Raw genomic sequence first — 53,552 nt, 5'->3', positions numbered from 1 at the left:
TGCGCCTGCATCAGCGGCAGATCATCGTCCATTTCCAGATGCAACTGGATAAAACGCGTCGGGCCGGACTGGCGTGTGCGCAGATCGTGCGCGCCTTTCACCCCCGGCCAGGAAGAGATTACATCGATAATCGCCTGGCGCTCCTCATCCGGCAATGCTCTGTCCAGCAGCGATTGTACCGCTTCATAGCCCATCCGCAGCGCGCTATAGAGAATGTAGACGCCAATTCCCAATGCAAACAGCGCATCTGCCCGCTGGAAACCGTACCAGCTTAGCCCAAGCGCAATAAGAATAGCACCATTCATCATGACATCTGACTGATAATGCAGCATATCTGCTCGCACGGCCTGGCTGCGAGTTTTTCTTACCACCCAACGCTGATATGTGACCAGGATCAGGGTGCTGACCAACGCAACGATTGTCACGGCAATACCTATGCCGGGGTCACGCAAGGTTCCCGGCGAATACAGATGCTGAAAACCGGTCAGAAACAGAAAAAGCGCCGAGCCGGAAATAAACATGCTTTGCGCCAGCGCCGCCAGCGACTCCGCCTTACCATGCCCGAAGGTGTGCTCCTCATCGGCCGGTTGCAGCGAGTAACGCACCACCAGCAGGTTAGTCAGCGACGCGGCAACATCCACCAGGGAATCCACCAGCGCAGCCAGCAGGCTCACCGAACCGGTGCGATACCAGGCAACAATTTTTATCAGTAACAGCGTGGAGGCCAACACGGTGGCAGCTAACGCGGTGGACTTCACCAAACGCGCATATTGCGGTTCCATAACCCACCTTGGGTAAAACATGAGAGGGTCAGTATAACGGAATGACGGGCAAAAAAAGCCCCGCCATCATGGCGGGGAAGACAGGGATGGTGCCCTAATTTCTTAACTATCCAACTGAGATAAAAGGATTTATCTCTACCAACGTCCACACGTTGACCACATCGAAAAAAAGCCCCGGATTTCCGGGGCTTCTTCGTTCTGCTACATCAGCATGCTTTGCTGACCGTAATTGTTTGGGTGCGGCAGTACCGGCACCACATGGCCGGGCTTCATAATGGTGCGCTCGATGGTTTCCATGGTGACAAATGTATGGCTGCAATTGATGTTCTGACACTGGTGATAGCGCTCTTTGGTGTTCTCACTGAGATAACGACTTGAACGAGCGTGTGCAGCAGTTCCGCAGATATTGCAATGAAACATAATTTATCACCTCCACCATTCAACATTGATAAAGTGATTTTAGACTTTTTATCTTTAATATCAATGGATTATTATCGATTTAATCTTGTTGGATTTCCTCCTCGTACTCCACATCAGAAAGCTTCACCTCAAGCTCTAACGCCGTCGTGTAGCCGTTATCGCTGAGTGAATGGGTCACCTTAGTGATTGTCCACGCCTGCTCATCTATGACGCGCTTAAACCCCTTCACCGCTACCGGCGTTTCCGGATATAAATCTGCGCGCCCCATGGCGAGACTGATAGAAAACTCCGCAACACCACGTTGCAACTTGTCCCACTTCGCCAGTGCGGCGCGCATCGCCTGCGCCTTGCTGGCATAGACGGTAGTGATGGCAAACACATTATCGGCCTCGCCGGTCATGTACTCCCCTTCCCTCGCCTCTTTCGGCTTGGTCGCCGTCTTCTTGGCAGTAACCGGCTTTGCCTTGGGGTGTTGCAGCGCGCGCAGGTGCTGCGGCTTCGGTTTGCGTTTGAGCTTGACCCGCTGCTTTTGCGGCTTCGGGTCTTTGGTGTGCAACCATTTCGCCGTCACGCCGGTATATGCGGCCCGGTCAGCAATCGCAAATTGATGTCGGTCACCGTCACGGCGCTCAATGGTCATCTGCGGTATCGGCTTACCGCTGGCGGTAACGCCATTACCAGCCCGGATAAATAGCAACCTCCCGGCTTTTATCGACACCTCCGCCCCGTTGCGGCTGGCAAGTCGCGTCAAAAACTTGGCGTCGGACTCCTGCGACTGGTCGATATGCGGAACTTTAACCCCGGCCAGCTCTTTCGCAACGCGGGCGGTCAGCTTGTTCCTCTCGGCAATTTTGCCAATCACCGCACCGAGTGTCGTGTCGTGATAAGACTCTTCCCGGCGGGCATTGAGCGAACCGCGAAAATCAGCGGAGCGGGCTCGAATAGTCAGCGTGTCAGGCGTTCCCCGATGCTCTATCTCGTCGACGGTAAAGTTGCCTTTGTTGAACAATGGCGCCCCCTGCCAGCCAAGATGAAGCGACAGCACTGCGCCTCGGCCGGGCATCATGACCTGACCGTCGGCGTCGTCCAGCGCAATATCCAGTTGGTCAGCTTCAAATCCGCGGTTGTCCGAAAGCGTCAGGGAGAGCAGGCGGGCGCTGATATCGTGCGTGATATCCTTGTCGCCCATTTTGAGCATAAACGCCGGGGCGATGGTTGCTCCGGCATCCAGCGTCATCCCGGTAATCATTGGAGCAGCCCTCCCGCCATGTTCCCCGCCTTGGCCGCCAGCTCGCTCACCTGACCGAGCATCCCCTCGGCCTGCGCCTGCAAATCGCCATACATGGCCGTAAAGGATTCATCCACGCGCGTGAGCGTGAGTGTAAACTCGATGCGGCGCGCGCTGCCGGTGGAGAAAAACTCCGTGCGGGTTTCGCTGACGCTGTTCACGACAAACATGCCGTAAATGGTGCCAGTCCCTTCCAGCAGCGGCCACGCCTTGCCCTCGGCCGCCATCGCATCGAGCAGTTGCATTGAGATTTTGCCGCCGGTGATTTCAGGCAGCAGTACGCCGGAGAGCGTGATTTTTTCCTCGTTCACGCCAAGAAATTGCAGCGCAGGCCGCTGGCCGACACGGCTGTTTGACGGCCAGCGATAATCTACCGAACGCGCCAGCGTTTGATACGGCACCGTCTGCAACTGGAACACAAACAGCCCAAGAATCAGCATCATCAGCACATCCCCTTAATCCATCGCCATATTTGAGCGTTGCGCCGCGCGGCGCTTGCGCTCCCGTTCTTCCACCACGTCCAGCAACATCCGCTTGGTTTCCGCCGCGCTGGCTCCGCCGGGGTGCTGACTGCCGACGTGGAAATTATTGACGCTGTTATCCACATAAGATTTCCCGCCCCCGGCCGTAACCGGTACATAGCCGCCCGTCAGCAAGCCACCCGACGGGGAATACCCGCGCCCGTTCGCCCCGTTGGCGTAGTCATTGGCCTTCTGCGCTTTCTTGTCGAGGTCGCTGGATTCAGCATTGATGACGCCAAGCTTTTCCAGCACCCAATCAATGCCCTGACGCAGCTTGTTGAATGCCCTGAGCGGCAGCATCAGCACGTCGGCCAATCCGCGGCCAAACGCCAGCCCGGAGTTTTTACAGTTGTCGAGGGTCTCCTTCGTTGATTTCACCGGCTCGATTAAATCTTTGAACCATTGCCAGACCGCCTTTAGCTTCTCGCCGAGCCAGTCAAAAACCGGCTTCAGCGGCCTGAACAACTCGCCAACCGGCGCAAATGCACTGATAAGCCCCTCAATAACGCCGCTGAAAAAGGCGCTGATAGGCTGCCAGTATTTGCGGATCAGCAGCGCACCGGCCACGATGGCCGCACCCACCGCCACAATCGGCCACGTCAGCGCGCCGAGCACCGCCATGATGGCCCCGCCCGCCACGCTAAAGGCCGTCCCCAGCGCGCCAGCAACCGCAATGATGCCGTTAATCCCCATGATGACCGGCCACGATGCCAAGCCAATCGCCCCCAGAGTGCCGACAATCGCAAGGCCACCGAGCGCGACTTTGGCCAGCGTCCCGGCAAGCTCTTTGTTGTTTTTGATCCAAAGGTCAATTTTCAGCAGGAACTTTGTCGCGCGGGTTGTCAGCTCACGGAAAGGCGTTTCCAGTTGGTCATACATGTCGATGCCGATGGCCTCATAGGCGGACTGAAGCTCTTTCAAATCCCCGCCGAGGTTGTCCTGCATGACTTTGACCAGCTCCTCCGTCTTGCCGTCAGACTCCCGGAGCAACTTGGTCAGACGGTCAAGCTTGCCGGAAGCCGCATCCCCCATCAGCACCGCAGCGGCCGACGACGCTTCTTCGCCGAAGATGACTTTCATGTACTCCGCGCGCTGGGCGGTGCCGAGCTTGTTTTTATCGAAGCTCCTTTGCATTTCCTTCAGGATGGTGAATAGCGGCCGCATATTGCCTTTGCGGTCGGCGGTTTTGACGCCCAGCTCGCCCAATGCATCATTCGCCTTACCCATGGGAGCCTGCAACCGGGTAATCACTGCGCGGCTCCCCGTACCGGCCATAGAGCCGGTGATTTTGGCATCCGCCAGCGCCCCGGCAATGGCCGCCGTTTCCTCGACGCTGATACCGGCATTTTTCGCCACCGGCGCGGCATAGGTCAGGGTGTCGCTGAGCCCTTCGAAGTTGGCAGCGCTTTTATTCATGGTCTGTGAAATCACATCACCAATGTGCGCGACTTGGTCGTTTGCCAGCCCAAATGCGGATTTCACCCCCATCAGCAGGGTGGCGTTTTCCTCCATGGTTTTACGGTTGGCCAGCGCCATATTGAGCGTGACCGGCGTCGCGGCGGTGATCGCATCTTTGTCGCCGCCCGCTTTGGCAATGATGATTTGGGCCCCGGCAGCGTCATCCGCCGACGCTGCCGTGTTATCACCAAGCTGCCGCGCTTGCGTGCGAAGCGCCACCATGTCAGCCGAGTCTTTTGCCACGCCGAGCACGGCCTGTAGCTCGGAGTTTTTTTGCGCAAAATCATACCCCGGCGTCAGGAGCTTTTTGGCCGCAAAACCGCCCACGGTTGCCGCCCCGACACCCGCAGCGCCCGCGCCCGCCACATTGCCCGCCAGTTGCTTTCCGGCCTGATAGCGCTGGCTCACTGCGCTGAGTTTTGCCTGCTGCTGGCTGACGCGCGACAACGCCTCCCGCTGGCGGTTGAGCTGGGCGGTGGTCTCACTGATGGAGGATTTCAGGCGGCGCTCGTCGGCGGCGAGGGTGCGGGTGTTAATCCCGACCTGCGCCAGCTCTTGGCGCTGACGCTGCACCGACTGGCGCAGCCCGTTATATTTGAGCTGCAACTCGGCGGCCGAACGCTTGGCCGCCTCCATCAGCTGCGCCTGTGCGCGGCTCGGCTTCTCGGTGTTTTTGAACTGCACCGCAAGCGCGGCGGCTTCCTGCTTGGCCTTTGCCAGCGCCTGACCGGTGACGGCAAGCTGCGCGCTCGATTTGCGGAATCCTTCGACGCGCCCGGCCTGTGCGTTCAGCTCTTTAAGGTTTTGCCGGATGTCGCGGATTTCCGCAGACAGCGATTTACTCGCTGTCTGGATGCTTTTAAACGGGCGGCTCGCTTGGTCAACGGCTTTGAGTAGCACCTGCAACCTGACGTTGTTACTCATTCGTTTGTCCGCTTCGGTGGAGCGCTTTGTCGCGCCAGTTGAGGAGTTCTTGCGGTGTCATCGGGTAAAGCTCTGACGGCGGCCAGTGAAAAATCGTCGCGATATCCGCCATCAGGTCATCAACCGACAAACCGGCAGGAAAATCTAGCGTGCCGAACTCGGTGCCAAAAAACCGATAACCTTCCCGGCCAGCGCCACAAGGTCAGGCAGCTCCAGCGCCGCGACTTCACTTTCGGTCAGGGGCGGATACGTCATGCGCGGCAGCACCTTAATCAGCGCATCGACTTCAGAGTTAGCCAGCGCGGCCAGCCCGACGCCGCGCAGAGTACCTGCATTGGGCTTGGTCAGCGTCACCGTATCGATAAAGGTTTCGCCGCGCTTGACGGAAGTATCCAATTTCACAACGTTCGGGTTTTCGGTTGTGGCGATGATGTTTTCGTCTTTCATGATGTGATTCCAGTTCAGTCAGGGGAATGGCGGCCGGACCTGCCGACCGTCCGGTGATTACAGCCCGATATTGCGACGGTGCTGCGCCAACATGTCGACGCCGTTCACGCGTTCAACCATGTTGACGGTGTCCACCTCGATGCGCTCTTTGCCGTCGACGGTCAGCTTGAAATAGGTGCATTGCGTCGAGATTTTTGTCTCGGTGTCCTCACCCTGTTTCTGGTCGCCAAAATCAAACTCTTTGTGACGGCCACGCAGCACAATCTCAACGGCGACCACATCGCCGGTATCATCGCGCTGGTAAGAACCGCAAAAGCGAAGCGGCACAGATGCAGCACTGGCGGCGGCGTACTGCGACCAGAGCTGGTCATCGGGGAAACCGCCGATAGTCCACTCAACGCTGAGGGCATCGTCGTCTAACCCCATATCAACCGGGGCCGCGCCGTTCATACCGCCGCCGCGATAGTTCTCCAGCTTGCGCGTCAGTTTCGGCAGGGTCACAGAGCTGACCACGCCCATATAGCTCAGGCCGTCGTTAAACAGGTTGAGGTACTTCAGTTTGCGCGGGAGTGCCATGGTTTAACGCGTCCTCTTAGCTGTTGACGCCAGCGGCCAAATTCACCAGATATTTATCGGTGATACGCTGGCGCAGGGTCAGGTCTTCCAGTGGGGGAACCGGGGTATAGTCATAATCGATATACAGTTTCCCGGCTTTCAGGGTCTCTTTATCGTTGGCCGATTCGTCGTACCAGCAATCCGCGTCGATGATGTAGCCGTTGGATTTCAGCTCGCGGAATTTGGCTTTGATGCCCTCGACAATGTCGCGGATAAGCGTGGCGGTGACCGGCTTATCCACCGCCCACATGTGCGCCTCGGCCATGGTGTCAGCCAATACCTGCGCGGTGCGGGTGTAGTTCTCGAACAGGAACAGCGGGTCATCAGAGCAAGAGCGGTTGCCCCAGAAGCGAAAACCGTCTTTACGCACCAGCGTGGTGACCCCTGCCTCATTGAGCAGGTCAGCATCGGTGCCGGGTGCCTGCAAATCCCAGAACACACTGGCGGAAATGCCGGTCACGCCATTGACGCCGACGTTAGAAAGCGTTTTATGCCAACCGGTTTCCGTGTCGATTTTGGCGCGCAGCCCCAACGCGCGAGCGGTGGCATGAGCTGTGGTGCTGACGTTGTTGGTGGTATCCCACGCGAGGAAATCCGGCCAAATGAGCATCAGCTCGCGCTGACTGAAATTGTCGCGGTAGGCGATGGCCTCGGAAATGCTTTTGCAGCCGTACGCGCTGATATAACCGAACGCGCGCAATTGCTGGCAAATCCCGGCCAGCGCCGTCGCCACTTCCACCGAATCCAGCCCCGGCACGCCCAGAATGCGAGGTTTCACACCGGTGACGGCCTGCGCAGTGAGCAAGGCTTTCATGCCGGTATAGCGGCCGTTTTCGTCCGCGCCGCCGATGATGTTTGACGTGGTTTCCGCCGCATCTTTGCCCTCTTCGACGCGCACAACAACCGTCACCGGTTTGCACTGGTCGCCAATGGCTGACAACGCTTTCGCCAGCGTGCCGGATTTCCCGGCCTTACCGGCAGCGGCAATCACATCGGTAATCAGTACCGGGGTGTTGAGCGGGAAAAGCTTCGGGTCGGCATCTTTGCCGGTGCAGACCATGCCGACGACGGCCGTCGATACGGTAGAGATGACGCGCGTGCCATCATTAATTTCGACGACGCGCACACCGTGATGATAATCGCCCATTAACTTGCTCCATGGTGAGTAGGTGCAGGCATGATGACGCCCAGCGCACCGGGCCGCACGCGGTGGGCGCTGGAAGGCCGACCAGACAACAAACCGGGCCGGATTGGGGAGCTTGGCGGGAATGACGATCGTTTGCGCCGATCAATAACGCCGCATTGATCTATGCAATCAATTGGACGGATTTTAGCCGGGCGGGGTAAGGTCGAAGAGTAGACGCGGCAACATCAGGGAAAGCCGCAAATACAAAAGCCCGCATCGCTGCGGGCTTTTTTCCTTAGAGGCCGGGAACCACTGGCCAGTTAATCTCCGGGGCTGATATATCAAGGCGATTCAGCGTCACGCGGTATTTTTTCCAGTCCGCCAACAGTGCTTTTTCTGCCTTGGTCGCCATATCCAAATCAACAGCATCCTGAAGCGGGGCAACAGCCTTACCCGCGATCGCCAGCAATTCATTTTTTCTGGCTTCAGCCCTCGCCATAATTTCTTCTGCGGAATAGGCGCGCGGGCTAACCTTCTTCCCGTCAAACACCCACTCACCATTAGCCAGACAGCGCTTTGGCAGCTTCGTCCGGTTCAGCTCAATAACCGATAAGCCAATCGGCCACAGCATCGACACATCGCTGTTAATCGCGCAGATAATGCCGCTTTCGTCATAAGCCAGTTTTACGGTGTCCGGCGAAAACAATTTTTGCGCAGCGTACCAGTCAATACCGTTATCATCCTGAAGATAAATCACGTTCTCGCCGAGGAATAATTCTTCCGGCGTGTATCGCTTCAAATTCTTAATGTGTTGCATTTTACACCGTTCCAATTGTTGCCCATGTGCCGTTAATCAGCACCTGAACCGCTGAGTAAGCGCCCCAGATTGAGGGATTGTAGTTTGAGCCGGACATGCCGGTATAAACACAGCCCGACGGTAAATCGATGCGCCCGCCGGTATCCGCGATAACCGTGCGCCCGGCCATGCGCACACCCTGAACCAAATTCTGATAGGCCCAGTTCTGCGCATTGTTCTGCGCAGCCGAGATATTTTGATTAAGCCAGTTGCTGAGGTAGCCGCCCCAGCAGCTGCCCTGAACGTTGCCGTCAGGGTGCCACGTCGTCCCGCTTGACGTGGTGATCGCGGGCCAGTTACCGCCGATATGAATACCCGACTCAAAGGCGGCGGCACCGGTTCTGACATCCACAGAAAACGGACGCAGGTTGTTGAATGTGCCGTACTGGTCGTTTTCTTTTGTCAGCAGCAGGTAAAGCCGGTTGCCGTCATTACGCCAGAAGGAGCCGAACCCGCCGCCGACCATGCGATAATTATCAATGTGGGTAGATTGGATCTCCGCGCTGGTCTTTAGCGTCCCGCTTAACTGCCCGCCGGTCTTCGCCAGATAGCGGCCATCTGCTTCGGTTTTATTCCATGCGTTGACGTCACCGGCCAACAGATTCACATCAGCGGACAGCGGCTTACCGTTCACCTTGATGGAACGGAGCGCGTATTTCTGGGCGGCCTGCGCGTCGGTCAGCGCGCCGACATCTGCCGCAGTGGGTTTGTAGTCCGTCGTATAAACTCGCGCCCAGCGGAGCGAAGCCGCGCTGTCTTTTCGCATCGAGCGCAAATAAAACGCCATATCGCCGGAGCCTACGGCAAATTGTACATTGCGAAACTCGTTCACTTTCCCGGTAAACAACACCCCCATGCCGCCCGGCACGGGATAGCCCTTATTGGCAGTGGCAACCAGAGATTCTACGGTAAAGCCATTTTCGCGATTTAAGTCATCGTCAGCATTGGCGGTATTTTCGTTCGGGAATACGATACGCGGCAGAGTCAACGCCCCTTTCATCGTGTCGCCGGTCTGTTTTACAAATCGACCATCGGACTCTGTTTTACTCCATGCGCCAACGTCTGCCGCCGTCGGTTTAAACTTCGTCGTGTAAGCCTGAAACCACACCACCCCATTACTGGGGATATTCGAACGGCCAAAAAATGCGTTGCCGTTGTTTTGTACCGCCATATACGCCCCCGACGGCCCACCGTCGCAGGGCAAACTCAGCACGCCATAAACATCACCGCCCGGCGTATTCTTTGACGAACTATTAACCCGGTAGATTTCAGCCTGATTGCAATACGCATCTTCACGGTGACGTGAGCCGCTTCCCAATCCAAATGCGCCGACCTCCATCAGTTGCCCACCTTCCAGCCCGACGTTTTTCGTCGCGGCCGTGCCTAACGCCAAATTGCCGCGCGCGGCGGCCTTGTCGGTCAGGTCTGAAAGGTTCGCGGCCTTCTTCATGCTGGCATCGTTGACCGCTTTTAACGCTTTGGGCGTGCTGGCTTTCGTTTCGTCGGTGCTGGTTGTCGCGCTGCTCAGCTGTACCAGCCCTTTCGCCGTGGTGCTGGCGTCGGGGTGATTGCGGGTTTTCTCATGCGCGGTAATCGCGTCGGTAACATAGTCTTTTGTCGCCAGCACGGTATCGCCACCGGCAATTACCTGAATCGCCTCAGTGCTGCTGACAATCAAAATCATGCGCAGCGTCTGCGTGCGGCCGCTGCCCTCTTCGAGCTTCGGCTTGTAGCTCTCCGCCATATTACTGACGGCAATCAGCGTCCCGGCCTCATCATAGAGGCCCATTTCACGCAGCCAGAATCCGCCAACGTTCGCCGGAATAATCATCTCGGCGAGAATGTGATTTTTCAGCGCCTTATCGATAGTCAACCCGTTGAGCGCCGCGCGGTATTTCTCGTTGACGAGTTTTGTTTGCGCCGGATTGGGCGTCGGCAGCGTGCCGTTCCCGTCGCCGACGGCCATAGAGACGATTTTCAACTGCGTGCCGCCCGCGCTGGCGGCGGCAATCTTGGCCGCCCCGGCGGTGGTAATAATCGCTTTGTATTTGTTCATGATTTTCTCTTATCCGGGGTAAACGGTAATGACATCGCCATCAATGGCGGCCGCGCCGGTGTAAATCCGGCCGGGGATGTCTTGCAAAATGTTGAGGCCGATCAGGTGGCGGCTCAGGGGCTTGGCGTCGGCGATAAGGCGCTCCATTTCCTGATACATTTCCTCGGTGATGCCGGTTTCCAGCACGCCAATATCGAGCCGGAACGTACCGGGCGGATCGGCACCTTCGGTGTGAAACCATTCAATGACGTTAATCAGGTAGCCGAGCGGCTCCACCACGCGGCGCACGGCACCGATGGTGCCCTTGTGGCGGTGAATGTAAAATGCAGCGGATACCACGCCCCGCTTGACGTCCTCCGGCCAAGCCTCATCCCATCTATCGACGGAGAACGCCCACGCCAGATAAGGCAGCAGGTGCACCGGGCAGGTTTTCGGGTTCCACAGGTCACGCAGGGGAACCGGCACGCGCTCCAGCTCGGCGCACGCGGCGGCGGCGGCGACTTCCAGCACTGAGGAGCCAACAGGCAATAAGCGGTTAGTCATCGGCGCGCCCCGGTGTGATGTTCACGCCGGTGCAGTAGCCCGCCTGCGTTTTATCAAGCACGATGTCGGTGGCCGGTTTGGCAACTTCAACACGTTCAACGCCTTCCACGGTCAGCGCCGCGATGATGCCGGAACGCCGGATACTGCGACCTAAGCGGCGCATGGTCAGCACATAATTGTGTAAACGTTGTTTTGCCGCAGTGAGGATCGGCGCAACCTCCGGGCCGGGGTACAGGTATAAAACGGCCTCGATAACATACGGGGCAATTTTGGCCGATTGCACTATGACGCGGTCGGCCACCGGACGCACGTCCTCGTCATTCAACGCAGCGCTAACAACCTGCAACAGCTCAGCGCTGGCGCTGCCGTCGCCGTCCCGTGACAACACGGTGACGGTCACGTTAGCCGGTGATGGGCTGATTGCCGTCACATCAGCCACCCGGCCATCGGCCGAGCGAGCGTGAAAACGGTAGGAACCGGCCGAACCTGCTGTGCTCATCCCTTCGAAAGCATCCTGCAGGCGCAGGCGGTAATCTTCATCCGCTTCCATAACTGCCGGTGTCGGCGGGATGGTGCTGTCATCCGCCGGGGCAATCACAAGTCGCGGCGTATTGAAGTTTGCGCCGAGCTGGTCAAGGTCTTCGCCGGTGGCGTGCGCCAGCATCACCGCTTTGGCGGCATCGTTAACGCGCTGGCGTAGCAATACCTCCCGATACGCATTTTCCTGAAGCAACTTGACGATAGGCTCCGATTCAAGCGCCAAAGTTCGGGCAACAGCTTCCTGTTGGTCGGCCGGGTACAGGGAAATCAACGTCGCTTTGCGCTCGGCAAACAGGGTTTCATAGTCCAGCGGCTCAACGACGTTCGGCGCAGGCAGTTGGCTTAAATCGATAGTTGCCATGGTGTCAGCTCAGTGGGACGGTTAACGAAAATGTGCCGCCGGTGTTGTCTTGGCGCACGCCGGTAATGTCAACGAACATCTGACCGCTGAAGGTCTTCTCGAAGGTGATGGACGTCAGCCTGATGCGCGGCTCCCATTTGAGGATTGCCATGTAGCAGGCGGCCATCACCTGCCCGTTCACCGCCGGGCTTTGCGGCTGGTCAATCAGGGCAGACAACAGCGAGCCATATTCCCGCCGCATCACTCGGGAGCCAACAGGGGTAATGAGGATGTCGCGAACGCTCTGGCTGATATGCTCGCTGTCCGTCAGGGTCTGGCCGGTGTCCCGGTTCATGCCGATATATCGCACGGTCATCGGGTTCCCTCCGTCCAGTCTCCGCCGTGTTGCACACCACCGTGACCGTGTTTATCCACCTGCACACCGTTGGATTTAAAAGTACCGCCGCCGTGATCGATATTCCCCGACATTTTCCCGCCCTTTTTCAGCTCCAGCGTGTCGGCGGTCAGCTTGTTGGTACAGACCACCTCCGGCGTATCAAGCGTGATTTTTTGGCTGGCGATAATCGTCACCTTCGGCGCAGAAACGTCGACGGCCACTTGCGCACTGATATTGGCCGTTTTAATGCCGGTAACGCTCAGCGCGCCGGTTTTGGGCTCGTATTCGATGACCGCGCCATCGGAAAAGCGGGTGTGATATGCCTCCGGCGACACCGACGGAGCCGGAAAATCATCGGAGTTGATAGCTGGCAGCACAAAGGCGGTATCCAGCTCGCCACCCAGCGCCAACACCACCACTTGCTCACCGATGGAGGGTGCCCACCATGTGCGCGCACCTCCGGCACGGCAGGCCAGCCACTGCAACCAGTCCGTCGTATTACCACCCAATTGAACGCGGCAGCGCGGCGGCTTGTATTGAACGTCTACGATGACGCCGGTGCGAATGAGGTCGCGCACGGCGCGCGCGAGTTCTGAAAGCGATTCGAGTGTATTCATGGGGGGAAGGATGCCGCTGAAGAGATCCAGCGGCAATTTGCGGGCGTAGGATAGCCCGTCAGACAACGGCCTACTCGCTCAGATGAGAAATAATCACATCCTCCACAATCTGCCGGTCAGCTTCACTGAAGCCCAATAGTGGCCGCGCCTCATATTGCACGTCCCGGCTATGGCGGTTCGGGCGGTCACGCAAGCCCTCTTGGTGCACCCGCGCGATACGCTGCACGCGTCCGGCAAACTCGACCAGCGCCTCATCAGCGGTGCCTTTGGCTTTCATATAGCGATGGGTGCGCAGTTTGGCGAACATCTCGCGCTTAACTCGCCCCTTTTTGCTCCGAACCGGCTGCCGCTTACGGGCGGCATACGGCGTGCCGTCCGGTGCCTGCTGGCGCTTAATGCGCTGCTGCTGACTGGTGCGCAGACGCTTCGCAATCTCGGCCGCCATCTGGCGACGGCTGGAAGCCGATAGCCCGGCAATCAGCCCGGCGAGTTGGTCATCAAAAGGCTTAAGCTCACTCATCCCACGCGCTCACCAGCTCACCGTTAATGTAAAGCTCCATCGGACGCGCTACCGGCTCAGGCAACGGCGGCTCCGGCACATGGGACACGTGCAACGCCCGGTCAACTTCCTTCACCAGCGTGCGCTCCGTCAGTTGCAGGCTGATACTGATGTCATAACTGTCGTCGCTGTTGATGTCGGCGAAGTAGGTGAACCCTTTTTTCTTGCCCTCGTCCGTGGTCATGATATCGGGCTGATTCTCCCGCAACCACGCCCCAATCGGCACCAGCAGCAAATCCACATCATCCGGGTAATCTTCAACTATCACATTGAGCGTATAGCGATTCTCAAATGACAGGGAGGCGGCCAGCGTTGCCCCGATGACACCGCTGTCGATAAATATGCGCAGCATATCCGGATTCGCCCTGAGCTTCGGCACCGCGTCATAAAGCGCTTGGCGCAGACTTTTCGGCTTTAACATCGAGTTCCTCCTGACACTTTTTCACGGTCTCAACCTGAAGCGCACAACTTGCCAGCGCGCGCTCAAGATTGAAGATATCGGCGCTTAAATCACCGTTGGTCTTCGGGTTGCTGCCGGGCAGCGGGCAACTGCTGACCTTCGGACAGCCAGCGTAAATAATCGTCGGGGGTGGCGAAGTCGGGGCGGGAATGCAGCCGGATAACATCATCAGGCAAAGCAGACTGATACCAGCGGCGCAGCGCTTCATTTTCATTGAGCAGCCTCGTAATGGTGTGATTGCGGCGGGTGGCCAACTGTTCAGCGGCGGCGATGCGCTGGCGCAACATAACCTGTTCGCGCTCGTTGCGCAGAGCGCTATCCTGTAGCGCAGCGATAGCCGCGCGACTTTCGGTTAGCGCTGCCGCCACCCTGACGTTTTCCAGCTTCGCGGCATCCAGACTGTCGCCGAGCGTAATGACCTGCCATTTCAACAAAGCAATGACCGCCAGCAACACCAGCGCCAGAAAAAGCTTATTACCGCGACTCATAATGCCCCCGTCATACACAGCGCCAGCTCGCGCGCCCGGCGATTCTCCAGCCCGGCAGACCTGACGCCGTTGACGAATACCCAGCGGGGAAGCTGATTGCACGCGGCGGGCCACTGCTTTTTATTGATGAAATGCGCCAGCGTTGACGCGCACGCAGCGCCCGTGCCGACGTTGAACGCAAAGCTGACCACGGCGTCATAGACCGGCTGCGGCATGGTCACCGGCATACACTGCGCAAGGCGTTGCTCGACCTGCATCACATCGGCCACCAGATTGACCGCCGCTTCGCGTTCAGTGATAACCCCGCCGGGTTTCACCCCGGCGGTATGGCCGATACCGCTCGTCCAGACGCCCGCGCTGCACTGATACGGACTCAGGCGGCACCCCTCCAGATTGGCAATCAGCTCAAGGCCCACCATTGACGTATGCAACCGGGTAAAATCCGGCAACAACGCCGCCAGCGCCAGCACGACGGCGACGCTGCAACGTTTAACGATTGATTTCATCGAAAACCTCCCGTCGAATGCCGACATTTTTCAGCAGCAAATAGCTTTTGCGGCGGTAGTACCAGTTGGTGACAAAGGTGCCGACGCCGACCACCGCACCGACAATCAGTGCGATGTCCTGCGCGGAATACTTTCCGACCCATGCCAGCAGCACCGCGACGGCATAAGCAATGAACGATGTGACTTTCTCCATGGTTAATCCCATAGCTGAACGGTTTCGGATGCCGGGGCGGTATCAATAACCGGCAGCGTGACCACCGTGCCATGTGGCAGGATGACACCCCGCTCAGCCAGCCCCGGATTCACCAGCAGCACCGCCTCGACCACGCCTGCGGTGCGGCCGTAGACGCGATAGCACAGTGCATCGAGCGTGTCCCCCTGAAGCGCGATGACGTTCATCAGATTTGCCCGACAATGCAGCGCGGCTTACCCTGCAACCGGGCGATTGACCAGCGCATATCCCGCCAGTGCTCATCAATGGACACCTCGACGCTGTCGGCCTTTTTATCCCCCTTGGCGCTGGCATCCGCACCCCGGTAGCGCTCGTACAGCGTGGCGGTTGTCATGGCGCAGACCGCACTCAGGTAGTGAAAGCACTTCTCACTTTCGCCGTCGACTTCGTCGGCCGGTACGTCGGCCAGCGTTTTGAAACCGGCGGCGAGTTGCTGCTCGCGATAGAGATACAGCTCGGCATTCGTCTCCGAGATACCGCTGCGAATGGCAAAGCGCAGACGCTCCGGCGAGACCGTGTACTCAAGACGCATCAGCTCGCGGATGCGCTTCGGGTCAACATCCGGGAAAAAGAACGTGTTTTTAATCACCGGCTCCGGTACAGCCGGTTGCGGGATAATGGCCGTCGGCTCGTCCGGCGGCTTAATCGGGTTACGCATAATCACTGTCGTCATGACGACCTCAAAAATAGGGGGCGGTGGACGGCGGCCTTGATACGTCAAAAGACGCTCGCGGCCACCGTGCCGCCCGGCGCGGGGCGCGTTCTGTTAACCGGCGGTTTTTACCGCCTTGCGTGGGCGTCCGCGCTTGGCCGGCGTGGCGGCCTTACGCGGGCGCGTGGTTGTTCTTTTGGCGGCGGCCGCCGGCTTCGGCTTGAGGGCGCTTTCACATTTTTGGATCTCTTTTCTCACCCCGGCGTGACCGTCGAGCTGCATCGCGCGCGCGAGGTGCTCCAGCGCCTGCGCATAGTCACCGCAGTCGCTCAACATCAGGCCGGTCACCTTGAACAGTTTGGCCTTGACCATGTCGGGCATATCCTCGGCGGCCGTCATCTCGATGGCGGCGCGAAGGTCATCCATCTTGGCCGGGTTGCCCGCCTTGCGGCTGCGCTCCGCCGACAGCGCCACCTCTTCGGCCAGCAAGTACGCCACCGGGCGCTTGTTGTTCGGCACTTTGAGACGGTATTTCAGCGCATAAGGCGCAATTTCCAGCGCGCCGGGAATGTCATCGGCGTCGAGCATCCACTGCATGACGGTCATCAGGATGTCGTCCTGCGCCCCCCGCCCTTCGGCCAATACCCCGGCCACCCAAGGCGCGTAGAACGGCAACATGGCGCGTTTGTGCTCAGCCTTTTTCTCGACGGAATGGATCTGTTTCAGCTTGGTGCGGTCTGCGGCCAGCTTGACGAGCATTTGCTCGTAGGCGGTGGCATGGCGCAGCGGGTCATCCACCCGCTGCGCAGCCTCCACGGCCGAGACCCGCATCATGTGACGCTGTGCGGGACTCGTCATGGTTACGCTTCGCCTTCAGTTTTTGGCGTTTCCTCACCGGCTGGCGCAGGTTGCGCAGCCGCCCCTTTCACTGCCAGCACGATAGCGTCAGCCAAGGCGCTGATATCGGCCCCCGATGGCTGCGGGTCTTCTTTGGATACCCGTACGCCCGACTTTTCTGTCGACGCAGGCAGCAGCTCGATATTTTCAATCAGGCAACCGGCGGCGTAGTCCTCAATGACGTAGTCAATTTTCATCGACTCGTAGTTTTCGACGCGGTCACGCTTGGCGTTCTCTTCGATATGGCGGCGGTGACTCTCATCCATGATGTAAATCGACAGATTCTCGAGCGTGGTGACCATAATCGCGTTGGCCGGGAAGAACGGCACGCGGACGGCGGGAAGGTTGCCGATGCGCTTCTGGCTGACAATCACGTCGGCAGCCATCGCCTCGGTGTTCGGCTGCGCTTGGTTAACCAGCGGGAAGTATTTGTCGGCAAGCAGTTTACGGCCACAAATCACCACGAGGTCAGGGGATTCCTGATGCCATGGCGCAATCAGGTTGTTGGTCGCGTCCATGACCACGGCGTCAAGGTTGGCATAATCGCCCCCTTTACCGATGCGGATGACCGGGGAAATCACCGCACCATCCTCGCCGGTGATGTTGCTCATCACGCGCGCCGGGGCTTCGTTGCGGTATTTCTGCAACCAGCCCACCGCCACATCCTGCAACATCGGGTTTTTGGCCCGGTCAGACGTGGCGGCGCGGCTGATGCCGTTGAACCCGGCCATGATGAAATCCAGCGCCTGACGTTTGGCGATGGCGTTGCGGATGCGCAACTGGAAGTCCTGATAACGCGCCCATAAATCGAGCTGGTTATAGCGCATATGGAAATCAAAGTTCACCTGCTGGCACTCGTACTTATTGGACTCCAGCGAGGTGAAATCAGCGGTCTGGCGCTCTTTGCCGCCGTCGGTGTCGGTGGTGCTGGCAATCGAGCCATTGACGCCCACGCCGACCTTCTCGCCTTTCAGCTCGGCAACCGGCGTCATGTTGATGCGGGTCAGAAACTCGGAAGACTCCTGCACGACGTTCATCAACGACTGTGTCACCGACGGCTCTACGCTGAATTTTTTGCCGACGTCGCCGACGTCCGTGATGCCGTTCAGCTTGGCAACCTGTTGCAGATAGGCGTTAAATTTAAAGCGGGTCGTTTTTTTCATTGAATTGTCCTGATTTGATAAATTCGGGTCATCTCACAGCGGCGCGCCATACGCCCCGCCCTGACTGTTCTCAGCAGTTGGTCAACAGGCTGTCTTCACCATTGCCGCCGGGCGCTTTCGGGCGGCGCTGCTGGTTCAGGTTTTCGGTGGTATCGAGCGCGGCCTGAAGCTCGGAAAGCGCTTCCTGACCGGTCGTCACCTCACCTTTCAGCCCCGCGATTTCCTGCTCAAGCTGCGCAAAACGCTGCTCGGCGCTGTCGCCGTTGGTTTGCACCTGCTCGGCGACGGCGGTGACTGCGTCATGCACATCGCTGAAGCGCGCGTCGTCGCTGGCCTGTTTGCGGCTGAACATGCTTTTCACGCGCTCGGTCAGATTGGTCAGCAGGCTGTCAGGCTGTTCCTCAAACTCGAGCAGCACCTCAGTCGCCACCGAGAACAGATCGCCCGGCTCGGCTTTTTTACCGGCCAGCGGGTTAGTTTTGGCGCGGGAACAGAATTCGAGGTATTCGGTGCCGAGGCTGGCCGGGTCGTCAGTAACCGCCAGACCGATGAGGTAGCATTTGCCGGTGTTGGCAAAGTTCGGACGGATTTCCATGGAGGTGTAAACTTTCTGGCTCGCCTTGACCATGGAGACCAGCTCGTCGGTCGGGGTCATTTTGGCGAACAGCGCCCATTTGCCGTTAAGGATGGAGTCGTCATTAATCTTCTCGGCTTTCAGCTCGACCACGTCGCCGAGACGCTTAAAATCGCCGTTGGGAAACAGTCCCTTGATGTGCTCCAGATTGATGCGGCAGCCGTAGACGCGCGGGTCGAAGATTTCCGACATCTCCTGAATGTCGTTGCCGTCAATCACACGGCCGTCGCAGGTGTCACCCTCGACGCCGATGCGGAACCATTTCGATACTTTCTTTGCCATGTGCCATTGTCCTGAGTGGTTAAGGTCGGGGCTAGTTTCCCGACTGACCACCCTCGCGGCCAGCGACTGCCGACGGACTATCCCTCAGACAACAGCACCTTAGCGCACGTCCGGCGTGGCTTGCGTAGCCTTGCCCTCATCATGCAAATGAGGGCATACCATGCAAATCCAGACAGACACATCCTTACTCAGCGACCCACGCAGGCAGGCCGCCTTGCTGTACTGGCAAGGCTTCTCCGTGAAGCAAATCGCCGAAATGCTGAAGCAGAAAGCCCCCACGGTGCAGAGCTGGAAGCAGCGGGAAAAATGGGACGATATCGCGCCGATTTCCCGCGTTGAATCCAGCATTGAAGCGCGAATGGTGCAGCTCGTTCTCAAGACAAAAAAAGAGGGCAGCGACTACAAAGAAATTGACCTGCTGGGCCGCCAGATTGAGCGCCTCGCGCGCGTCAGCCGTTACATGAACTCAGGCAACGAAGCCGACCTCAATCCCAACGTCGCCAACCGCAACAAAGGCGAACGTAAAAAGCCGACAAAGAACTATTTCAGCGAGGAAGCGATTGCGAAGCTGGAGGAGATTTTTTATGACGAGTCTTTCGAATATCAACTCGGCTGGCACAAAGCCGGGCTTGAGCACCGTATTCGCGACATCCTGAAATCGCGCCAGATTGGAGCCACGTTTTATTTCTCCCGCGAGTCACTGCTGCACGCGCTGAAAACCGGCCACAACCAGATTTTTCTTTCCGCGAGCAAAACGCAGGCGTATGTCTTCCGCGAGTACATCATTCAATTTGCCCGGCGGGTTGACGTTGAGCTGACCGGCGACCCGATTGTGCTCGGCAACAACGGCGCGAAACTGATTTTTCTCGGCACCAATTCCAACACCGCGCAAAGCCATAACGGCGACCTGCTGGTCGATGAGATTTTCTGGATCCCCAACTTCCAGAAGCTGCGCAAAGTCGCCTCCGGCATGGCCTCGCAAAAACACCTCCGGTCGACCTACTTTTCCACCCCGTCAACACTGGGGCATGGCGCGTTTCCTTTCTGGTCCGGCGAGCTGTTTAACAAGGGCCGCAAACACGCCAGCGAACACGTCGAGATCGACATCAGCCACAGCGCGTTAGCGGCCGGGAAGCTGTGCGATGACGGCCAATGGCGGCAAATCGTCACCATTGAGGACGCCCTGCGCGGCGGCTGTAACCTGTTCGACCTCAACGTGCTGAAGCGGGAGAACAGCGCCGAGGACTTCCGCAACCTGTTCATGTGCGAATTTGTCGACGACAGCGCGTCAGTATTCCCCTTTGAGGAGTTGCAGGGCTGCATGGTCGACAGTCTGGTCGAATGGACGGACGTTAACCCCTATGCAAGCCAACCTTTCGGTGACCGGCCGGTGTGGGTCGGCTATGACCCGGCGCACTCCGGCGACAGCGCCGGTTGCGTGGTGCTGGCCCCGCCGATGGTCACCGGCGGCAAATTCCGCATACTGGAGCGCCACCAGTGGAAAGGCATGGATTTCGCCACTCAGGCCGAATCCATCCGCAGGCTGACCGAAAAATACAATGTGGAATACATCGGTATCGACGCCACCGGCATCGGGCAAGGCGTTTTCCAACTGGTGCGCGCGTTCTACCCGGCCGCCCGCGAAATCCGCTACAGCGCCGAGGTGAAGACCGCCATGGTACTGAAGGCGAAAGATACCATCGGCAGCGGCAGGCTCGAATACGACACCGCGTATACCGACATCACCAAATCGTTTATGGCCATCCGCAAAACCATGACCGCCAGCGGCAGGGGCATGACCTACGAAGCGAGCCGCAGCGAAGAAGCCAGTCACGCCGATGTCGCGTGGGCCACCATGCACGCCCTGCTGAATGAACCGCTGACCGCCGCCAACGGCCAACCGTCTAAATCCATTCTGGACTTCAACCGATGAGCAAACGCAATCGCCGCAAGGCAAAAGGAAATCTGGCCGCCACCGAGCCGGACCAGAAAATGCAGGCGTTCACCTTTGGTGAGCCGTCGGCCGTTTTGGATCGCCGCGACATTCTGGACTACACGGAATGCGTCGGTAACGGTAAATGGATTGAGCCGCCCGTCAGCTTTTCCGGGCTGGCAAAAAGCCTGCGCGCCGCCGTGCATCACAGCTCACCCATTTACGTGAAGCGCAATATTTTGGCGAGCACCTACATCCCGCACCCACTGCTGTCACAGCAGGATTTCAGCCGGTTTGTGCTGGATTATCTGGTGTTCGGCAACGCCTTTTTAGAAAAGCGCTTCAGCGTGACCGGCAAGCTGTTGAAGCTGGAGACCTCCCCGGCCAAGTACACCCGGCGCGGCGTTGACCCGAGCGTTTACTGGTTCGTGCAATCGTTCGCTGAGCCGCATCCGTTCGCGCCCGACAGCGTTTTTCACCTGCTGGAGCCGGATATCAATCAAGAGCTGTATGGGATGCCGGAATATCTGTCGGCGCTCAACTCCGCGTGGCTGAACGAGTCCGCCACGCTGTTCCGCCGCAAGTATTACCAGAACGGCGCGCACGCGGGCTACATCATGTATGTGACCGACGCCGCGCAGAACAATACCGATGTTGAGGCGTTGCGCGAAGCGATGAGCGACTCTAAAGGCATGGGGAACTTTAAAAACCTGTTCTTCTACGCGCCGAACGGGAAGCCCGACGGTATCAAGATTGTGCCACTCAGCGAAGTGGCAACGAAGGATGATTTCTTCAACATCAAAAAGGTCAGCGCCGCCGACCTGCTAGACGCTCACCGCATCCCCTATCAACTGATGGGCGGCAAGCCGGAGAACGTTGGTTCAGTGGGTGACGTGGAGAAGGCCGCGCGGGTGTTTGTCCGTAATGAGCTGACACCGCTCCAGCAGCGCATCAAAGAAGTGAATGACTGGGTCGGCATCGAGGTCATCCGGTTTAAAAAGTACAACCTCGACAACGACGACGAATGATAAACCGGCCGCCAGATTGGCGGCCTTTTTATACCCGCCACCAAACGCCCCTCACGCCCACCACAGCCCGCTTGCTCATACATACCCGCGAATCAAACCAGCGCAACAGAACGCCACCACGACGCGCTGACGCCGTCAATTCTGATAATTAAATACATGCCTGCGCGCAATGCTATCCCCGCCACGCCTGCCCGCTTCATGGGTCGGTTTTCATGCAGTTGCATTAGACAATCTGATCCGCTTGGGGAGCACTAAGTGAAAGCATTCGAGACCAAAGAACATAAATGCAAATTCATGCACTCTATAGATGCATGCGCTATCCTGATTGCAGGAACGAATTACGCATGCGACAATAGAAATATTTTTCATAAGATCAACGGTGGCACATGGATCAGAGAATCCTTGAACATGAAGCGATAAAACAACTTAGCAAAAAATCAGTTCGTAAGTTGTTTGGGGTTCACGATATCCCTAGAGCTAGCTCACCATTCCGCTATCCAGGGGGCAAGGACAAGCTTGCTTCGTTTCTCGCTATTTTTCTCATGCATAATAAGTTAAATGGCGCACGATTTATTGAGCCGTTTTGTGGCGGTGCAGGTGCATCACTTTCTCTGCTATTGGGTGGGTATGTCAAAGAGATCCACTTAAATGACAAGAACTATGCTTTGTTTTGCTTTTGGGATCAATTACTTAACAATACCGACAATCTTTTAGACATGGTATATCAGAATATCCCATGCATTGAGGATTGGCATACACAAAAGAAAATTTATCAGTCAAGCATTAGCGATCCAAATAAGTATACTAAACTCGAGTACGGGTTCAGTGTTTTTTATTTAAACAGAGCAAATAGGTCTGGGGTGCTAAGTGCTGGGCCAATTGGTGGTTTAGACCAATCTGGAAAATATAAAATTGATTGTAGATACACTGTAAGCACCCTCATTAAAAAACTCGAAAAAATTGCGAGCATGCGAGATTCTATATTCGTTTACAATGAACACTGCATTGATTTTTTAAAAAGATTCGATAACAAAGATAATTATGAAAATGACTTTGTTTATCTAGACCCCCCCTATGTTAAAGAGGGACGCAATATTTACTCTAAGAACTTTTGTTTCGATGACATGCAGCATCGAGAGCTTAAGGATTATATAGCCGGTTATGCAAACCGTTGGCTGATTTCTTATGATGACCATCCATTGGTACATGACCTATATTCAAAGCATGGCACAAGAGCGATAGAGATAAGCTATGTCATGAATCAAGCAAAGGTTGGAAAGGAACTGATGATAGCAGACTCTCGGTTAAGAATGCCAGAGTCACTATTTACCGTCGATATATTAGAATCTGAAAGCAAAGCATCGACTGAACAAAAAGCAATAAAAACGGCCTAATATTAGGCCGCCTCTTGTTGTAAGGTTGCAGTTGTCGATATAACATATTGAGAAATATTATTTATTTCATTCCCTCGCTCTATTAATAACTCAGGGCTTGAAACTAAAAGCTCTAAACCTTTCTTAAAACAAGTTGGCAATCGTAGCCTATGTAACACAGCTCCAAATTCCTCAGCTATCAGAGAAATATGATCTCTCTTTATAGATTCGTCATCACTTTCAAAATCAAATGGAATAACAATCGCGTCAATTATTCTATATATTCTTTGCGATAACCATTGATTTTGTATAACAGCAATGTCTTCTTTTACTGCTTTTGAGCGCCAGTCATTTCCACTAGCAACCTGTGCAAAATAAATCAGTTTATTACCGGGGTATATGTCACGAGGGTTAATATCCTTCCATGCAATAACATCAATACCAGCATCTTTAAGGGGGCGAGACTGCAAATATCGATTTACATCATCAAAAGATTTGACTCTACCTTCGCCAATTAAATCAACAGCCCTAGTTAGCGCATCATAAAATCTTGAACTATCTGGCCTTGGCCAACCGAAGGAAATACTATGTCCTTGGACGTAACCGGCTAAAGCAATAGTTGCAGCAATCTGTAATAAGTCTCGTTGTTGGCCCGTTGGACTGTCTAAACCACTAAATAATCGTGATGCTGACATATGAGAAAAATACAAGCAATACAGATAGATATGCTGATCTACTGTCAGTTGCTCCAATGTATCTTCGCTCAATTCAAGACAAAGCGTTTCCTCATTAAAAACAAATGGATAGCTATCACCAAGAATATCTTTTCTTTGTTGGTATTGCTCCAGTAATCTTTGTATTTCATTTTCCACTTCAGCATCTTCCTCACCTATATCTGAAGATGTAAATGAATCTAAATTTTCCAGAATATTCCTTAACTCTGAAATGCGTATCGTAAAGTAAACATTCGATAAACATGACAATTCAAGCCAATCCAATTTAACTTGAATATGATGACTCTCTGGATAAGGCAGCAACTGCATTTATTATCCCTCAATACTCTGCAATTGAAATTGAACTTTAGATACTTTTTTCTTAAATTGTTCAATGTAGTTTTTCGTTGTATCATCCAACGAATCAGTTCTATCTAAAACAGAGGATATAGTATCAAGCTGCTTGTTTATTTCCAGAAAAGCATCTTTAATATGTTGCAACGGATCCCCAGCCTGCTTATATAACTCAGACAGACTTTCAACCCCGGACTTAAAGGCCTCGTATGAGGCCTCATTAGCCAGAACCTCGCCAAAATATTTTAAATCTGGATTCTGGGAGGAAATCAAGGAAGCTCTTTTATCCTTTTTATAACCATAAAGACCTATAAGAACATCCTTGAGTTTATCAACATTCTGTAATGGGACAGGATTATCGTTGAGAGTAACATTCCAATCTCTTTCCAAACCCAAGAAATCTTTATATTCAGACCTATTTAAAGCTGTATATAAGTGAGAGAATGAAAATTTAGGCGACATGCGATCAGCATGAATGTCATACACTTCCTGATTTTTAGCTTGTTCAAGTACAAACATAGCACTAACAATAGAGCGTACAGTATTGTTACTATCACCAAGTTTTTTTGTTATATCATCTATTGTGAGCCCGTTTGCTCTTTCACTTACAAACCATTTATATGCAAACTGTGCTTTCGCAAATGAATCCCACTTATGTGGACCATTTACATGCTTAAACCCAATAAATGAACGAGCCTCTGACTCATCATTTACGAGATATACCGCCACTTCTTTCAAACTATCTATAACACGGGGTTCCAAGCTTTTAGGAACAACAACACGACACTTTTGCGCCAGACCCGGCTCAGTAAGCAATTTGATAGCCGCTAAACGACGATTTCCTTCTAAAACAATGTATTTGTCACCCTTTTTCATGACAATCAAAGGTTCAATTGACATGTATCCATTTTCAGATATGGATTTAATCAGCTCTTCTAAATCAGCCGTATCAGAAAGGGCTTTAACCAGCTCATGCGGGTCGGCATTGTCATTAAAACTTTTCCCGTTATAAAGCCTTGGGTTTTTAGCGTCCAAGATTAATTCTTCTGGGGATATCATCTGTGTTTTGAATGGTTCTAAGATAGTTAGCGGCATTTCATACACCATAATCTAAATAAATTTAACGTCATTCTATGCGTTTTTTGCCTCTTTACCATGTTTTTTGGACTTTTTCCATAAAAACATGGATTAGTTAGGCCACAGCCTATCACATACAACGCACAGACTGAAAACCACTGACGCCTCACGGAGCGAGTTATTCAACCCCGCCAGCATTGAAAGCAAGTTTCAGCACCGACAGCGTTTGCTATGATCGACGTGGTGATGGGACACTCGGACCTCTCGCAGCATGGATACCATAATTTTCGGATTGCGGAATATCACCGCACATTACGTGCATTGAACAGCCCTCTTTGAGCGAATCATCAACACTCAGTCACTTCACACCCGCTTTATTCATAGGCTGCTCGTAAATCCTGGCCACTCACCAGGCACCGGGTACATGAATTTTTGCCCATCGTATGCTACAGACGCACCGCGCGCGAGCGCCTCAAGTTCCCATCGTTTCGGGGTGATGCCATGCTGTGTAAGGTCAAAGCGAATGCGCGGTATTTGCGCGCATTCGGATTTTGTCAGCCTGCCTGATGGGGCAACGTCATGTGGCTTTAATGGCTCACCGCTTCTTTGTTGGCGATACTGCTGCGGCGCGTAGTGTTTTAATGCGCCCCTGAGTGCCGTCACGACTTCGGGGTCATCCCATGTGATAGACCCGTCATCAACGAGATTTAGCACCGCTGAGGCATGTTCAGATGGTGTGGGAGTCATAATTGGAATATCATCGCCGATAAAGTTTCCACAGTTATTGACAGGACTCCGAGGCGCGCCAGAGGCGCTTTTTAAAGTCAAAGGATCAACGTCAAGGTCAACGGCCTTGCGGACAATACGCCATTCTGTTGTCCGGGTTTCGTGGATATGACCCGCGCCAAGGTGCGGCGCAAAAATGCCGACAACCTTTTGCACCTCTTCGTCATAAGCGTTCAGCTCATCGGCCACCTTGCGCGCAACTCGAACGGTCTGCACGTCGCGCAGGACATTTGCGCCCCCCTGTCCAGCCATATAGGCGGCAAAATTTCCAGCACTGGCAGCCGCGCGTACAGCCTCGACACGCTCGTCAAAAGATTCAGCAAGGCTGATGTGCCGGAGGCAGGCGGCCCGGCATTCACGATAAGCGCCCATAGTAGGGATTCCGATAGCCTTAAACTGAGGGATGCGCCATGTTGACGCCCATGAGGTCACCGCAGCAGCCATATCGCGTAACGGTTTACCGGTGTCGTGGTCAATCTGGCCGTCAAGCGCATAACCATCGATATTTTTAGCGATGTATTTAGCGATATACCCCGCCGCGCCGCCCTTATTCATGTGCTTGGCTTCAAATCGGTTCTTTGCTGCACCGCGCTCATCGCCGTCTTCTTTCAATGCATAGCGACGCATGATGTCGATGACGTCCTGACGTTGTTTACGCTCGCAGAACAGCATCATATGCCAGTGCGGCGTACCGTCATGGTGAGGTTCAACGACACGCATACCGTAAACGCTCAGGCCGTTGTCTTTAAACGCGGTGCGCATTTTGCTCCAGATGCGCACCAGATAACGTTGGCCGTCTTTCGGTGAAAAAGCCTCTGCATCCCAATTGTGGTTAAACTGGATTTTTTCAGCCCCTTCTTTGCCAACAACGCGCGTCGGGTGATATTTAGACGGGGTGGTGATAGTGATAAACATGCCGACATGCCTCTCGCTGGCAGCATACTTTTCTATCCCTGCGATGGTGCTCATCAGCTCCATGCGGCGGATTTCCGGATTAGAAATGCTCGCCATGACCTTATCAATCAGGTCGACACGTTCACCCGTGGCGACATTCTCCAGATCGCACCCTTTCAGATAATCCATATTGGCTAACCGCCGGGCCTGCACATCCCTAATCGCCTGCTTGCTCGCGTATGGGTATTTCTTTAGGTTTACTTCACCGGCGGCAATCAGTAGCGCCTCACGCCAGCGTGTGCGCTGCGCTTTCAACTGGCGTTCCCACCACTCCGCGTTAGCCAGCCGTGACAAACTGGCAACAGCCGAAGATGCGTCCAGCTTACCTTTGCAGTATTTTCTCCAGTGCATTGGCGTGATATTAAAGGCTCGCGCCATGCGGGCGATGCGCCCATAAAACACAGCCTGTACGCCGTTACTCAGCAGTAAAGAATTATCCCCGTCATTGGCGGTGAGAAACTCCTCACAATAGCGGTCATAATTTTGCAGCAACTGCCCAGCGATACGGTCAGCAAAACGCCGCAACTCCTTATCCTCCATGCCCGGCAGACGCGCATAATTATCCACCTCAGCCATAAAGCATGGCGAGGCGTTAATGTTCATCGCATTTTTCTCATTAACAATTTCAATGCGCGGCCAGATGCGGCGCTCAAACTGGAGCACAAGCCACTTATTAGCAGCGTGCAGCCCCTGCTCTTTCAACAAGAAAGAATGACGCCCAAGAAAGATACTGCTGAGGAAATGCGGTAAGGCGTGAATTTTACGCAAAACAGCTTGCCCCTGAGCGTATTGCTCACGGGTAAGCGGTCTTTCTTTCCCAATAGCGGATTTTGGTGCGTTCCATGAATGAACGCCGACGAAGGGCTCGCCGGAAGTTGCTGCAAATGGCGGTGGTGGTGAAGGGGCTATGCGCCCCCGGGCTGATACAGTCATTTATCCTCTTTGCTTATCGTGGAAAACGCCTCTTGGCACAGCTCGCCAATGCGGCCAATCTCTGCGGCCAAACCTGCGATACTGGTAACGGTTGAGTCACGGACGTGGTGATGCACCAACCCGGAAACCAACTGCGTGACCGTCGGGTAATAACCGACGGCGTCGAGCCACTCCTCGCCCGCCTTACCACCGGTTTTAACCAGCTTCTTTTTGTTCAAAATGAACTGATGGACATCACTGGTGATAACCCAATCCTTACCGACAGGAATACGCAGCATGATTACCCCCTGAAATGCTTGGTTTGTTGTTCGTGGATGGTCTGGCATGACACGCAACGGGTCACACCGGCAAAGGCTGCACGGCGTGCAGCGGGGATAGCTTGGTCACACTCTTCACAAATTGACGCTGACACCCCGCCCTTGATGCGCGCAGCATTAACTTGTGCGGCGAGAGTCTCCTGCTGGCGCTGCTGCACCAAGTCCATTAAATCCGGCATCGTTATTGCTCCGATTCACTGTTCAGTTGATTGAGTACCTGCTGAGCTAATTCTGCGATGCGACTCCTTCATCAGCTCGCTAATACTGGTAATGGTTTTAAGAAAAACGCCGCGCTTTACCGACAAATTAATAAGGTCAGCAACCAGCTTTAACTCATTCGAGTAAATAGCTCTGGTCGGGTAATATTTTTCTTTTGTCTCTTTATCTATTTTTACTTCGGCCAGAATAAAATCGCCCTCATCCATTTTCACGATGGCGAATACGTTATTAATTTCCACATACTCCCGCTCAACCATGGTTCACCCCCTGCTTGTGCGCCCGGCCTTCGTGGTCAAACTTCTCCGACTCCTGACGCAACAGCTCGATGATTTCCACGCATGAGAGATGATTAACCGCCGCATGAGTCGCCAAACGGTCAAGATGGGAGGAGAAACTAACGGCCGCATCTGCCTTTGCTTCCGCACGAGCGTTGTTCAGCATGAAGTTACGCAAATCCGCATCAGCCTTATTTCGCATTTCTTGGCCAACGGTTTTATACATGTGCATAGAGAACTCCAGATAAAAGGATGCCCGACGCAATCAAGCGCCTTTAAATTTAAAGCGAGTTAATTAATGAAAATACGCTTCAGGTTTAACCGACGTTAATATGGTCGGTGCATATTCGAATAAATTAAACAGCTCACGCAGCGCCCTGAATAACTCCTCGCGCCATTTACAGGACTCATCATCAATACGCCAGTACGGCTGATTAAACTCGACCTCAGTTAACCCGGCATGTAGGAATAAAGTGCGGCGCTGGCTTATGGTTAACCGGCCAATGAATCCAGTTTTACTGATACCGTGCTTACGATAAGTAGCGAAAGCGCTGCGAAGTTCATCAATGGCGCACACAAGACACTCGCGCTCACTGTCATTCATTTCCTCTAAACGCATGACAGCATGGCGCTGTTTTAACTGCGCATGGAAACAGATGGTCAGGCGTTCGCGTTCCATCATCTGATTATAAAAATCGCAGGTGCTTTTCCAGCGAGGGGCAGCGAGGCGCTCCCCAACCAAAGCACGCAGCCCGGCGGGCTGGTTGCGAACAATACCGGCGGTGATAGCTGTCATTTTGAAAAACCCCGCATTGCTGATTTGATGGAGGAGATCCAGCGGCTGGCCGGGCGAGTACGAATAACGATACCTCTCCGGCCTTTACCGTGGGTGATGGTGATATCAAGCTTGCGCCCGGTCTGGTGGTTCCAGAGCAGTGGGGCGATTGAAATAGGCTGCTGCATGCTTTCGCCCCTGCTTATAGGCCCATCCAGAGCAGCCACGCATCGCGCTGCTCTGTTGGCCGGTTCATGAATGCTTCACGCAGTCCCTGATTGAAAGCAGGAATGTAGACAAATTTGTCACCAGCACGCGCACCAACCTTTTCCGGGTCACGTAGTTCGATAACAGGCAGCTTGTTTTTCTTCACCATCTCAGAAACTGCCGAGCTTGGCTTTCCCAGCAGCTCAGCAAATTTCTCGACTGTTACGCCGTCAATCGGATAACGAATCGCATAATCTTCAATGTTCATGTGCTAACCTCTCCAGATCCAACCCCTTGCAAACCGTCCCAGACCGTTTATGCCGGGTTGGTTTTTCATGCCCCAAAAAGTCCTGACTCAATGACCTTTCGGGGAGAATATAGTCATTAACTAAGGACCATGTCAATGAGTATCGCTCAGAAGCTAAGAGCCATCAGGAAAGCGGAAGGACTAACACAGGCGAAATTTTGTGAAATCAGTGGAATAGCATTAGGCACCCTCAAGAACTACGAAGGAGGACACCAAGAACCCGGGCTTCATGTCGTCTTACAAGTGACCAATGCCAAACGATTCGAAAAATATACGCTCTGGCTTATGACCGATAAAACAGCACCAGAATCCGGGCAAATCGCACCGGCATGCGCACACTCTGGGCAAGACAGCAAAGAATCAGACCACTCCGAAAGGAATGCTGGCTAACAATCTACAAGCTCTACATTTTCACTATTTGTTACCAAGATGAAGAATTCATCGGAGGGCTTCAATATGTCGATTAAGAAGCTCGATGATGGTCAATACCAAGTGGACATTAGGCCGAACGGACGTGAAGGACGTCGCATCCGTCGGAAGTTTGACAGGAAGGCAGAGGCAGAAGCTTTTCAACGCTATGTGCTGACCAATGCCAATAACAAGGAATGGGCGGAGAAACGTGCTGACCGGCGCACGCTGACCGAGTTGCTCAATGTGTGGTGGCTCTTTTACGGCCAAAGCCAAGAGAACGGCACGATTGAAAAGCGGCACCTTAAGAAGACGATAAAGGCGCTCGGCGATATAACCGTCAACAAGCTGAATAAGCGTGTTCTGACATTGCATCGAAGCCAGCGGCTAACAGATGGCATAAGTGCGGCAACCATTAATCGAGATATGTACCGACTTTCCGGCATGTTCACGGCCCTGATAGAACTGAACGAGTTTTCAGGCCTTAATCCGGTGCGAGGTTTAGCCCCGCTGGCCGAAAAGAACCCAGAAATGACATTTCTTGATATGGACGAAATAAATGATTTGCTGAGCAGCACGGAAGGCGATGACAGGCTGTTTGCGCTGATAAGTCTGAGTACCGGCGGCCGGTGGAGTGAAGTTTACTCCCTGAAGCGAACACTCATGACACGAGGCCGTGTGACGTTTCTTAAGACGAAGAACGGCAAAAAACGCGTGGTGCCAATTTCTGATGAACTTGAGAGAGAGGTGAAAGAAAATGCTGTGGGGAATGAGGACGGAACTCTTTTCAACGTTGATTATGAAAAGTTCTGCGGAATACTGCGACGAGTTAAACCTGACCTTCCACGCGGGCAGGCAACACACGTTTTGCGCCACACATTCGCGAGCCATTTCATGATGAACGGGGGGAACATTATCGCGTTGCAACAGATACTTGGACACGCCAGCATTCAGCAAACAATGGCCTATGCGCATCTAGCGCCGGACTATTTGCAAAATGCCATAACTCTCAACCCTCTGAAAGGAGGCTTAACACTGTGATTACTCGTCATTTAGAATCGAGCGATGCTTGTCCACTATCACAACCGAAGCCTCTTGTTCTGGCAGCACTACCTGACGAACGTCGGCGGTGTAACCATTGAACCGCTCATCAGATGTTGGGCTAAATTTTAGCGACCAGTTACGCCCCATGAGAATCGTTATAGCACCATGTAGCATAGATTCCGCAAATCTTACTTTTTGAATAAAAGGGAGTTTTTTAGAAAAAATGAATAGTTCCATAAACAAAATCCATTGTCGGGCCAGTGGCAGAGATATTGACGATTTAGCTAAGCAGCTTGACACCGTCACCGTACCTTATCAACGCGGCCCTATGTGTTTTGGTGCTGGCACAACTGAATATCTAAATATTCTGGTGCCGGTTGCCGCAGCTGGTATTGGGGCAGTCGCAGCCATTATCGGCGCTTACCTCAAGCGCGATAAAAAACTACGTTTAGTCTTCGAGGATGGGAAAGTAAAAGAATTGGACTCATCCAACTATAAGCCTGATGAGCTTGTTGAAGCTATCAACAAGATTAAGGAAATAGATATTAGCCGTTGATAAACGATGGGCGCGATTGCTGTCCACATCGCGTCCACACCCAAGCAATTTAGAGCACACCCTAGCCCCTTTGTGCACCTGAGTAAGTTGTTGTTTTAGAAAAACTTGCACATAAGTGACTGATAAAAAAAACCCCGCCATCATGGCGGGGAAGACAGGGATGGTGTCTATGGCAAGGAAAAACAGGGGACTACTCAGTCATACTCAACTTCTGGGCAGAAGTTTGCTGCAAACCAGAAATTTGTTGCTCCATCTGCTGCATTCGCTGCTGATGTTTCTGGTCTAAAACGCTTTTTTGCTGTGGCGTCAGCAGGTTATACATTTGATTACGCACCCGGGCCATTTCGACCTGGCGCTTAACCTGTTGCTGAGCCATTGTTTCCGCCTGAGCATACACGGCGGCTTCATCAAATTTGTCTGCGGTCACCAGTTTATGCATGGCTTCCATTTCAGCTACATTGACACCAGGCAGATCGTGGCGCGCCTGGCGCATTAAATCGCGCATTTGCTGGCGCTGCTGCTCAGTCAGGCTGACACCGTCAAACATGTGGTGCTGGCCAGGGACTCTGGTTATCGCATCGTTTCCGGGAGTCGGTGCAGTTTCCGAAGTAGTGTCAGCAGCAAACGCAGCGGTAGAACCTATTGCCAGCATTGATGCCATAACTAATGCGGTTACCTTACGCATTTTAACTCCTCGTTCTTTCTCACTTTGCGAATCAACGAGGAGCAGTGTACTGCTGCACCTGCAAACATGCGTCAGTGCATGTAAAACTACGTAAAGTCATGGAATGCCAACAGTTGATGACGTATTTTGCGTCAGGAGGTAAAACATAATGAATAAAATTCTGTTAGTTGACGACGACCGCGAGCTGACCTCGCTGTTAAAAGAACTGCTTGAAATGGAAGGTTTTACTATCGTCGTTGCTTACGATGGCGAACAGGCGTTGTCGCTGCTCGACAGCTCCATCGATCTGCTGCTGCTCGATATCATGATGCCGAAGAAAAACGGTATCGATACCTTGAAAGAGCTGCGCCAGCATCACCAGACGCCGGTCATTATGTTGACTGCCCGCGGCAGCGAACTGGATCGCGTGCTGGGGCTGGAACTGGGTGCCGATGACTACCTGCCGAAACCCTTTAACGATCGTGAATTGGTGGCGCGTATCCGCGCCATCCTGCGCCGTTCCAACTGGAGCGAACAGCAGCAAAATGTCGATACCGGCGCACCGACGCTGGATGTTGACGGCCTGCAGCTCAATCCGGGCCGCCAGGAAGCCAGCTTTGACGGCCAAACGCTGGATCTCACCGGTACCGAATTTACCCTGTTGTACCTGCTGGCGCAGCACCTTGGCCAGGTCGTGTCGCGTGAGCTGCTGAGCCAGGAAGTATTGGGTAAGCGTCTGACGCCATTCGATCGCGCCATCGACATGCATATCTCCAACCTGCGACGTAAACTGCCGAACCGCAAAGATGGCCATCCGTGGTTCAAGACCCTGCGCGGCCGGGGTTATTTAATGGTATCTGCAACATGATCAACAGTTTGACGGCACGTATCTTCGCCATTTTTTGGTTCACATTAGCCCTGGTGCTGATGCTGGTGTTGATGGTGCCCAAGCTCGACTCCCGCCAAATGACCTCGCTGCTGGACAGCGAGCAGCGGCAGGGGTTAATGCTGGAACAACACGTCGAGGCCGAGTTGCAAAACGATCCGGCCAACGACCTGATGTGGTGGCGGCGCTTATTTCGCGCCATCGAAAAATGGGCCCCGCCAGGGCAGCGCCTGCTTTTGGTCACCAGCGAAGGCCGCGTGATTGGTAACATGCAGCGCAACGAAATGCAGCTGGTGCGTAACTTTATCGGCCAGTCTGATAACTCTGATCATCCGAAGAAGAAAAAATACGGCCGCGTCGAGCTGGTCGGCCCGTTCTCCGTGCGCGATGGCGAGGACAACTACCAGCTGTATCTCATTCGTCCCGCCAACAGCCCGCAATCCGATTTTATCAACCTGATGTTCGACCGGCCGCTGTTGCTGCTGATCGTCACCATGCTGATCAGCGCCCCCCTACTGTTGTGGCTGGCCTGGAGCCTGGCCAAACCGGCGCGCAAATTGAAAAACGCCGCCGATGACGTCGCCCGCGGCAACCTGAAACAGCATCCGGAGCTGGAATCTGGGCCGCAAGAGTTTCTGGCCACCGGCGCCAGCTTCAACCAGATGGTTAGTGCGCTGGAGCGCATGATGACCGCCCAACAGCGGCTAATCTCCGACATCTCGCATGAGCTGCGCACACCGCTCACCCGCTTGCAGTTGGCTACCGCACTAATGCGCCGTCGTCACGGCGAAGGACATGAACTGGCGCGCATCGAAACCGAGGCGCAACGTCTGGACTCGATGATCAACGATCTGCTGGTGCTGTCGCGCGGGCAGCAGAAAAGCGAGTTGGCGCGCGAGCGGCTGCTGGCCAACGAACTGTGGGCCGACGTGCTGGATGACGCCGGATTCGAAGCCGAGCAAATGGGCAAACACCTGGAAGTCAGCTCCCCTCCAGGCCCCTGGGCGCTATTTGGCAACGCCAGCGCATTGGACAGCGCACTGGAAAACATCGTGCGTAACGCCCTGCGCTATTCGAATACGCGCATTGCCGTGGCGTTTAGCGCCGACAACCAGGGCATCACTATTGTGGTCGACGACGACGGTCCTGGCGTCAGCGAGGAAGATCGCGAGCAGATTTTCCGGCCGTTCTACCGTACCGACGAAGCACGCGATCGCGCATCGGGCGGCACCGGTCTGGGCCTGGCGATTGTCGAGGCTGCGGTCAATCAACACCGCGGCTGGGTGAAGGCGGAAGACAGCCCGCTCGGCGGCCTGCGGTTGGTACTGTGGCTACCTCTGCACCAGCGTTGATCGCCTAAGACAGATCGGCAAGATTTTGTTATTCTGCGCCTCTCTTCATGAGGGGCCTTTTACATGCTGAACATCGTTTTATTTGAACCTGAAATTCCACCCAATACCGGCAATATTATCCGTCTGTGCGCCAATACAGGCTTCCAGTTACACCTGATAGAACCGATGGGTTTTCCATGGGACGACAAACGGCTGCGCCGCGCCGGGCTGGATTATCATGAATTCGCCAATATCCGACGTCACGCCGATTACGCCGCCTTTATCGCCAGCGAAAACCCGCAGCGACTGTTTGCCCTGACCACCAAAGGTACCCCAGCACACAGCGCGGTCAGCTATCAGGCCGGCGACTACCTGCTGTTTGGGCCGGAAACTCGCGGCTTGCCCGCCGAGATCCTCGAGGCCTTGCCTGCACAGCAGAAAATCCGCATCCCCATGCAGGCGCAAAGCCGCAGCATGAATCTGTCGAACGCCGTCGCGGTGGTGGTGTACGAAGCCTGGCGGCAGTTGGACTATGCCGGTGCACTGATTAAACCTTAAGCGGTGACAACCCGTCCTGCGGGGAGGATAATCTGAACAGATCACCTCTCCGGGGACATCGTATGGCTTTCACAGAGAGTATTATCGCCCACTTCCGCAGGCTCGAGAATGCGCTGAATCAGGCGCTGGCGCGCTTGCAGGACACGACGGACACTGAGGCTCTGCACGACGTACGCATCAACCTGCGGCGAATCAGGAGCCTGCTGAGACCATTGCGCGGCACACCCGGCGTCGCACAACTCGACAACGCCGCAGCCAGCCTGGGGAAACTCACCACGCCGATACGCGATTTGGAAGTGTTGATCGCCGAGTTGGCGCGACATCCGCTAGAGTGGCAGACCAACGTCCGCAAAACCGAATTGCAAAGCCGCAACCTCGCCCTTGCGTCACATCCCTTGCTGTTCCGCTTTCCCAACTTGCTGCACGACTGGCCAAAAAGCTTCCATAAAGCCAAACGCCGGCACGCAAAACGCCGCGTTGCCCATCGCCTGTCCCGGCAGGTGAAACAGCTGCGTCTGGCGCTGGCCGACGGGCACTACGATCGCCACCGGCTGCGCCTGCTAATCAAGCGGCTGCGCTATGTTACCGACGCCTACCCACAGTTCTCGCTTATCACACCGGAAGCCGCCGCCAGCCTGAAAGAGGCGCAAAATGCACTGGGAGACTGGCACGATCGTTTTGTCTGGTGCCGGCAAGCCGAAAATCAGCAAGATCTCTGGCCGCTGCTGCCAGAATGGCAAGACGCTCAGGAAACAGCGCTGGAGAGGGCTGAAGCTGCATTGTTTGCGCTTTCGCGGGCGCTCACCTCTAAAACCCGCGACGCATCACGATCCTGACAAAGTATGCAAAGACAGTGCACGTCTGGCCCCAAAACATTCGCTGCAATTGAGGATAATGAGCTATGTTTTGTAAGGGTAATAGACATTCATCATAGGAAATCGTATGAAAAAAAAACGCTTGAGCGTTGCCATCGCGGTGCTGGCAACAGGCCTGTTGTTGGCGGGCTGTTCGTCTAAAGTAGCAAATAAGCAGCAGTATTCAGGTTTTCTGAGCGATTACAGCAAGCTGCAGGAAACTGAATCGGCCACCGGCCATAAAACGCTGCGTTGGATCGATCCTACCTTTAAAGAATCCAATTACCGGGGCGTCTATTTTTCTCCTGTGACCTATTACCCGGCGGCCAAACCGACGGCACGCGTCAACCAGGATACGCTGAACAAAATCAAAGACTACGCCAATCAGCGAATCAACGCCGCACTGAGCGAGCGAATGACCGTGCTGCAAAGCCCGTCAGGATCGCGCGTGCTGCTCGCCAAAGTGGCGATCACCGCCGTGTCGGCTGAAAATGAAGATCTGAAGTTCTATGAAGTGACCCCGGTTACCGCAGTGATCGCCAGCACCATGGCCGCCAGCGGGCACCGCACGCAAAACACCACGCTGTTCCTCGAAGCGCAACTGATCGATCAGGATACCGGCAAAACGGTGATGGAAGTGGTGCGTAAGGGCTATGGCAAAACCGTCAGCAATGACTCCGCGCCGGTGACGGCGAACGAGGTCAAAGCGGCGATCGATAGCATGGTTACCGATATCGTGAAATTCCCGAAACAGGGTTAATTCTCTGCCGGAAAACATCGGGGGGAGCCTAAAGCTCCCCCCGATTTTATCCATCAACAAACCGGCTTAAATGCCGTCGCCGAACTCAAAACCCTGATTGGTGCCGTTGAAGTACTGATCCATATCCATCGAAGGCGTATCGCTTTCCGGTCGGCCGACGATGCGCGCCGGCACCCCGGCGGCGGTGGTATGCGGCGGTATGGATTGCAATACTACCGAGCCGGCACCGATTTTTGCGCCTTTGCCCACCTCGATATTGCCGAGAATTTTAGCCCCGGCGCCAATCATTACGCCCTCTCGGATCTTCGGATGACGATCGCCGCTGGTTTTGCCGGTACCGCCAAGGGTGACCGACTGCAGGATGGACACGTCGTTTTCCACTACTGCGGTTTCACCAATAACGATGCCGGTGGCATGGTCGAGCATAATACCGCAGCCAATAGTGGCCGCAGGGTGAATATCCACGCCAAAGGCGACCGAAATTTGATTTTGCAGGTAAATCGCCAACGCCTGGCGCCCCTGCAACCACAGCCAGTGGCCGATACGGTAAGCCTGCAGCGCATGGAAACCTTTCAGATACAGCAACGGCGTCGAGTATTTATCTACCGCCGGGTCGCGCAAACGCACCGCCAGGATATCGCGCGCTGCCGAGACGATCATCTGCTTATCGGCAAGGTAGGCGTCTTCCACCACTTCACGCACCGCAATAGCCGGCATAATCGGATTTGCCAGCTTGTTTGCCAGAATATAGCTGAGCGCACTGCCCAGGTTTTCATGCTTGAGCAACGTCGCATGGAAAAAGCTAGCCAGCATCGGTTCACACTCAGCCAGCTCTCTCGCTTCTGATTTGATGCTCTTCCAGACCTGCTCTAACTCTTCTGACGACATCAGGTTCCTCTCCACCTTGCAAAACAGGCTGCCTCACCGCATCACGGTCAGGCAGCCCAAATCAATTGCCGGGGTCAGCTCGCTGCCCCGCCTATCGGTTTTATACTTGTCGCCCTTCAAGCCGTAGCACCCACCGTTGGCTGCAACCTGAAATCCCCAGGGTATGGGGATCAGAGGCTGTGCTTTTCGTCTTTTCTGGTGCGCCCTAACAGGCTCAACGCGGCTTCCCGGGCATTTTTATGGCAGTACAACACCTGGTAAATCTGTTCGGTAATCGGCATTTCCACACCGTGTCGCTGCGCCAGCGCCAACACCTCTTTGGTATTGCGATAGCCTTCAACCACCTGACCGATACTGTCTTGCGCTTCTTGCACGCCTTTTCCCTGCCCCAGCATAATACCGAAACGGCGGTTGCGCGATTGATTATCGGTGCAGGTCAGCACCAGATCACCCAAACCGGCCATGCCCATGAAGGTCGAGGGATCGGCGCCCAACGCCGAGCCGAGGCGGCTCATTTCCGCCAGGCCACGGGTAATCAATGCAGTACGCGCATTGGCGCCAAAGCCGATGCCGTCTGACATCCCGGCGCCGATGGCAATCACGTTCTTCACCGCACCACCCAACTGCACGCCGATAAAATCGGGGTTGCTGTAAACGCGGAAGCTTTTACCGCAATGCAGCAGCTGTTGCAGATCTTCGGCAAACTGAGTATCGGTGGAAGCCAGCGCAATCGCGGTCGGCAGCCCGGCGGCCAGCTCTTTGGCGAACGTTGGCCCTGAGACCACCGCCAGCGGGATATCATCGCCCAGCGCTTCGCGTGCTACGTCCTGCAACAACCGGCCGGTCTCCGCTTCCAGCCCTTTGGTCGCCCACACAATGCGGGCATCCGGGCGCAGATGCGGCTTTAGCTGGCGCAATACGTCACCGAACACATGGCTTGGCACCACCACCAGCACATCGCGACTGGCAGCCAGCGCACGTGCCAGATCGGCTTCTAACAGCAGCGTGTCGGGGAAGGCAACGTCGGGGAGAAACGCCTGATTGCAGCGGTCACGCTGCAATTTTTGAATTTGCTCTGGGTTATGCCCCCACAGCGCCACATGGTGGCCGTTACGCGCCAGCGTAATGGCTAATGCGGTGCCGTACGAGCCGGCACCGATAACGGTCATTGAAGCATTGACGGTGTTCATCAGGCATCCTGATGTGGTGCGGCACCTTCGCCTTCCGCCTGCTGTTGCAGATAGTTCATGAACAGCGCGTCGAAGTTAACCGGTGCCAGGTTCAGTTGCGGGAATGTGCCGCGAGAAACCAGGCTGGTGATGCACTCACGCGCATACGGGAACAGAATGTTCGGGCAGTATGCACCCAGGCAATGCGCCAGCTGCGTGCCGTCGATGCCTGCAACGGAGAAGATGCCCGCCTGCTGCACTTCACACAGGAACGCAGTTTCTTCGCCCAGAGACGCAGTCACGGTTACGCGCAGTACAACTTCATACACTTCGTCAGCCAACTGGCTGGAAGCGGTATCTAGATCCAGTTTAACTTCTGGCTGCCATTCCTGCTGGAAAACCTGCGGAGCGTTTGGCGCTTCGAAGGAGATATCCTTGGTGTAAATGCGCTGAATCTGGAAAGCCATCTCTGTGCTGTTTTGTTCTGACATGTGTGTAATACCCTTGGTTAAACGTCCTTATTGACACTCAGTAACCGGCAGTGGTCCGCTTATAGCAACGGATCCAGACCACCACGAGCATCGAGTTCATATAAATCATCGCAGCCGCCGATATGCCGGTCGTCGATGAAAATCTGAGGCACGGTGGTGCGCCCACTGCGCGCAATCATCGCTTCGCGTTTTTCATTATCGCCATCAATGGCGATTTCGTTAAACGCCGCGCCCTTACTGTTCAGCAGCGCTTTGGCGCGATGGCAGAACGGACAGGTCGCTTTGGTGTAGATATCAATGTTAGCCATGGATTACCACCTCAAATACATTAAAGAATTACTTACCGCGCACTAACGGCAGGTTTTCCCCGCTCCAGCCGGCAATACCGTCTTTCAGCATGGCCACGTTTTCAAAACCGGCCTTGCTCAGGTTTTCCGCCGGCTCGCGAGAGGCAGTGCCGTTGGCGCAAACCACGATGATCGGCTGAGCCTTGTGTTTTTCCAGCTCGCCCAGGCTGCCGTTTTTGATTTCGCTCGCCGTCAGGTTGATGGCGTTGGCCAGGTGGCCTTTACGGAAATCATCACGGCTGCGGGTATCAACCACAACGGCATCTTCTTTATTAATCAGGCGAGTGGCTTCACCACGAGCGATCTCTTTCACCTTGGAGAAACGGCTTTTGAACGTCATGACGATCACGGCAACCAGCAAGCCAATCCAAGCCAGGCTCAGTATCGGATGCTTGCTAACGAATTGCATAATTTCTTGCAGCATGGGGTGTAACAACTCCCGTCAGTTAAGGGATAAAATAAGTCAAGGCTCCAGAGTATACCTGCCGAGTGCGGCAAATACAGCCAATAAGCAAGCGCTATTGCAGAAACTGCGGAGTACGCTGAGAAATTCCTGACGTCAGGGCATAAAAGCCGGTCTTGTTCGCCGCAACTTTGATCTCTCGGGGCTCTTTTTAATCGTGCGCGTTGTAAAATCGGGCGGTTTTAAGGTGAATAGCCATCATTCCGATTGCGGGCAGATGGCTATTCACAACTTAAAAGTTCATAACGAGGTTAATGCAATGTCGAGTAACAAAAAGCCGATGGTGCTGGTGATCCTGGACGGCTACGGCCATCGGGAGGAGCAACAGGACAATGCCATTCTGAACGCCAAAACGCCGGTGATGGATCGCTTGTGGCAACAGCAGCCGCATACCCTGATCGCCGCTTCCGGCCTGGACGTGGGCTTGCCTGATGGCCAGATGGGCAACTCGGAGGTCGGCCACGTCAACCTGGGCGCCGGACGCATCGTTTATCAGGATCTGACCCGACTGGATAAAGAAATCAAAGACGGCGACTTCTTCGCCAACCCGACGCTGACGGCAGCGGTCGACAAGGCCGTACAGGCGGGCAAAGCGGTGCATATCATGGGCCTGCTGTCGCCGGGCGGCGTGCACAGTCATGAAGACCACATTTTGGCCATGATTGAACTGGCCGCTCAACGCGGCGCGAAAGCCGTGTACCTGCACGCCTTCCTCGACGGCCGCGACACTCCGCCACGCAGCGCAGAAAACTCGCTGCAACGCTTTAGCGACGCCTTTGCCAAACTGGGCGCCGGGCGCATCGCCTCGCTGATTGGCCGCTATTACGCCATGGACCGCGACAATCGCTGGGACCGTGTTCAACTGGCTTATGCGCTGATGACCGAGGCTCAGGGCGATTACGTGGCCGATAACGCCGTTGCCGCACTGCAAGCCGCTTATGAGCGCGGCGAAAACGACGAATTCGTGAAACCGACCGTGCTTCAGGCCGCCGGTGAAGCCTCCGCCGCTCTGCAGGATGGCGACGCGCTGATTTTCATGAACTTCCGCGCCGATCGCGCGCGCCAGATCGTTCGCGCCTTCGTGAATGCCGATTTCGACGGATTCCCCCGCGCCAAGGTGGTGAACTTCGGTGATTTCGTGATGTTGACCGAATATGCCGCCGACATCAAAACCCCTTGCGCCTACCCGCCGGCGTCGCTAAACAACACCTTCGGCGAATGGCTGATGAAGCACGACAAAACGCAGTTGCGCATCTCGGAAACCGAAAAATACGCACACGTCACGTTCTTCTATAACGGCGGTGTGGAAGAACCGTTCAAAGGCGAAGAACGCGTGCTGGTCAACTCGCCGAAGGTCGCCACCTACGATCTGCAACCGGAAATGAGTTCGGCGGAGCTGACCGACAAACTGCTGAGTGCCATCAGCAGCGGCAAATACGACGCCATTATCTGCAACTACCCGAACGGCGACATGGTGGGCCATACCGGCGTCTATGACGCGGCGGTGAAAGCGGTGGAAACCCTCGATAGCTGCATCGCGCAGGTCGTGGAGGCCGTTAAGGCCGTTGACGGACAGCTGTTGATCACCGCCGATCACGGCAACGCCGAACAAATGCGCGATCCGGCCACCGGTCAGGCGCATACCGCCCACACCAGCCTGCCGGTGCCGCTGATTTACGTCGGTAAGCCTGCTCACGCGGTCAACGGCGGCAAGCTTTCCGATATCGCGCCGACCATGTTGACGCTGATGGGAATGGAAATCCCGAAAGAGATGACTGGTAAGCCGCTGTTCATCGTGGAATAATCCTTCTCCATGAGGGAGAAGGCGTTTTTTGCACTATCAAGGGTAACCCGAAGCGCAAACGCAGGCAGCCGGCCGCTGCCTGAACGCACAGCGCCAAGGAAGTTGACCGCCATGTGCGCCAGCGTATTTTGCGCTGGCGTCTTGCTGTTGCCGTTAGCCGGACAGGCGGCGGAAGACAACAAATCCCAGCTCAAAGACATCCAGCAAAGCATCGCCGAAAAAGAGAAGGCGGTTAAACAGCAGCAGCAGCAACGCAGCTCATTGCAGGATCAGCTTAAACAGCAGGAAAAAACCATCGCGCAGGCCAGCCGCCTGCTGCGTGACACCCAGGGCACGCTAAGCCAACTGGGGAAAGACATTTCCGGCCTGAACGCCTCCATCGCCAAGCTGCAAAAGCAGCAGTCTACTCAGCAAGAGATCCTCGCCAAACAGCTCGACGCCGCTTTCCGGCAGGGGCAACACAGTGCAGTACAACTGATCCTCAGCGGTGAGGAGAGCCAGCGCAGCGAGCGTATTCTGGCTTACTTCAGCTATCTGAACGAGGCGCGTCAGCAAACTATCGAAGAACTGAAGCAAACCCGTGTCGAGCTGGCAAAGCAAAAAACCACGCTGGTGGCCAAACAGGGCCAGCAAAAATCGCTGTTGGGCGAACAGCAAACGCAACAACAGAAGCTGGAACAGGCACGTGGCGCACGTAAGCAAACGCTGACCGCACTGGAAGCCTCGCTGGAAAAAGATCAGCAGCGGCTGGTGGAACTGCGTCAAAACGAAACCCGCATGCGCGATAAAATTGCCCGAGCTGAACGCGAAGCCCGCGCCCGTGCCGAACGTGAAGCGCGTGAAGCCGCCAAGGTGCGCGAGCAAATGCGCGCCAAAGAACAGCAGGCGAAGAAAACCGGCACCAGTTACAAACCTAGCGAAGCCGACCGCTCGCTGATTGCCCGTACCGGCGGCCTTGGCAGACCGAGCGGACAAGCGATGTGGCCGGTTCGTGGCCGCACCTTGCACAGTTTTGGTGAACAATTGCAGGGCGAGTTACGCTGGAAAGGCATGGTGATCTCGGCCGCCGAAGGCAGCGAAGTGAAAGCCATTGCCGACGGCCGCGTATTGCTGGCCGACTGGCTGCAAGGCTATGGTCTGGTCGTCGTAGTCGAGCACGGTAAGGGCGACATGAGCCTGTATGGCTACAATCAGAGCGCGTTGGTCAACGTCGGGGCGCAGGTCCGCGCCGGGCAGCCGATAGCCTTGGTAGGCACCAGCGGAGGCCAGGGAACGCCGTCGCTTTATTTCGAAATCCGTCGTCAAGGTCAGGCGGTTAACCCACTACCGTGGTTGGGAAGATAGATTTGCGCTATATCAAAACCCGTACTGTCGTATTGATTGGCTGTCTGTTGCAGGTTTGCGCCGCGCAGGCGGGGAAGTTGTCCATCGTTATCGATGACGTGGGTTATCGGCCGCACGAGGAAGGCGCCGTGCTGCAAATGCCGACGGCGATCTCCGTTGCCGTGCTGCCCAATGCCCCTCACGCCCGTCTAATGGCCACCCGCGCCCACAGCCAGGGCCGTGAAGTGTTGATTCACATGCCAATGGCCCCGCTCAGCAAACAGCCGTTGGAGCGCGATACGCTGCAGCCTTCCATGAGCAGTGAAGAGATCCAGCGCATCATCCGCAATGCGGTGAATAACGTGCCTTACGCGGTGGGAATGAACAACCACATGGGCAGCGCCATGACCTCCAGCCTGCCGGGCATGCAGAAAGTCATGCAGGCGCTCGAAAGTTACCGCCTGTACTTTCTCGATAGCATGACCATTGGCAATAGCCAGGCCACCCGTGCCGCTGCAGGCACCGGGGTGAAGGTCATCAAGCGTAAAGTGTTTCTGGACGATACCGCCAACGAGGCCGATATTCGCCGCCAGTTTAACCGTGCGGTCGATCTGGCACGGCGCAACGGTTCCGCCATCGCGATTGGTCATCCACGTCCGGCGACGGTAAAGGTGCTGCAGCAAATGCTGCCGACGTTGCCGGCCGATATCGTGCTGGTGAAACCCAGTTCGCTGCTGAATGAACCGCAGAGTAACAGCGGCGGCGGCAGTTACGTTCCAGCGCCGGTCAAGCCGCAGAAACCGCAGCCGAAGAACCCGTTCACCGGCGGTATAAAGCAGTGCAAGGTCAAGTTGCCGAAGGAAAAAGTCAACGCAGGCAAGGCGATAAGCGTGATCGGCGAAAGCGTGACACAGTCGCCGGCGGCAGAGTTTATCAAGCGCCAGTGGCATCGCTGGGTCGACTCAGCGCCAGACAAACCGAAAGCATAAAATCAGGGCCGGAATCTTCCGGCCCTTTTTACTGTCAATCCCAGCTCAAAACCACTTTTCCGGACTGCCCGGAGCGCATGGCATCAAAGCCCTGCTGGAACTCATCGATCGAGAAACGGTGGGTGATGATAGGTGTCAGATCCAGGCCAGACTGAATCAGCGCCGCCATCTTATACCAGGTCTCAAACATCTCACGGCCATAAATCCCTTTGATAAACAGCCCTTTGAAGATCACCTGATTCCAGTCGATCGACATATCCGACGGTGGAATACCCAGCATGGCGATGCGGCCACCGTGGTTCATCGCATTCAGCAGCGTACGGAACGCCGGTGGTGCGCCGGACATTTCCAGCCCCACGTCGAACCCTTCGGTCATGCCCAGTTCGGCCATCACGTCGTTCAGGTTTTCTTTGCTGACGTTCACCGCACGGGTCACGCCCATTTTACGCGCCAGTTCCAGCCGGTATTCGTTAACGTCGGTGATCACTACGTGGCGGGCACCAACGTGCTTGCACACCGCAGCGGCCATAATGCCTATCGGGCCGGCACCGGAAACCAACACGTCTTCGCCAACCAGATCAAACGACAGCGCCGTATGAACCGCGTTGCCGAACGGGTCGAAGATTGACGCCAGCTCATCGGAAATATTGTCCGGGATCTTGAAAGCGTTAAACGCCGGGATCACCAGGTATTCGGCAAAGGAACCCGGACGGTTCACGCCCACGCCAATGGTGTTGCGGCACAGATGGGTGCGGCCGCCACGGCAGTTACGGCAGTGGCCACAGGTGATATGGCCTTCGCCGGAAACGCGGTCCCCGACGTTAAACCCTTTAACTTCCTGACCCATGGCAACCACTTCACCCACGTACTCGTGGCCGACCACCATAGGTACCGGGATGGTTTTCTGCGACCATTCATCCCAGTTATAAATATGAACATCGGTACCGCAGATCGCGGTTTTACGGATTTTAATCATGATGTCGTTATGGCCCAGCTCAGGCTGAGGCACATCCGTCATCCAAATCCCTTCTTCCGCTTTCAGTTTTGACAATGCTTTCATGGTTTTACCTTATGCAATAACGCCAAGATCCTTACCGATACGAATGAACGCCGCAACTGCACGCTCAATTTGCTCCGGGGTGTGGTCAGCAGACATCTGGGTACGGATGCGCGCCTGGCCTTTCGGCACCACCGGATAGAAGAAACCGGTCACATAAATGCCTTCCTTGAGCAGCGCGTTGGCGAACTCCTGCGCCAGCTTTGCTTCACCCAACATCACCGGGATGATGGCGTGATCGGCCCCGGCCAACTCAAAGCCCGCCGCGGTCATTTTTTCGCGGAACAGGCTCGCATTGGCCCACAGACGATCGCGCAGCGCATCGCCCTGCTCCAGCAGTTCCAGCACTTTGATCGAAGCGGCGACAATCGCCGGCGCCAGCGAGTTGGAGAACAGATAAGGCCGCGAACGCTGGCGCAACCACTCCACCACCTCTTTTTTCGCCGCAGTATAGCCGCCGGACGCGCCGCCCAGCGCTTTGCCCAGCGTACCGGTAATGATGTCGACGCGGCCCATCACGTCGCAATACTCATGGGTGCCGCGCCCATTGGCGCCAACGAAACCTACCGCATGGGAATCATCCACCATCACCAGCGCCTGATACTGGTCCGCCAGGTCGCATACCCCTTTCAGGTTAGCGATCACGCCGTCCATGGAGAACACGCCGTCGGTTGCGATCATGATGTGGCGCGCGCCATCGGCCTTGGCCTGTTTCAGCTGCGCAGCCAACTCGTTCATGTCGTTATTGGCATAGCGGTAACGCTTCGCCTTGCACAAACGCACGCCGTCGATGATCGACGCGTGGTTCAGCGTGTCGGAGATAATCGCGTCTTCCGGCCCAAGCAGCGTTTCGAACAGCCCGCCGTTGGCATCGAAGCAAGAGGAATACAAGATGGCGTCTTCCATACCGAGAAAATCGGCCAATTTCCGCTCCAGCTGCTTATGGCTGTCCTGGGTGCCGCAAATAAAGCGCACCGACGCCATGCCGAAACCGTGGCTGTCCATACCGGCCTTGGCCGCCGCGATCATCGCCGGATGGTTGGCCAGGCCAAGGTAGTTGTTGGCGCAGAAGTTGATGACATGGCGGCCGTCGGCAACGGCGATATCAGCCTGCTGAGCGGTGGTGATAATGCGCTCTTCCTTGAACAACCCTTCGCTACGGGCGGTTGCAAGCTGTTGTTCCAACTGCTGATAAAAAGACGCGGACATTCGGTTATCTCCAGGATGGGTCTGTTTTCCACATATTTTACTGATTTGTAACCAAACTGACGACAATACACAGGAGAGAATATGAAAATTGCAGCAGATATCACGGCAAAGTGCTTTGATGCTCGACATCGCGGGATATTCGGAGCCCGTCCGATGTTTGCGGCGGCATGAAATGCTATTATAAGCGGCATTGAGCGTGGGGCACCCTGTCCCACCGGGCAGAATAATAGGGGTAACCCAATGATTATCGTTACTGGTGGCGCCGGCATGATCGGCAGCAATATCATTAAGGCGCTGAATGACACAGGGTATCGCGATATCCTGGTGGTAGATAACCTGAAAGACGGCACCAAATTCGCCAACCTGGTCGATCTGGATATCGCCGACTATATCGATAAAGAAGATTTTATCGCCAACATCGTGGCCGGTGACGATCTGGGTGAAATCGACGCGGTATTCCATGAAGGTGCCTGTTCATCCACCACCGAGTGGGATGGCAAGTACATGATGGACAACAACTATCAGTACTCCAAAGACCTGCTGCATTATTGCCTGGATCGCGAAATCCCGTTCCTGTACGCCTCATCGGCAGCCACCTACGGCGGCCGTGAAGAATTTATCGAAGAGCGCCAGTTTGAAGAGCCGCTGAACGTGTACGGTTACTCCAAATTCCTGTTCGATCAGTACGTACGTGAAATTCTGCCTGAGGCGGATTCACAGATCTGCGGCTTCCGTTACTTCAACGTTTATGGCCCGCGCGAAGGCCACAAAGGCAGCATGGCCAGCGTTGCATTCCACCTGAACAGCCAGATCAACCGCGGCGAGAACCCGAAACTGTTCGACGGCAGCCAGGACTTCAAGCGTGACTTTATCTACGTCGGCGACGTCGCCGCGGTAAACCTGTGGTTCTGGAAAAGCGGCGTGTCCGGCATTTTCAACTGCGGCACCGGCCGTGCGGAAACCTTCCAGGCGGTGGCCGACGCGGTGGTCGATTTCCACCAGAAAGGCGCGGTGGAAAACATCCCGTTCCCGGAAAAACTCAAAGGTCGCTACCAGGCGTTTACCCAGGCCGACCTGACCAAGTTGCGCGCTGCCGGCTATGACGCGCCGTTCAAAACGGTCGCCGAAGGCGTGAAAGAGTACATGGCCTGGTTGAACCGCACCGCTTAAGCTGAAGGAAATCATTCAGGGTATGAAAATACTGGTTATCGGCCCTTCGTGGGTTGGCGATATGATGATGTCGCAAAGTCTCTACCGCACCCTGAAGGCCGAGCACCCGACAGCGGAAATTGACGTGATGGCGCCTGCCTGGTGCCGTCCGTTGCTGGCGCGTATGCCGGAGGTCAATCAGGCTCTGTCGATGCCGTTAGGCCACGGCGCGCTGGCGCTCGGTGAACGCCGGCGCTTGGGGCGCGCCCTGCGCGCCAACGGCTACGATCGCGCTTACGTGCTGCCCAACTCGTTCAAATCCGCGTTGGTGCCGTTCTTCGCCCAGGTGCCGCAGCGGACCGGTTGGCGTGGCGAAATGCGCTACGGTCTGCTCAATGATATCCGCGTCCTGGACAAAGCCGCCTTTCCATTGATGGTACAGCGCTATGTGGCGCTGGCTTACGACAAGCAACGCATTCAGCGCGCCGAAGATCTGCCGCAACCGCTGCTGTGGCCGCAGTTGCAGGTAAGCGACGAAGAAATTGCCGAAACCACCGCGGCCTTCAACCTGACAGATCACCGGCCGATTATCGGTTTCTGCCCAGGGGCCGAATTTGGCCCGGCCAAACGCTGGCCGCACTACCACTACGCCCAGTTGGCGCAGATGCTGATCGATCAAGGTTATCAAATCGCGCTGTTCGGCTCGGCCAAGGATCACGAAGCGGGCGAACAAATCCGCGCGACGCTGGATGACGACGCCCGAGGATTTTGCATGAATCTGGCCGGGGAAACTCAGTTGGAGCAGGCCGTGATCCTGCTGGCGTCCTGCCAGGCCGTGGTCAGCAACGACTCAGGCCTGATGCACGTTGCAGCGGCATTGAACAAACCGCTGATAGCATTGTACGGCCCAAGCAGCCCGGATTTCACGCCGCCGCTGTCCGATAAAGCCAAAGTGATCCGCTTAATCAGTGGTTACCATAAGATACGCAAAGGCGATGCCGATCAGGGTTACCATCAGAGCCTGATCGATATTCAGCCACAGCAGGTGTTGGACGCGCTGACGCCGTTACTTGCCGCCAGCGAGGAATAAGTAAGCATGCAGGTGTTGATTGTAAAAACCTCCTCGATGGGAGACGTACTCCATACGCTACCGGCGTTGACCGACGCCATGCAGGCCATTCCCGGCATTCGCTTCGACTGGGTGGTGGAGGAAGGTTTCAGCCAGATCCCCACCTGGCATCCTGCGGTAGACCGCGTGATCCCGGTGGCGATCCGCCGCTGGCGCAAAAACTGGTTTGGCAGCGAGACGCGCCAGGAACGCTGCGATTTTAAACGCCTGGTGCAGGAGCGCACCTACGACGCGGTGATCGACGCCCAGGGGCTAATCAAAAGCGCCGCACTGATCACCCGCATCGCCAAAGGCAACAAACACGGCCAGGATGCCAAGAGTGCCCGCGAACCCTTCGCCAGCTGGTTCTATAACCACCGTCATGACATCGACAAGCAGCAGCACGCCGTGGAGCGTACCCGCGAACTGTTCGCCAAAAGCCTGGGCTATGCTAAGCCGGAAAGCTACGGCGATTACGCCATTGCGGCGCGCTTTCTCAGCCACCTGCCGGCCGACGCCGGACAATACCTGGTGTTTTTGCACGCCACGACCCGCGATGAGAAACATTGGCCTGAGTCGCACTGGCGGGAATTGATTGGGCTGATGGCGCCAAGCGGGCTGAAGATCAAATTGCCATGGGGTGCGGAACACGAACGCCTGCGCGCGCTGCGTTTGGCGGAAGGCTTCCCGCACGTCGAGGTGCTGCCAAAACTCAGCCTGCAGCAGGTCGCCGAGGTGCTGGCTGGCGCGAAAGGCGTGGTCTCGGTCGATACCGGTCTCAGCCATCTGACCGCTGCGCTCGACAGGCCTAATATCACGCTGTTCGGCCCGACCGATCCGGGATTGATCGGCGGCTATGGGCAAAATCAGCATTCCCTGATTTCTCCGGAAAAAAGCATGGCGACGCTCAGCGCTGACGCAGTCTGGGCAGAATTGCAAAAGGTTATTTGATGAAAAAACTGCACATTATCAATTTAGGGAAAATGGGTGGTGTCGAACGTCTGTTCCTGCAGTATATCAACGACACGACCGATGGCAGCAACGAAGTCATTTGCATCAGCGGTGAGGTCGGTGAAGAAATCCGTCGGCAAATGCCTGACCAGAAGATCACCTTTGCCAACAGGTTGATTAACGCGTTCCCGCTGCGTTGCCCGCAATTCTTGCGCAAATACCTGCTGAAAAGAAAAATCGAGAAAGCCAACGCCGACATAGTGATTGTCTGGGATCTTGTGCCCGGCCTGGCAGCGAAGCCTAAACGCGGCAAACTGGTTTATTACGATCATGGCTGCTCTTGGCGCTATCCGAAAAACCCGAAGACATTACGATTTCTCGCCATGCTGGACGGCTGCATCTCTGCGTCTTACGCCTCAAAGCGGGTGATGGCGCTACGGTTTAACCTGCCCTGTCCCAATCACGTGGTGATTAACCGGCTTAAAACCCCTATCGGTATCCATGATAGTTTGAAACCACTTAGCCGGCCGGTGAGGATAGGTACGGCGTCTCGCCTGGTGAGCCTGAAAGGCATCAGCGTTTCATTGCTGACGCTGCAGGAGTTGCTGCGCCGCGGGCATGATGTCACCCTGGAAATCGCCGGCAAGGGGCCGGATCGGGCGGCGTTTGAAGCACTGGCAGAAAAACTCGAACTGGGCGATCGGGTCACTTTCAGCGGCTTTCAGGATAACGTGGCCGACTTTTTCAACCGTACCCATATCTATATGAGCACGCCGATTACCGAACCCTTCGGCTTATCCTGCATGGAATCGCTTTATTTTGGCGTACCGGTGATCTTCCCGCAGGTGGACGGCCAGCCTGAAGTGATCAAGGACGGGCAGTGCGGTATTGGGCTGACGCCTGCAGTGACAATCGAAGAACATCGCCGGCTGACCGGCATCAAGGTGGATTTCCCTCACGATGTTTACGATCCGGCTACCGATGCCCTGGTGGTGCCAAAGCTGCTGTCGCATCTGGAATGCGCGGATGCGGTCGAAAGGCTGATGGTGCCCGAAACCTACCAAACCATGAGCCGAAATGCGCAGCGTTACCCCGTCGAACATTTTAGCTACGCTATGTTCAAGACCGAGTTTGATGATTCGCTGAAATCATTTATTACCCAAACGTAATATGAGCAGGAAACCCAGCCCATGCTGCTAAAAGAAACAACTCCACATCCCGCCTTCAGCTATCTTATTTATTTGGGATGCGCTATCGCTTTTTGCACTATCCCCTTTGGCTCCGCCACCGGGCGCAATCTGTTTTATATTTCCAGTTATATCTCATTTATCGCCGTTTGCTTAAACCTGAAGTATTACTTTAAAAATAAAAGAAACCTTATCGTGCCCGTTCTGTTTTTCTGCGTAGGCATGGGGAGCATTTTCTGGTTGCAGCACTTCAAACAACCGGGCGAGTACATCAATATTTACCGCTCATACATGTCGACGGGCAAGTTACAGATCGCCACCGCCTTTATTCTGCTGATTGCGTTAAATGAACGCCTTTGCATGCAACGCGTATTTATTGTTATTGCGTTGGTGGCAGGTATTGCGGTTAACGGTTATTCCCTCTATCAGGGATTGTGGCTGAATATTGGCCGCGTAGAGATTAACTTCGATCGCGCTACCGTTGCCGCCTATTTGATTACCGCCATCAATCTGGTCATGCTACAGGCGATTCTGATGCTGCGAACGAAATACCGCATTCCACTGTATATCATCGGCTTTCTGGTCACCTTCTCTACGCTGGTGCTGACAGGTACTCGGGCGGCGATGCTGGTCTATCCGGTCGCGGTAGGCTTGTCGATACTGACGACGAAAAACCTGATTTCCCATAAGCACAAAATCCTGTTGATAGCCTCGGTACCTTTATTGTTGGTTGCCTGCGGGTTCATCTTTAAACCGCAAATTGAACAGCGTATTGCCGATTTTAAAACCAACATGCAGCAAGCGAATAATCCAGAAATCGACAATTCCATTATGTCACGCCTTACAATGCAAATAATCGGCGTGCGTACCGGAAACCTGGCCCCGCTGGGACAATCTGCGGAACAGCGCGGAGAGGAAATCAAAGCTATAGTTGCCAAGCAGCCTGAACTGTACGGCGTTATGCCTTATATCAATGTGCATCTGCATAACGAGCTGCTGGAAACCTACTCGCTCAAAGGTGTTTGGGGTGTGCTGTTTTTACTCGCGCTCTACGTTGGTTTATTCGTCAGTTCTCTTAAGCCGCACCGTAATGCGTTATTGTTAGGGGTGACATTCAGCCTGTTTGTTTATGGACTCAGCGACGTTATCTTCTTCAGCACCGAAGGCACGGCAATATTCTGCCTGGCGATAATAGCCAGCGTGCTGTCGATGAAGAAAATGCCGGTTTCCCAGGATTGAACGATATGAACTCATCACCGCCGCTGCTCAGTTTTATTGTGCCGTTTTACAATAATGAGGATTTCGTTGTCCCCAGCCTGAGTTCACTGTTCGACCAAATCGGCGATGATATTGAAGTGGTCATCATTGACGACGGTTCAACCGACGCTTCCGCCGATCGGGTACGCCAGTTGTTGGCAGAGCTCCCGCACCCGCATGTGACCTTTATCTCGCAGAAAAATGGCGGCATCGCCTGTGCCCGGAATATCGGGCTGCAACACGCGCGTGGGCGCTACATTACCTTCCTTGACGGGGACGATTTGCTGAGCGGTGACTACCTGACCATTCTGCGGCCGTTGCTACTGGCCGATGAAGATGACCTGATCGACTTTAATTATCAAAAGTTTATCGATACCCCGCCAGTGCTGCCTCATCAGACAACCGCCCGCCGCAGCGTTTATGATTTTGACAACCAGGGCCTGTCCTGCCTCACTCCGCTGTTTGCCCGCTCGATGTGGCATCTCTGGAGCCGGGTCTACCGGCGTACGCTGTTGGAAGGGGAATCATTCGAAGACGGCCGGCGCTATGAAGACGTTATCTTCACGCCGTTCCAGTATTTCAAAACCCGGAAAATCGCCCATCTCGACCATGAGCTTTATTTCTATCGGGATAACAGCCAGGGCATCACCCGCAACGTCAAAGCCAAAGATATTGAAGATATGCTGTTTGCCATCGGCAAAACGCTGCGTTTTATCGATCAGCACCCGCATGATGAGCCCTTGCGACAATTGGCGGCCTTAATGCTCGCCAACTGTTTCTCGGAAGTGAAAAGCATGTCGAAAGCGCTGTACGGCTACTACCATTATGAGCCGGAAGCGCTGCGCACCTTCAACCGCGTGGCTGAGGTATGCCGCAACAGCGGCGTACCGCGAAAAAAAATCCGGCAAATGCGCTACGCCCGGGTCGATACCTGGTTGTCAAAAATCCGCTGGCGACTGAAAACGCGCTAAAAACACGCTTAATTCAATGACAGATGCTCCACCACCTCAGCATAAATACGCTGCGGCTGGATCACGCCCATCGG

The 53,552-nt window shown here is 55.1% G+C and carries 66 protein-coding genes (2 of these 66 cut by a window edge); 20 read left to right on the top strand and 46 right to left on the bottom strand.

Annotation, left to right across the window (positions count from 1 at the left end):
• The 26 genes from fieF to ACUTQW_RS22550 all read right to left on the bottom strand — a co-directional run.
• Positions 1-782, bottom strand: partial view of a CDF family cation-efflux transporter FieF gene (fieF, locus tag ACUTQW_RS22675; RefSeq protein ID WP_006328866.1) — the 5' portion only. It extends 121 nt beyond the left edge of the window; 782 of the gene's 903 nt are visible here — the first part of the coding sequence; the start codon lies at positions 780-782; its stop codon lies beyond the left edge, outside the window.
• A gap of 201 nt (positions 783-983) precedes the next feature.
• The gene (locus ACUTQW_RS22670) at positions 984-1,202 is read right to left on the bottom strand and encodes a DNA-binding transcriptional regulator (RefSeq protein WP_033643461.1); all 219 of its coding nucleotides are present in this window, start codon (positions 1,200-1,202) and stop codon (positions 984-986) included.
• A 79-nt stretch (positions 1,203-1,281) separates the two neighbouring features.
• Positions 1,282-2,451, bottom strand: coding sequence for a phage late control D family protein (locus tag ACUTQW_RS22665; RefSeq protein WP_197780992.1), 1,170 nt, complete (start codon positions 2,449-2,451; stop codon positions 1,282-1,284).
• Positions 2,448-2,933, bottom strand: coding sequence for a phage tail protein (locus ACUTQW_RS22660; RefSeq protein WP_033644295.1), 486 nt, complete (start codon positions 2,931-2,933; stop codon positions 2,448-2,450). The genes ACUTQW_RS22665 and ACUTQW_RS22660 overlap by 4 nt, the downstream gene beginning before the upstream one ends.
• Before the next feature lie 12 nt (positions 2,934-2,945).
• Entirely contained in the window at positions 2,946-5,393 is a 2,448-nt protein-coding gene (locus ACUTQW_RS22655) for a phage tail tape measure protein (protein WP_197780991.1), read from the bottom strand.
• On the bottom strand, positions 5,386-5,505 hold the full coding sequence (locus ACUTQW_RS22650) for a GpE family phage tail protein (protein ID WP_071796738.1): 120 nt from the start codon (positions 5,503-5,505) through the stop codon (positions 5,386-5,388). Before ACUTQW_RS22650 ends, ACUTQW_RS22655 begins: the two co-directional genes overlap by 8 nt.
• A 32-nt stretch (positions 5,506-5,537) precedes the next feature.
• Positions 5,538-5,840 (bottom strand): phage tail assembly protein, encoded by a 303-nt coding sequence (locus ACUTQW_RS22645; RefSeq protein ID WP_197780989.1) that lies wholly within the window; start codon positions 5,838-5,840, stop codon positions 5,538-5,540.
• Positions 5,841-5,897: 57 nt separating this feature from the next.
• Positions 5,898-6,416, bottom strand: coding sequence for a phage major tail tube protein (locus ACUTQW_RS22640; RefSeq protein WP_197780988.1), 519 nt, complete (start codon positions 6,414-6,416; stop codon positions 5,898-5,900).
• A gap of 16 nt (positions 6,417-6,432) precedes the next feature.
• A complete protein-coding gene (locus ACUTQW_RS22635; protein ID WP_197780987.1) occupies positions 6,433-7,602 on the bottom strand; it encodes a phage tail sheath protein in 1,170 nt (389 codons plus the stop codon).
• Between the two features lie 274 nt (positions 7,603-7,876).
• Entirely contained in the window at positions 7,877-8,398 is a 522-nt protein-coding gene (locus tag ACUTQW_RS22630) for a tail fiber assembly protein (protein ID WP_197780986.1), read from the bottom strand.
• Between the two features lies 1 nt (position 8,399).
• Positions 8,400-10,493: a phage tail-collar fiber domain-containing protein gene (locus tag ACUTQW_RS22625; protein WP_232098488.1), complete on the bottom strand. Its 2,094-nt coding sequence runs from the start codon at positions 10,491-10,493 to the stop codon at positions 8,400-8,402.
• Between the two features lie 9 nt (positions 10,494-10,502).
• A complete protein-coding gene (locus ACUTQW_RS22620) occupies positions 10,503-11,036 on the bottom strand; it encodes a phage tail protein I (protein WP_099784721.1) in 534 nt (177 codons plus the stop codon).
• Positions 11,029-11,937 carry a baseplate assembly protein gene (locus ACUTQW_RS22615; protein ID WP_060387893.1) on the bottom strand — a complete coding sequence of 303 codons (909 nt, stop codon included), beginning with the start codon at positions 11,935-11,937 and terminating at the stop codon, positions 11,029-11,031. The genes ACUTQW_RS22620 and ACUTQW_RS22615 overlap by 8 nt, the downstream gene beginning before the upstream one ends.
• A gap of 4 nt (positions 11,938-11,941) precedes the next feature.
• Positions 11,942-12,292 carry a GPW/gp25 family protein gene (locus ACUTQW_RS22610; RefSeq protein ID WP_197780985.1) on the bottom strand — a complete coding sequence of 117 codons (351 nt, stop codon included), beginning with the start codon at positions 12,290-12,292 and terminating at the stop codon, positions 11,942-11,944.
• A complete protein-coding gene (locus tag ACUTQW_RS22605) occupies positions 12,289-12,930 on the bottom strand; it encodes a phage baseplate assembly protein V (protein WP_197780998.1) in 642 nt (213 codons plus the stop codon). The genes ACUTQW_RS22610 and ACUTQW_RS22605 overlap by 4 nt, the downstream gene beginning before the upstream one ends.
• A gap of 70 nt (positions 12,931-13,000) precedes the next feature.
• Complete coding sequence (locus ACUTQW_RS22600) at positions 13,001-13,450, bottom strand: phage virion morphogenesis protein (RefSeq protein ID WP_197780984.1); 450 nt, start codon at positions 13,448-13,450, stop codon at positions 13,001-13,003.
• The gene (locus ACUTQW_RS22595; RefSeq protein ID WP_197780983.1) at positions 13,443-13,910 is read right to left on the bottom strand and encodes a phage tail protein; all 468 of its coding nucleotides are present in this window, start codon (positions 13,908-13,910) and stop codon (positions 13,443-13,445) included. The genes ACUTQW_RS22600 and ACUTQW_RS22595 overlap by 8 nt, the downstream gene beginning before the upstream one ends.
• Positions 13,873-14,118: an Rz1-like lysis system protein LysC gene (gene lysC, locus ACUTQW_RS22590; RefSeq protein ID WP_232098487.1), complete on the bottom strand. Its 246-nt coding sequence runs from the start codon at positions 14,116-14,118 to the stop codon at positions 13,873-13,875. Before lysC ends, ACUTQW_RS22595 begins: the two co-directional genes overlap by 38 nt.
• Complete coding sequence (lysB, locus tag ACUTQW_RS22585) at positions 14,000-14,437, bottom strand: Rz-like lysis system protein LysB (protein WP_442984547.1); 438 nt, start codon at positions 14,435-14,437, stop codon at positions 14,000-14,002. Before lysB ends, lysC begins: the two co-directional genes overlap by 119 nt.
• Positions 14,434-14,943: a lysozyme gene (locus tag ACUTQW_RS22580; RefSeq protein ID WP_197780979.1), complete on the bottom strand. Its 510-nt coding sequence runs from the start codon at positions 14,941-14,943 to the stop codon at positions 14,434-14,436. The genes lysB and ACUTQW_RS22580 overlap by 4 nt, the downstream gene beginning before the upstream one ends.
• Entirely contained in the window at positions 14,927-15,136 is a 210-nt protein-coding gene (locus ACUTQW_RS22575) for an HP1 family phage holin (protein ID WP_033652228.1), read from the bottom strand. The genes ACUTQW_RS22580 and ACUTQW_RS22575 overlap by 17 nt, the downstream gene beginning before the upstream one ends.
• A gap of 2 nt (positions 15,137-15,138) precedes the next feature.
• Complete coding sequence (locus ACUTQW_RS22570) at positions 15,139-15,342, bottom strand: tail protein X (RefSeq protein ID WP_102780111.1); 204 nt, start codon at positions 15,340-15,342, stop codon at positions 15,139-15,141.
• The gene (locus ACUTQW_RS22565; protein ID WP_103085395.1) at positions 15,342-15,848 is read right to left on the bottom strand and encodes a head completion/stabilization protein; all 507 of its coding nucleotides are present in this window, start codon (positions 15,846-15,848) and stop codon (positions 15,342-15,344) included. The genes ACUTQW_RS22570 and ACUTQW_RS22565 overlap by 1 nt, the downstream gene beginning before the upstream one ends.
• A 93-nt stretch (positions 15,849-15,941) precedes the next feature.
• Entirely contained in the window at positions 15,942-16,685 is a 744-nt protein-coding gene (gpM, locus tag ACUTQW_RS22560; RefSeq protein ID WP_048321711.1) for a phage terminase small subunit, read from the bottom strand.
• A 2-nt stretch (positions 16,686-16,687) separates the two neighbouring features.
• Entirely contained in the window at positions 16,688-17,887 is a 1,200-nt protein-coding gene (locus ACUTQW_RS22555) for a phage major capsid protein, P2 family (RefSeq protein WP_164268741.1), read from the bottom strand.
• 70 nt (positions 17,888-17,957) lie between these two features.
• Positions 17,958-18,803, bottom strand: coding sequence for a GPO family capsid scaffolding protein (locus ACUTQW_RS22550; RefSeq protein ID WP_197780978.1), 846 nt, complete (start codon positions 18,801-18,803; stop codon positions 17,958-17,960).
• Positions 18,804-18,963: 160 nt separating this feature from the next.
• On the opposite strand from ACUTQW_RS22550, the gene ACUTQW_RS22545 reads away from it, so the two are divergent.
• The 3 genes from ACUTQW_RS22545 to ACUTQW_RS22535 all read left to right on the top strand — a co-directional run bounded on the left by ACUTQW_RS22545 (position 18,964) and on the right by ACUTQW_RS22535 (position 23,158).
• Positions 18,964-20,736 (top strand): terminase ATPase subunit family protein, encoded by a 1,773-nt coding sequence (locus tag ACUTQW_RS22545; protein WP_197780976.1) that lies wholly within the window; start codon positions 18,964-18,966, stop codon positions 20,734-20,736.
• On the top strand, positions 20,733-21,764 hold the full coding sequence (locus ACUTQW_RS22540) for a phage portal protein (RefSeq protein WP_197780974.1): 1,032 nt from the start codon (positions 20,733-20,735) through the stop codon (positions 21,762-21,764). Before ACUTQW_RS22545 ends, ACUTQW_RS22540 begins: the two co-directional genes overlap by 4 nt.
• A 386-nt stretch (positions 21,765-22,150) precedes the next feature.
• Positions 22,151-23,158 (top strand): DNA adenine methylase, encoded by a 1,008-nt coding sequence (locus ACUTQW_RS22535; protein ID WP_197780972.1) that lies wholly within the window; start codon positions 22,151-22,153, stop codon positions 23,156-23,158.
• A gap of 2 nt (positions 23,159-23,160) precedes the next feature.
• On the opposite strand, the gene ACUTQW_RS22530 is transcribed toward ACUTQW_RS22535, so the two are convergent.
• From ACUTQW_RS22530 to ACUTQW_RS22485, 10 genes are all read right to left on the bottom strand, one after another.
• Positions 23,161-24,180 carry a hypothetical protein gene (locus ACUTQW_RS22530; protein ID WP_197780970.1) on the bottom strand — a complete coding sequence of 340 codons (1,020 nt, stop codon included), beginning with the start codon at positions 24,178-24,180 and terminating at the stop codon, positions 23,161-23,163.
• A gap of 3 nt (positions 24,181-24,183) precedes the next feature.
• A complete protein-coding gene (locus tag ACUTQW_RS22525; RefSeq protein ID WP_197780968.1) occupies positions 24,184-25,299 on the bottom strand; it encodes a ParB/RepB/Spo0J family partition protein in 1,116 nt (371 codons plus the stop codon).
• Positions 25,300-25,659: 360 nt separating this feature from the next.
• Positions 25,660-27,954, bottom strand: coding sequence for a replication endonuclease (locus ACUTQW_RS22520; RefSeq protein ID WP_445654968.1), 2,295 nt, complete (start codon positions 27,952-27,954; stop codon positions 25,660-25,662).
• Positions 27,951-28,235, bottom strand: coding sequence for a DUF5405 family protein (locus tag ACUTQW_RS22515; protein WP_197780996.1), 285 nt, complete (start codon positions 28,233-28,235; stop codon positions 27,951-27,953). The genes ACUTQW_RS22520 and ACUTQW_RS22515 overlap by 4 nt, the downstream gene beginning before the upstream one ends.
• Complete coding sequence (locus ACUTQW_RS22510; protein ID WP_021504068.1) at positions 28,235-28,450, bottom strand: TraR/DksA C4-type zinc finger protein; 216 nt, start codon at positions 28,448-28,450, stop codon at positions 28,235-28,237. The genes ACUTQW_RS22515 and ACUTQW_RS22510 overlap by 1 nt, the downstream gene beginning before the upstream one ends.
• Positions 28,451-28,465: 15 nt before the next feature.
• On the bottom strand, positions 28,466-28,747 hold the full coding sequence (locus ACUTQW_RS22505) for a DUF5405 family protein (protein ID WP_197780964.1): 282 nt from the start codon (positions 28,745-28,747) through the stop codon (positions 28,466-28,468).
• On the bottom strand, positions 28,740-28,997 hold the full coding sequence (locus tag ACUTQW_RS22500) for a DUF2732 family protein (protein ID WP_197780962.1): 258 nt from the start codon (positions 28,995-28,997) through the stop codon (positions 28,740-28,742). Before ACUTQW_RS22500 ends, ACUTQW_RS22505 begins: the two co-directional genes overlap by 8 nt.
• 63 nt (positions 28,998-29,060) lie before the next feature.
• Positions 29,061-29,561, bottom strand: a complete 501-nt coding sequence (locus ACUTQW_RS22495; protein WP_197780960.1) for a replication protein B — start codon at positions 29,559-29,561, stop codon at positions 29,061-29,063.
• Positions 29,558-29,728: a hypothetical protein gene (locus ACUTQW_RS22490; protein WP_197780958.1), complete on the bottom strand. Its 171-nt coding sequence runs from the start codon at positions 29,726-29,728 to the stop codon at positions 29,558-29,560. Before ACUTQW_RS22490 ends, ACUTQW_RS22495 begins: the two co-directional genes overlap by 4 nt.
• A gap of 14 nt (positions 29,729-29,742) precedes the next feature.
• The gene (locus ACUTQW_RS22485) at positions 29,743-30,015 is read right to left on the bottom strand and encodes a Cox family DNA-binding protein (RefSeq protein ID WP_033652241.1); all 273 of its coding nucleotides are present in this window, start codon (positions 30,013-30,015) and stop codon (positions 29,743-29,745) included.
• A gap of 135 nt (positions 30,016-30,150) precedes the next feature.
• Here ACUTQW_RS22485 and ACUTQW_RS22480 point away from each other — a divergent pair, with 135 nt between their 5' ends.
• A complete protein-coding gene (locus ACUTQW_RS22480) occupies positions 30,151-30,444 on the top strand; it encodes a helix-turn-helix domain-containing protein (protein ID WP_197780956.1) in 294 nt (97 codons plus the stop codon).
• A gap of 66 nt (positions 30,445-30,510) precedes the next feature.
• On the top strand, positions 30,511-31,503 hold the full coding sequence (locus ACUTQW_RS22475) for a phage integrase (RefSeq protein WP_037421660.1): 993 nt from the start codon (positions 30,511-30,513) through the stop codon (positions 31,501-31,503).
• Here ACUTQW_RS22475 and ACUTQW_RS22470 read toward each other — a convergent pair whose 3' ends face one another.
• On the bottom strand, positions 31,504-31,743 hold the full coding sequence (locus tag ACUTQW_RS22470; protein ID WP_197780954.1) for a hypothetical protein: 240 nt from the start codon (positions 31,741-31,743) through the stop codon (positions 31,504-31,506). It abuts the gene before it with no gap.
• Here ACUTQW_RS22470 and ACUTQW_RS22465 point away from each other — a divergent pair.
• Positions 31,730-32,062 (top strand): hypothetical protein, encoded by a 333-nt coding sequence (locus ACUTQW_RS22465; RefSeq protein ID WP_037421667.1) that lies wholly within the window; start codon positions 31,730-31,732, stop codon positions 32,060-32,062. The genes ACUTQW_RS22470 and ACUTQW_RS22465 overlap by 14 nt on opposite strands.
• Positions 32,063-32,252: 190 nt before the next feature.
• Here the strand turns inward: ACUTQW_RS22465 and cpxP are convergent, their stop codons facing one another.
• Complete coding sequence (gene cpxP, locus ACUTQW_RS22460; RefSeq protein WP_004953231.1) at positions 32,253-32,747, bottom strand: cell-envelope stress modulator CpxP; 495 nt, start codon at positions 32,745-32,747, stop codon at positions 32,253-32,255.
• A gap of 148 nt (positions 32,748-32,895) precedes the next feature.
• Between cpxP and cpxR the strand changes: the two genes are divergently transcribed.
• From cpxR to ACUTQW_RS22435, 5 genes are all read left to right on the top strand, one after another.
• Positions 32,896-33,594, top strand: a complete 699-nt coding sequence (gene cpxR / locus ACUTQW_RS22455; protein ID WP_004953234.1) for an envelope stress response regulator transcription factor CpxR — start codon at positions 32,896-32,898, stop codon at positions 33,592-33,594.
• The gene (gene cpxA / locus ACUTQW_RS22450; protein ID WP_004953237.1) at positions 33,591-34,964 is read left to right on the top strand and encodes an envelope stress sensor histidine kinase CpxA; all 1,374 of its coding nucleotides are present in this window, start codon (positions 33,591-33,593) and stop codon (positions 34,962-34,964) included. Before cpxR ends, cpxA begins: the two co-directional genes overlap by 4 nt.
• Positions 34,965-35,027: 63 nt before the next feature.
• On the top strand, positions 35,028-35,501 hold the full coding sequence (gene trmL, locus ACUTQW_RS22445) for a tRNA (uridine(34)/cytosine(34)/5-carboxymethylaminomethyluridine(34)-2'-O)-methyltransferase TrmL (protein WP_006317734.1): 474 nt from the start codon (positions 35,028-35,030) through the stop codon (positions 35,499-35,501).
• A gap of 62 nt (positions 35,502-35,563) precedes the next feature.
• Positions 35,564-36,337 (top strand): CHAD domain-containing protein, encoded by a 774-nt coding sequence (locus ACUTQW_RS22440; RefSeq protein ID WP_004953242.1) that lies wholly within the window; start codon positions 35,564-35,566, stop codon positions 36,335-36,337.
• Positions 36,338-36,443: 106 nt separating this feature from the next.
• Positions 36,444-37,115 carry a DUF3313 domain-containing protein gene (locus tag ACUTQW_RS22435; RefSeq protein WP_006328881.1) on the top strand — a complete coding sequence of 224 codons (672 nt, stop codon included), beginning with the start codon at positions 36,444-36,446 and terminating at the stop codon, positions 37,113-37,115.
• 66 nt (positions 37,116-37,181) lie between these two features.
• Here ACUTQW_RS22435 and cysE read toward each other — a convergent pair whose 3' ends face one another.
• The 5 genes from cysE to ACUTQW_RS22410 all read right to left on the bottom strand — a co-directional run bounded on the left by cysE (position 37,182) and on the right by ACUTQW_RS22410 (position 40,434).
• Entirely contained in the window at positions 37,182-38,003 is an 822-nt protein-coding gene (gene cysE, locus ACUTQW_RS22430) for a serine O-acetyltransferase (protein WP_004953246.1), read from the bottom strand.
• 170 nt (positions 38,004-38,173) lie between these two features.
• Complete coding sequence (gpsA, locus tag ACUTQW_RS22425; RefSeq protein ID WP_445654967.1) at positions 38,174-39,193, bottom strand: NAD(P)H-dependent glycerol-3-phosphate dehydrogenase; 1,020 nt, start codon at positions 39,191-39,193, stop codon at positions 38,174-38,176.
• Entirely contained in the window at positions 39,193-39,663 is a 471-nt protein-coding gene (gene secB, locus ACUTQW_RS22420) for a protein-export chaperone SecB (RefSeq protein ID WP_004953255.1), read from the bottom strand. The genes gpsA and secB overlap by 1 nt, the downstream gene beginning before the upstream one ends.
• A gap of 59 nt (positions 39,664-39,722) precedes the next feature.
• The gene (grxC, locus tag ACUTQW_RS22415; protein WP_004953258.1) at positions 39,723-39,971 is read right to left on the bottom strand and encodes a glutaredoxin 3; all 249 of its coding nucleotides are present in this window, start codon (positions 39,969-39,971) and stop codon (positions 39,723-39,725) included.
• A 28-nt stretch (positions 39,972-39,999) separates the two neighbouring features.
• Positions 40,000-40,434 carry a rhodanese-like domain-containing protein gene (locus ACUTQW_RS22410; protein ID WP_006328896.1) on the bottom strand — a complete coding sequence of 145 codons (435 nt, stop codon included), beginning with the start codon at positions 40,432-40,434 and terminating at the stop codon, positions 40,000-40,002.
• A 298-nt stretch (positions 40,435-40,732) separates the two neighbouring features.
• On the opposite strand from ACUTQW_RS22410, the gene gpmM reads away from it, so the two are divergent.
• From gpmM to ACUTQW_RS22395, 3 genes are read left to right on the top strand one after another with little or no spacing between them, the layout of a single operon-like run.
• Positions 40,733-42,277, top strand: a complete 1,545-nt coding sequence (gpmM, locus tag ACUTQW_RS22405) for a 2,3-bisphosphoglycerate-independent phosphoglycerate mutase (RefSeq protein ID WP_006328897.1) — start codon at positions 40,733-40,735, stop codon at positions 42,275-42,277.
• 9 nt (positions 42,278-42,286) lie between these two features.
• Positions 42,287-43,621, top strand: coding sequence for a murein hydrolase activator EnvC (gene envC / locus ACUTQW_RS22400; RefSeq protein ID WP_020439989.1), 1,335 nt, complete (start codon positions 42,287-42,289; stop codon positions 43,619-43,621).
• 2 nt (positions 43,622-43,623) lie between these two features.
• The gene (locus tag ACUTQW_RS22395) at positions 43,624-44,589 is read left to right on the top strand and encodes a divergent polysaccharide deacetylase family protein (protein ID WP_041417675.1); all 966 of its coding nucleotides are present in this window, start codon (positions 43,624-43,626) and stop codon (positions 44,587-44,589) included.
• Between the two features lie 34 nt (positions 44,590-44,623).
• Here the strand turns inward: ACUTQW_RS22395 and tdh are convergent, their stop codons facing one another.
• Together tdh and kbl are read right to left on the bottom strand one after the other, a co-directional pair.
• Positions 44,624-45,649 carry an L-threonine 3-dehydrogenase gene (gene tdh / locus ACUTQW_RS22390; protein ID WP_004953275.1) on the bottom strand — a complete coding sequence of 342 codons (1,026 nt, stop codon included), beginning with the start codon at positions 45,647-45,649 and terminating at the stop codon, positions 44,624-44,626.
• A 9-nt stretch (positions 45,650-45,658) separates the two neighbouring features.
• Positions 45,659-46,855, bottom strand: coding sequence for a glycine C-acetyltransferase (gene kbl, locus ACUTQW_RS22385; protein WP_004953277.1), 1,197 nt, complete (start codon positions 46,853-46,855; stop codon positions 45,659-45,661).
• Positions 46,856-47,095: 240 nt separating this feature from the next.
• Here kbl and rfaD point away from each other — a divergent pair, with 240 nt between their 5' ends.
• From rfaD to ACUTQW_RS22355, 6 genes are read left to right on the top strand one after another with little or no spacing between them, the layout of a single operon-like run.
• Positions 47,096-48,025, top strand: coding sequence for an ADP-glyceromanno-heptose 6-epimerase (gene rfaD / locus ACUTQW_RS22380; RefSeq protein WP_004953280.1), 930 nt, complete (start codon positions 47,096-47,098; stop codon positions 48,023-48,025).
• Positions 48,026-48,047: 22 nt separating this feature from the next.
• Positions 48,048-49,094 (top strand): ADP-heptose--LPS heptosyltransferase RfaF, encoded by a 1,047-nt coding sequence (gene rfaF, locus ACUTQW_RS22375; RefSeq protein ID WP_004953283.1) that lies wholly within the window; start codon positions 48,048-48,050, stop codon positions 49,092-49,094.
• Positions 49,095-49,100: 6 nt separating this feature from the next.
• The gene (gene rfaC / locus ACUTQW_RS22370; protein WP_006328903.1) at positions 49,101-50,063 is read left to right on the top strand and encodes a lipopolysaccharide heptosyltransferase RfaC; all 963 of its coding nucleotides are present in this window, start codon (positions 49,101-49,103) and stop codon (positions 50,061-50,063) included.
• Positions 50,063-51,232 (top strand): glycosyltransferase family 4 protein, encoded by a 1,170-nt coding sequence (locus tag ACUTQW_RS22365; RefSeq protein ID WP_006328904.1) that lies wholly within the window; start codon positions 50,063-50,065, stop codon positions 51,230-51,232. Before rfaC ends, ACUTQW_RS22365 begins: the two co-directional genes overlap by 1 nt.
• 21 nt (positions 51,233-51,253) lie before the next feature.
• Positions 51,254-52,489 carry an O-antigen ligase family protein gene (locus tag ACUTQW_RS22360; protein WP_006328905.1) on the top strand — a complete coding sequence of 412 codons (1,236 nt, stop codon included), beginning with the start codon at positions 51,254-51,256 and terminating at the stop codon, positions 52,487-52,489.
• A gap of 5 nt (positions 52,490-52,494) precedes the next feature.
• The gene (locus tag ACUTQW_RS22355; RefSeq protein ID WP_020439991.1) at positions 52,495-53,478 is read left to right on the top strand and encodes a glycosyltransferase; all 984 of its coding nucleotides are present in this window, start codon (positions 52,495-52,497) and stop codon (positions 53,476-53,478) included.
• A gap of 8 nt (positions 53,479-53,486) precedes the next feature.
• On the opposite strand, the gene ACUTQW_RS22350 is transcribed toward ACUTQW_RS22355, so the two are convergent.
• Positions 53,487-53,552: the final stretch of a glycosyltransferase family 9 protein gene (locus ACUTQW_RS22350; RefSeq protein ID WP_006328907.1), read on the bottom strand. It continues 1,026 nt past the right edge of the window; only the last 66 of its 1,092 coding nucleotides appear in the window; its start codon lies off the right edge, out of view — the gene reads right to left on this strand; the stop codon is at positions 53,487-53,489.

The sequence above is a fragment of the Serratia sp. TSA_7 genome, assembly GCF_052692135.1.
The sequence above is the reverse complement of the archived record's forward strand: the minus strand, read 5'-3'. Positions and strand labels throughout refer to the sequence as shown.

Excerpts from the sequence above, each read along its gene's own strand:
- ACUTQW_RS22670 (WP_033643461.1), bottom strand. The coding sequence starts at position 1,202 with ATGTTTCATTGCAATATCTGCGGAACTGCTGCACACGCTCGTTCAAGT.
- ACUTQW_RS22665 (WP_197780992.1), bottom strand. The coding sequence starts at position 2,451 with ATGATTACCGGGATGACGCTGGATGCCGGAGCAACCATCGCCCCGGCG.
- ACUTQW_RS22660 (WP_033644295.1), bottom strand. The coding sequence starts at position 2,933 with ATGATGCTGATTCTTGGGCTGTTTGTGTTCCAGTTGCAGACGGTGCCG.
- ACUTQW_RS22655 (WP_197780991.1), bottom strand. The coding sequence starts at position 5,393 with ATGAGTAACAACGTCAGGTTGCAGGTGCTACTCAAAGCCGTTGACCAA.
- ACUTQW_RS22650 (WP_071796738.1), bottom strand. The coding sequence starts at position 5,505 with ATGGCGGATATCGCGACGATTTTTCACTGGCCGCCGTCAGAGCTTTAC.
- ACUTQW_RS22645 (WP_197780989.1), bottom strand. The coding sequence starts at position 5,840 with ATGAAAGACGAAAACATCATCGCCACAACCGAAAACCCGAACGTTGTG.
- ACUTQW_RS22640 (WP_197780988.1), bottom strand. The coding sequence starts at position 6,416 with ATGGCACTCCCGCGCAAACTGAAGTACCTCAACCTGTTTAACGACGGC.
- ACUTQW_RS22635 (WP_197780987.1), bottom strand. The coding sequence starts at position 7,602 with ATGGGCGATTATCATCACGGTGTGCGCGTCGTCGAAATTAATGATGGC.
- ACUTQW_RS22630 (WP_197780986.1), bottom strand. The coding sequence starts at position 8,398 with ATGCAACACATTAAGAATTTGAAGCGATACACGCCGGAAGAATTATTC.
- ACUTQW_RS22625 (WP_232098488.1), bottom strand. The coding sequence starts at position 10,493 with ATGAACAAATACAAAGCGATTATTACCACCGCCGGGGCGGCCAAGATT.
- ACUTQW_RS22620 (WP_099784721.1), bottom strand. The coding sequence starts at position 11,036 with ATGACTAACCGCTTATTGCCTGTTGGCTCCTCAGTGCTGGAAGTCGCC.
- ACUTQW_RS22615 (WP_060387893.1), bottom strand. The coding sequence starts at position 11,937 with ATGGCAACTATCGATTTAAGCCAACTGCCTGCGCCGAACGTCGTTGAG.
- ACUTQW_RS22610 (WP_197780985.1), bottom strand. The coding sequence starts at position 12,292 with ATGACCGTGCGATATATCGGCATGAACCGGGACACCGGCCAGACCCTG.
- ACUTQW_RS22605 (WP_197780998.1), bottom strand. The coding sequence starts at position 12,930 with ATGAATACACTCGAATCGCTTTCAGAACTCGCGCGCGCCGTGCGCGAC.
- ACUTQW_RS22600 (WP_197780984.1), bottom strand. The coding sequence starts at position 13,450 with ATGAGTGAGCTTAAGCCTTTTGATGACCAACTCGCCGGGCTGATTGCC.
- ACUTQW_RS22595 (WP_197780983.1), bottom strand. The coding sequence starts at position 13,910 with ATGTTAAAGCCGAAAAGTCTGCGCCAAGCGCTTTATGACGCGGTGCCG.
- lysC (WP_232098487.1), bottom strand. The coding sequence starts at position 14,118 with ATGATGTTATCCGGCTGCATTCCCGCCCCGACTTCGCCACCCCCGACG.
- lysB (WP_442984547.1), bottom strand. The coding sequence starts at position 14,437 with ATGAGTCGCGGTAATAAGCTTTTTCTGGCGCTGGTGTTGCTGGCGGTC.
- ACUTQW_RS22580 (WP_197780979.1), bottom strand. The coding sequence starts at position 14,943 with ATGAAATCAATCGTTAAACGTTGCAGCGTCGCCGTCGTGCTGGCGCTG.
- ACUTQW_RS22575 (WP_033652228.1), bottom strand. The coding sequence starts at position 15,136 with ATGGAGAAAGTCACATCGTTCATTGCTTATGCCGTCGCGGTGCTGCTG.
- ACUTQW_RS22570 (WP_102780111.1), bottom strand. The coding sequence starts at position 15,342 with ATGAACGTCATCGCGCTTCAGGGGGACACGCTCGATGCACTGTGCTAT.
- ACUTQW_RS22565 (WP_103085395.1), bottom strand. The coding sequence starts at position 15,848 with ATGACGACAGTGATTATGCGTAACCCGATTAAGCCGCCGGACGAGCCG.
- gpM (WP_048321711.1), bottom strand. The coding sequence starts at position 16,685 with ATGACGAGTCCCGCACAGCGTCACATGATGCGGGTCTCGGCCGTGGAG.
- ACUTQW_RS22555 (WP_164268741.1), bottom strand. The coding sequence starts at position 17,887 with ATGAAAAAAACGACCCGCTTTAAATTTAACGCCTATCTGCAACAGGTT.
- ACUTQW_RS22550 (WP_197780978.1), bottom strand. The coding sequence starts at position 18,803 with ATGGCAAAGAAAGTATCGAAATGGTTCCGCATCGGCGTCGAGGGTGAC.
- ACUTQW_RS22545 (WP_197780976.1), top strand. The coding sequence starts at position 18,964 with ATGCAAATCCAGACAGACACATCCTTACTCAGCGACCCACGCAGGCAG.
- ACUTQW_RS22540 (WP_197780974.1), top strand. The coding sequence starts at position 20,733 with ATGAGCAAACGCAATCGCCGCAAGGCAAAAGGAAATCTGGCCGCCACC.
- ACUTQW_RS22535 (WP_197780972.1), top strand. The coding sequence starts at position 22,151 with ATGGATCAGAGAATCCTTGAACATGAAGCGATAAAACAACTTAGCAAA.
- ACUTQW_RS22530 (WP_197780970.1), bottom strand. The coding sequence starts at position 24,180 with ATGCAGTTGCTGCCTTATCCAGAGAGTCATCATATTCAAGTTAAATTG.
- ACUTQW_RS22525 (WP_197780968.1), bottom strand. The coding sequence starts at position 25,299 with ATGCCGCTAACTATCTTAGAACCATTCAAAACACAGATGATATCCCCA.
- ACUTQW_RS22520 (WP_445654968.1), bottom strand. The coding sequence starts at position 27,954 with ATGACTGTATCAGCCCGGGGGCGCATAGCCCCTTCACCACCACCGCCA.
- ACUTQW_RS22510 (WP_021504068.1), bottom strand. The coding sequence starts at position 28,450 with ATGCCGGATTTAATGGACTTGGTGCAGCAGCGCCAGCAGGAGACTCTC.
- ACUTQW_RS22505 (WP_197780964.1), bottom strand. The coding sequence starts at position 28,747 with ATGGTTGAGCGGGAGTATGTGGAAATTAATAACGTATTCGCCATCGTG.
- ACUTQW_RS22500 (WP_197780962.1), bottom strand. The coding sequence starts at position 28,997 with ATGCACATGTATAAAACCGTTGGCCAAGAAATGCGAAATAAGGCTGAT.
- ACUTQW_RS22495 (WP_197780960.1), bottom strand. The coding sequence starts at position 29,561 with ATGACAGCTATCACCGCCGGTATTGTTCGCAACCAGCCCGCCGGGCTG.
- ACUTQW_RS22490 (WP_197780958.1), bottom strand. The coding sequence starts at position 29,728 with ATGCAGCAGCCTATTTCAATCGCCCCACTGCTCTGGAACCACCAGACC.
- ACUTQW_RS22485 (WP_033652241.1), bottom strand. The coding sequence starts at position 30,015 with ATGAACATTGAAGATTATGCGATTCGTTATCCGATTGACGGCGTAACA.
- ACUTQW_RS22480 (WP_197780956.1), top strand. The coding sequence starts at position 30,151 with ATGAGTATCGCTCAGAAGCTAAGAGCCATCAGGAAAGCGGAAGGACTA.
- ACUTQW_RS22475 (WP_037421660.1), top strand. The coding sequence starts at position 30,511 with ATGTCGATTAAGAAGCTCGATGATGGTCAATACCAAGTGGACATTAGG.
- ACUTQW_RS22465 (WP_037421667.1), top strand. The coding sequence starts at position 31,730 with ATGAATAGTTCCATAAACAAAATCCATTGTCGGGCCAGTGGCAGAGAT.
- ACUTQW_RS22470 (WP_197780954.1), bottom strand. The coding sequence starts at position 31,743 with ATGGAACTATTCATTTTTTCTAAAAAACTCCCTTTTATTCAAAAAGTA.
- cpxP (WP_004953231.1), bottom strand. The coding sequence starts at position 32,747 with ATGCGTAAGGTAACCGCATTAGTTATGGCATCAATGCTGGCAATAGGT.
- cpxR (WP_004953234.1), top strand. The coding sequence starts at position 32,896 with ATGAATAAAATTCTGTTAGTTGACGACGACCGCGAGCTGACCTCGCTG.
- cpxA (WP_004953237.1), top strand. The coding sequence starts at position 33,591 with ATGATCAACAGTTTGACGGCACGTATCTTCGCCATTTTTTGGTTCACA.
- trmL (WP_006317734.1), top strand. The coding sequence starts at position 35,028 with ATGCTGAACATCGTTTTATTTGAACCTGAAATTCCACCCAATACCGGC.
- ACUTQW_RS22440 (WP_004953242.1), top strand. The coding sequence starts at position 35,564 with ATGGCTTTCACAGAGAGTATTATCGCCCACTTCCGCAGGCTCGAGAAT.
- ACUTQW_RS22435 (WP_006328881.1), top strand. The coding sequence starts at position 36,444 with ATGAAAAAAAAACGCTTGAGCGTTGCCATCGCGGTGCTGGCAACAGGC.
- cysE (WP_004953246.1), bottom strand. The coding sequence starts at position 38,003 with ATGTCGTCAGAAGAGTTAGAGCAGGTCTGGAAGAGCATCAAATCAGAA.
- gpsA (WP_445654967.1), bottom strand. The coding sequence starts at position 39,193 with ATGAACACCGTCAATGCTTCAATGACCGTTATCGGTGCCGGCTCGTAC.
- secB (WP_004953255.1), bottom strand. The coding sequence starts at position 39,663 with ATGTCAGAACAAAACAGCACAGAGATGGCTTTCCAGATTCAGCGCATT.
- grxC (WP_004953258.1), bottom strand. The coding sequence starts at position 39,971 with ATGGCTAACATTGATATCTACACCAAAGCGACCTGTCCGTTCTGCCAT.
- ACUTQW_RS22410 (WP_006328896.1), bottom strand. The coding sequence starts at position 40,434 with ATGCTGCAAGAAATTATGCAATTCGTTAGCAAGCATCCGATACTGAGC.
- gpmM (WP_006328897.1), top strand. The coding sequence starts at position 40,733 with ATGTCGAGTAACAAAAAGCCGATGGTGCTGGTGATCCTGGACGGCTAC.
- envC (WP_020439989.1), top strand. The coding sequence starts at position 42,287 with ATGAGGGAGAAGGCGTTTTTTGCACTATCAAGGGTAACCCGAAGCGCA.
- tdh (WP_004953275.1), bottom strand. The coding sequence starts at position 45,649 with ATGAAAGCATTGTCAAAACTGAAAGCGGAAGAAGGGATTTGGATGACG.
- kbl (WP_004953277.1), bottom strand. The coding sequence starts at position 46,855 with ATGTCCGCGTCTTTTTATCAGCAGTTGGAACAACAGCTTGCAACCGCC.
- rfaD (WP_004953280.1), top strand. The coding sequence starts at position 47,096 with ATGATTATCGTTACTGGTGGCGCCGGCATGATCGGCAGCAATATCATT.
- rfaF (WP_004953283.1), top strand. The coding sequence starts at position 48,048 with ATGAAAATACTGGTTATCGGCCCTTCGTGGGTTGGCGATATGATGATG.
- rfaC (WP_006328903.1), top strand. The coding sequence starts at position 49,101 with ATGCAGGTGTTGATTGTAAAAACCTCCTCGATGGGAGACGTACTCCAT.
- ACUTQW_RS22365 (WP_006328904.1), top strand. The coding sequence starts at position 50,063 with ATGAAAAAACTGCACATTATCAATTTAGGGAAAATGGGTGGTGTCGAA.
- ACUTQW_RS22360 (WP_006328905.1), top strand. The coding sequence starts at position 51,254 with ATGCTGCTAAAAGAAACAACTCCACATCCCGCCTTCAGCTATCTTATT.
- ACUTQW_RS22355 (WP_020439991.1), top strand. The coding sequence starts at position 52,495 with ATGAACTCATCACCGCCGCTGCTCAGTTTTATTGTGCCGTTTTACAAT.